The organism is Janthinobacterium sp. LS2A, assembly GCF_036543145.1.
GTDB classification, from domain to species: Bacteria; Pseudomonadota; Gammaproteobacteria; order Burkholderiales; family Burkholderiaceae_D; genus Janthinobacterium; species Janthinobacterium aestuarii.
Genome location: NZ_JAZHPB010000010.1, coordinates 171,555 through 220,995 on the forward strand (window position 1 = coordinate 171,555; position 49,441 = coordinate 220,995).

Below are 49,441 nucleotides of genomic sequence, written 5' to 3' on the forward strand. Positions count from 1 at the left end.
CGCTGGGACAATTGCAGGCAGCGGGCGGCAATGCGCAATTGAGCATGGACGAGCTGCTCAATGCGCAGGGCAGCATCGTTGCCAGCGGCAATCTGACGACGACGGCGGGCAGCGTGCGCAACAGCGGCAGTCTGTTTGCCGGCGGCGAGCAAGTGCTGAAGGTGAGCGGCGCGCTGGAGAACACCGGCGTGATCCTGGCACAGGGCAACAACACCATCAGCGCCAATACCGTCAACAGCGGCGCGTCCAGCCTGATCGGCGCGGGCGTGAAAGCCGACGGCAGCTTGCAGACGAGCGGCAACTTGCAGATCACGACGCAACAGGCGCTGGGTGCCCATGGCCAGGTGCTGGCGGCAGGCAATGCCGTCCTGGGCGGTGGCAGCGTCGACCTTGGCGGCAGCCGCAGCAGTGCCGGCAATATCAATCTAACGGCGACAATAGGCGACGTCAGCACCAGCGGTGCCGTGGTCACCACGCCGGGCGCCTTGACGATCACGGCCGGTGCGAATAGCCAGGCCTGGAACAACCAGCGCGGCGATATCAGCGCTGGCCAGCTGGCCGTTGGCGTGGGCAACCTGAACAACCAGCAAGGCAGCATCGTGCAGACGGGTACCGGCAATACGGTCATCGAGCTGACATCGCCAGCGGGCGTGCTGGACAACACGGGCGGGCGCATCGCCGTCAACAGCGCCAACCTGGGCCTGAAAGCAGGCATCCTGACGAATACGGATGGCAAGATCGAGCACGCGGGCAGCGGTACCTTGAACTTACAGGCCACGCAGTTGAACGACCTGCGCGGACAGATCACGGGCAATGGCGCCCTGGTCGTCACAGCCGGCACCATCGACCACCGCAACGCCAGCACCATCGCGCAGCAAGTGAGCGTGACGGGTAGTACCCTGGACAATGCGGGTGGCAACCTGACGCAGCTGGGTAAAGGTGATACCAGCATTCAATTGACGACCAGCCTGGACAATCGTGGTGGCACGATCGCCAGCAATGGCAACACCAATATCGTTGCCCCGAGCCTGAACAACCAGGGCGGCAAGCTGCAGGCGGCCGGCACGGCCAATCTGACGGTGACGGCGAACAACGTGCTGGACAATAGTCATGGCGGCGCCATCGCTGGCGGCGGCAATGTCGTGCTGGGTGCTGGCAGCCTGCTGAACCAGGGCGGCAGCGCCACGGCGAGTGGGCAGCTGACGGCAAATGTGGCGCAGGCCTTGAACAATGCGGGCGGCTTGCTGGCCGCCACGGGCAATATGACCGTGAACGCGGCCAGCGTCGACAACAGCGCGGGCGGCAAGCTGGCCTCGGTGCAAGGCCAGTTGCAGGTTACCTCTACGGGCGCCACCGTCAACAGTGGCGGCACCATGCAAGCGGGTGGCGACATCATCCTGGGCAATAGCGGCCTGTGGAACGGGCAGGGCACCATTGCCGGCGCGAACGTCACGCTCGACACGCGTGGCCAAGTCTTCAACAACACGCAAGGCACCTTGGCGGGCACGGGAACCGTCAACTTGCAGACGGGTATCCTGGACAACGATGGCGGCCTGCTGCAGTCGGGTGGCGCTATGACCATCGACACGCACGGCAATGCCTTACTCAACACCAATGCGGGTGCGTATGCCGTACGCCATCCTGGCAGTGCCGGCGGCATCAGCAGTGGCGCCGGCCTCAACCTGCAAACGGGCAGCTGGAACAATACGAGCGGCTACCTGGGTGCCGCTGGCAACATCACGGGCAGCGTGGGCCCGCTGGATAACCGTGGCGGCCAGATCGTCGGCAAGTCGGCGCTGGATTTGACCTTGAGCGGCTTACAGAACCAGGGCGGACAAATCCAGGTGCTGGGCAATATCGGCCTGAACGCCGGTGGCGGCAGCGTTAACAACCAGCAAGGCTTGATCCGTTCCGGCGCCACCGTCACGCTGACGGCCGACGCGATCGACAATGCCAGCACCCTGGGCGCGAACCAGGGCATCGAAGGCATCCATGTGACCCTGAACAGTGCCAACGTCAGCAATGTGCAGGGCGCGGTGCGTGCCGATGGCAACCTGGCAATCAATAGCGCGGGCAGCATCAACAATACCTTGGGCATGCTCAGCGCTGGCGGCGCGCTGGCGTTGCAGGACACTGGCTCCGACCGTGGACTGGCCGTGACCAATACGGGCGGCACCATCATCGGCGGCCAGCGTACCGACATCCGCGCAGGCAGCCTGAGCGGCGACGGCAAGGTACTGTCGCAGAAAGACATGGCGCTGGACCTGGCCGGCAACTTTACGCTGAACGCGGGCGCCGAAATCATGGCCAACGGCAATGCGGATATCGCCATCGGCGGATTGCTGACCAATGCAGGGAAAATCCAGGCGCGCAGCACCCTGACCCTGGGCGCGGCCAATTTCGATAATACGAGCACGGGCGACATCAACGCGGGCACGACGCGCGTCAACGTCGGCGGTCTGCTGAACAACCGTGGCGTGATCGACGGCATCAACACGGAACTGAACGTCGGCACATTGAACAACATGGGCACGGGCCGCATCTACGGTGATCATCTGAGCATAGCCGGCGGCACCGTCAACAACGACGTGGAGGGCGGGATTGCAGCCACCATCGCGGCGCGCACCCGCCTCGACATTGGCGTGACGACACTCAACAACCGCGAACACGGCCTGATTTTCAGCGGAGGCGACATGGCCATCGGCGGCTATCTGGACGGCAACCGCATCGCCACAGGCTGGGCGGGATCGGTGACGAATGCCAGCGCGACGATCGAGGCGCTGGGGAATCTGGATCTGGCAGCGAGTCAGTTCCGAAATTTAAATACGCATTTCAGAATTGAGACAGTCGATAGTGGCACTGAAACCGTCACCGAATATGAGGTAGACGGCCAGAGGTATTTAAAAGGTAGTCCTGGAGTGGCAGAGGCGGTATCGATAGGTGGTGGTGCTGACCTATATCATTTAGGGATACCTGCAAGTGGGAAATACCCTAAAAGAGCTGTTGAAAGATATTTGGTCTATCAGATTACCCGTAGCTCACGCAAGGAGTCCGTTGTCGATTCTGATCCGGGTAAGTTGGTTTCAGGTGGAAATCTGACCATACATTCGAGTGATGCGCTCAATCAGCAAAGCCACGTGATAGCTGGCCGCACGTTGACCGTTCTTGGCACAACCTTAGTCAACCCGGTGATTGAATTACACAGCTACAGCAAGGAAACTGGAACGGTAACAGCTGTCGCTCCACGTTTGCGCGCACCTTCGGATCCTGTAGTTCATTCCGGAGGAATTTATGGAAAAAGTCAAGCCTATGCTCCGGTTGAGACCAGCAATAAAATACGCGTCAACGAAGAATACCAACGCGTAACATACGCGTTGCCATCTGGACAGCCTGCCAATGCTGTAACTGGTGCGACCAGCGCACCAGGGGGCGCCTATGCAAATGTGGCGCAGACCGCCGTGAACAAGACGGCAGGTGCTGTTTCCGGAGTAGATTCCGCTGCTGGAAAGGGTGTTGCCACTGCCAGCGGAAGCGGCGCGCTGACCGGTGCCACAGGTATTGGAAATGCCGGTCAAGCAGCCAGTGCCGGCACCGCCAGTGGCACAGCAGTAGCTGGTGCCGCTGCCGTAGGAGGCAAAGCATCGGCTTCCAGTGTTGATGCAGGCAAGGTTTCCTTGGGAGTGGACAGCAAGAGTGCTATGGCAGTTGCTGGGGCGGCAGTGCAGGATGGTAGTGGCCGTATCGGGAATGCCGGAAAAACAGCAACTCATGGTGATGTAGTGCACGGTGCTGCTGGACACATCAGCGGCACAGGTGCTGCTAGTACTGTTGACCCAGCCTTGCTGGCCAGCAACGCCCAAGATGGTCCCGCAATGGTGGGTGGCGACCAAGGATTGCAAGGGAGCGGCCTCCTCGGGCCAGCTGGCCGGGCCTCCGCCTATGGCAAAGTGCAAAATGCTGCCGCGACAGCTGTCAATGCTGGAACCAGTGACGGAACGGTCGATCCTGCTTTATTGTTGACGAGTGCGCATGGTGGTCAGTCAATGGTGGACGGGGCCGAAGGTTTGGCGCGCAGCGAGCGCCTTGGCAATGTGGGGCAAGCGGCGGTACACGATGGTGTGCATGGTGAAAGTGTCATCGTGAGAGGAGCCCCTGTCGGCGCTGTAGTTGATGCAAGCTCTTTGGCCATCAATTCGAAAGGCGAGTCTGCCGTGGTGGGGGGGCGCGGTGGCCTGCAAGCGAGTGACCGCACTGGTAACGCTGGCCAGCTTGCCAATCTTGGTGCCGTAGCAGAAGTGCTCGTTACCGGTGCCAGTGGCCCGGAAGCAATGACACAAGCCAGCATGGCAGCGGCAACTGCTGCTTCCGTGTCGAACAATTCAGGTACTGCAGCAAGAGCGAGTGCGGCGAACGGGCCTTTGCAGGCGCGTGTACGCGAGATTGCGCAAATCGCGCTGAGCAATCCATCCGGCAGAGCGCAGGTAGTGCGTACCTTATCTCCGCCAATGCAATTGCCAAGCGCCAGTCTGTTCAAGACTAGTACTGGGCCTTTAGCACGTTATCTTGTCGAAACCGATCCACGCTTTGCCAATTACCGTGAATGGACTGGATCGGACTACCTGACCAACCTGGTTCAGCTTGATCCTGGTGTGACGCAAAAGCGCCTTGGCGATGGCTTTTATGAGCAGCGTCTTGTGCGCGAGCAAATAGCTGAACTGACGGGACAGCGATTTGTGGGTGACTACAGTAGTGATGATCAGCAGTATCGCGGTTTGATGGATGCCGGGGCTGCCTATGCCAAGACGTGGGATCTGCGCCCTGGCGTAGCCTTGACTCCAGCGCAGATGGCTGCATTGACCAGTGATATCGTTTGGCTGGTAGAGCGGGAAGTCGCTTTGGCCGACGGTTCCACGCAAAAAGTGCTAGTGCCGCAAGTATATGTACGCCTACGCGCAGACGATCTTGATGGCTCTGGCAGCCTACTTTCAGGCAAAGATATTGATATCAGTCTATCTGGCGACTTGGTAAATGGAGGCACCATTGCTGGCCGCGAAGTTGTCAGGCTGAATGCTGAAAATGTGGAAAACATGCAGGGCCGTATTCAGGGTGATGCGGTTGCAGTCGCCGCAAAAAAAGATCTGAATAATGTTGGCGCTACAATTTCTGCCAATAGCGAACTGTTGGTCTCTGCTGGCCGAGATATCAATATAGTCAGTACTACGACTGACTTTTCATCCAAGTATGCCTATACGACATCTACATCGACAGTTCTGGAGCGAGTGGCTGGTTTGTATGTGACGGGAGGAGAAAGCGGTAACGGCACGTTGATTGTTGCGGCTGGACGTGACGTGAACGTAATCGGGGGCGTTGTTGCAAATACGAGTAGCAGCGGCGACACATATTTGTCTGCTGAGCGCGACATCCAGCTCGGCGTCGTTGAGGTGGGTAGTAGCAAGCATACTTATTACAATGCCGAGAATTATGTAAAGACAAGCAATATTACTGATATTGGCAGCCAAGTATTGGGAATGGGGAATATCACACTGCAGGCGGGGAATAATCTGACGGCTACAGCTTCCGATATACAAGCAGGAAAAGGCTTGTCACTGGCTGCGAGCAATAATATTAGTTTGATTAATGGCCTCTCCACAGACATTTATGATTCTGCCAGTAAGGTCAAGTCGAGAGGCGCATTCTCCAGCAAAACCACGACCACGCGCGATCTCGTGCAAACCAGCACGGCGCTGGGGACTTCATTGACGGGCAATACCGTCGGTATCGTCGCTGGGCATGATTTGAAGGTGGCGGGTTCATCGGTACTTGCGCACGAAGCAGCCAATTTAATGGCGAAAAACGATATCAGCATCGAGTCCGTCGGACTGGACGGCAAGGAGATTCACTCCAAGCAAGTCAAGAAGAGCGGCACCTTTGGCCTGAGCAAGTCGCTGACCAGCCAGGCCGACGATGGCCGCACCGTTACCCAAGCGGGAAGTGCCGTCAGTGGCGGCAGTGTGACGATGGTGGGTGGACGCGATGTCGCCATCAAGGGCAGTACGGTGGTGGCCGATGGCAATATTGACTTGACCGCCTTGCGCAACCTGAGCATCGTCAGTGCCGAGAATGACAAAGACACGACGTCGAGCAGCTTTAGCAAGAAATCTGGCTTTATCGGCAGCATCAACCAGCCAGCTTTTGGTACGGTAAAGACCACCAGCGATGGCAAGAACACGGGCGTGGCGCAAGTGGGCAGCCAGATTGCCAGCCTGGGCGGCAATGTGTCGCTGCGCGCGGGCGAGACGTATACGCAGACGGCCAGCGAAGTGCTGGCCACCGGCGCGGGCGCGAATGGCGGCTTGCCTGGCGATATCAGCATCGTGGGCAAGAACGTGTTGATCAAGGAGGCGTACAACAGCAATGCCAGCGAGCAGCACACGACCTTCAGCAAGGTGGCCCTTGGCGGTACGGTCAACGTGCCGATTGTCGACGCCGTGAAAAGCATTGGCAGTCTGGCGAAGGCAGCCGAACAGACGAAGGACTCGCGCATGCAGGCCCTGGCTGCGGTGACTTTGGCATCGAAGGCCACAGATCTGGCTGGCTTGGCTTCGAAGGGATTGACCAGCAATGGCATCAAGATCAGCGTCAGCCTGGGCAGCAGCAAGAGCGAAAGCGAGATGCACCAGAGTAGCAGCACGGTGGTTGGCAGCGCGGTCAATGCAGCCGGTAATGTCAGCATCGTTGCGACTGGGGCAGGGGCGGGCAGTGATTTGACAGTGGCTGGCAGCAAGATCGGGGCTGGCGGCAATCTCACTTTGTTTGCCGACGACAAGATCAACTTGCTTGCGGCGCAAAACACGGCGACGCAAACGAGCAAGAACAGCAGCAGCGGTTCCAGCATCGGCGTCGGCTATACCTTTGGCGGCACGCAAAACGGTTTCAGCCTCGATATTGCCGCAAACAAGGCACGCGGCAAGGCCGATGGCACGGACAGTTACTACACCAACACCTATGTGACGGCAGGCAAGACGGCGACCATCATCAGTGGTGGCGACACGACCTTGCAAGGCGCGATTTTGGCGGCAGACACGGTCAAGGGCGCCATCGGCGGCAACCTGAACATTGTCAGCTTGCAGGATACAAGCACCTACGCCAGCAAGAGCAGCAGCGCGGGCTTCAACATGAGCTTGTGTATTCCTCCGTTCTGCTATGGCGCCAGCAGTGTCGGCGGCAGTGTCTCGAAGAGCAAGGCCAAAGGTGACTTTGCCAGCGTTACGGAACAAAGCGGCATCAAGGCGGGCGACGGTGGCTTCCAGATCAACGTTACTGGCAACACCGATCTGCAGGCTGGCGTGATTGCCAGCAGCGGCAAAGCGGTCACAGATGGCAAGAACTCGCTGATCACGGGCACCTTGACGACGAGCGAACTGCAAAACAAGGATGAGCATTCGGCTAGCGGGTTCAGCTTGAGCGGATCCGTTAGCGGCAAGATGGGCGATCAGAGCACAGCCAAAACGACCGAAAGCAAGGACGCAGCGAAGATGAAGTCCAATCCGGGAGGCTCGGCCGGTATCGGTAGCGTATCGGGCAGCCAGAGCAGCACGACGGGTTCGGGCATCAGCGGCGGCACTATCTTGATCACGGACGCAGAGAAGCAACAAGCGCTGACGGGCAAGACGGCGACGGAAATGCTTGCTGAACTGAACCGCGATGTCAGCAGCGAGAAAGATAGCAGCGGTGCCTTGAACAAGGCGTGGGACGGCAAGAAGCTGGAGAAGGAAACACAGGCGCAGATGGCGATCACAGCGGCGTTCGGTTCAATGGCCGCGAAGGAGATCGGGGATTACGCAGACAAGAAAATGAAAGATGCCAGGGATGTGGGCGATCTGGCGGAGGCTGCAAAATGGGAGGAAGGCGGGGCGTATCGTGTTGCCGCGCATACGGCCGCTGGTGCGCTTGCGGGTGGCGTGGGTGGTGCGCTTGGTGCTGGTGCCAGCGCTGCGGCCATGCCCAAGATTGGTGAGATGATCGACGGTATGGATCTGCCTGAACCCGTCAAGCAGGCCTTGGGTGCGGCGGCAGCCACGTCGATTGGCGTTGCTGCCGGAGGAGGGGCTGGTGCGGCGACAGCATTTAATACCGATGTCAATAACCGTATGTTGCATCCGGGTGATCGCAAGGCGGCAAAGACTTTAGCCGAGTTAAGTAAAGGAAAATATACCGAAGAAGAAATATTGGCAGCCATGCGCTACGCGGGTCTACTTGACAAGGCCGGAAATATTATTGTGGCCGAAGATACACGGGAAACCTTCGTTAAAAATGTTGATATTAAGACAGGAAAGACGATACAAGAGACATTAGCGGCTGACAATACTATGTCTTTGGTATCTGTTCCCGGGGATCAAGTCACTTTACTTGAAAAAGCACCGACTCGGCCGAGTAATGACTTGATGACCTACATTACTGCCAATACTGGTGGCAACGCTAGCCCCTATATATTGACGCCCGGCCGGACCTATGTAACGGGTTCATCCCTGCCCGCAGCTCCTGAGGGCACAAAGCGCGTAACCATGACCGTCGAAGGTGCGGTTTACTTTCCACTGGCTGTACCATGTCCGGCGGTTAGCTGCACCAATGGCGACCCTATTGCTAATGCCATACCGGATGTGGGCACCAAAGCTTACAATGAAGCTGTGGCGCGTAAGACCGCGAAAGAAGTCGAAATTTTTACGGCGGCACTTGGGGTAGTTGGTACTGCTGTTCGCGGCGTTGCTGTTTTTACCGATTTGGCGGCAAAGGCGAGTACTACAGCGCGTATAGTTGACGTTGCTGGGGAAAGTGCTGTATTTCGTCCTTTGAAGATGGAGGAAATCACAGCACCAAATGGAAAAAATATCACTGTCGCGGTTGACGGAAATGCGATTGTCCCTACTGATAAAGTTGCTATTTACGCTCGTGGTAAAGTGGCAGACGTCGGCGAAGAGTTGAATGCATGGAATCAATACAAACAGGGCGCTAGAAAAATATTTGATGCAAACCCTGAAAATGCTACGCGTTTAGATACATTGAATAAAATGCAGAAAAATTTTGATCGCTCTAACGATATGGGGAACAGCCTTGAAAAAATAGGTTTGATTGACAATGATAGAAATAATAATTTAATAATTAACCACCTTCTTGATACCGGGAACGGAGTGAATTCAGAAAATAGATTATGGTTGCCAAGTGTTCTTGAAGGGCCGCAGGGGACGTTGAAAGTTAAAAGTACATGGAAGATACTTGACGATAATCGAGTCTATCTAAATACAATAATGTTGGTTCCTATTAAGTAGATAATTATGGATGAAGATAAAAATAAAGAGATTTTCGATATTAATGATCTTGCTCGGACTGCATTAATTGTGGAGGATTTCGATGATGCTATGGGGGCTTTGGGAGTTATTAAAGCTATTGATAAGTCACGAGCTAAAGATGTTGCATTGAAAATCCTGAAACTTCATGTTGGCGATGTCTTTTACCAAGCATATGCATTTGAAATTCTGTATGATATTTCTCTTTCTGATGCAGTGAAGTACATGGAAGAAAATGCCAACATGGTTCATCCTTATATCTTACGGTCAATGCTTGCATGTGTAGCTATTGATGCAGGATTGATTGATAGCCGAAGTGAGATATTAAGTGCAGTTGGGACATTGCGTTGTGTGTTAATGAGTAGATCGCTAGATGATTTGAGTGAAGTTCACGAGCAAAAAAAATTTTTCGAAGATGCCTTCCCACACGTATAGATCGACGTTAAATTTCGCAGCGAATAGTGTTTTTTCTTTTAATGTAATGAATGTGGGTCGGGGGCAGATACCGTCTTGAATGGCAAGTCCTTTTGCCCAGAAGCAGGGCCGGGGTCAGATCCGCTATTCGTACACGATCTCAGCCCTAGCCGTCGCGATCTGCAGCAAGTTGCGCTTTATTAAATGCCGATCGGGCTCGACTGACTGTCCTGCTCGAGACGTGAGAAGCGGCGGCGATGTGGGACATGGTAAAAGCGGTTGACAGATAAGCGCGTGCCATGGCCTCGTCTCTGTCGCTATAGCGGGCTTGATATTGTGCTAATGACAGCTTGATAGCGCGGCGCTGCTGCCTTGGCGTATCTTTGAATGCATTTTACCGCTGCGATTGTTGATGTGCCGAAACGAAGGCGTCATTGCCTAGAAGCATCTGGTGACGGGTATGGGCGAGCGGACTAGTTTCGCTCATCCCGGCCGCAACCAAGCGGCAACCATAGATAAATCCGGTGAGGGTATCGGCAACTGAATGGTTTGGAAATCACTGAAAAATCAATCGCTTAGCCACCTCGTTGACCATCGAGTGGGAATAATCTCCCGTCCAGAACCGTAGGCTAATGCCGGGTCAATGAAACAGCTGAGCTCTGGCTATTAGGTTTTTTTGCCTAGTGGCTGTCGCAAACTACTGGCGATATCTGCATCGGCTATGCCATCTGCCCCAAGCTGATCAGCCGAGCCAAAGTCTCCTGCGCATTCATGCTTTTGGCCAGCGAGACGGCGGTCATGCCCCGGCTGTCCACGGCATCGATGCGGGCGCCGTGTTGCAGCAGCAGGTCGAGGATGGCGACGCGGTTGAACATGGCGGCCATCATCAATGGTGTCTTGCCGTCCGGGCTGGCGCCCTCCACATTCGCGCCGTGCTTGAGCAGCAGCCCGGCGATGTCCTGGTAGCCTTTGTAGGCCACGCCGGCCAGCGGTGTCTGGCCCTGGTCGTTGGGGACGTTGGCGTCGGCGCCCGCTTCGAGCAGCAGGCGCGACGTTTCCAGGTGGCCATGGTAGCTGGCCAGCATGATCAGGCTGTCGCCTTTTTCGTTGCGGAAGTTGACCGGCACGCCTTGGGCAAGCATGGCGCCCAGTTGCTGGGTGTCGCCTTCGCGCACGAGGGCAAACAGGCCCTGGATGAATTCCAGGGTTTCGGCATCCATCGTTGGGGGGAGTTTTCGTGCATCGGTGTTCATCGTGTTCTTTCTGCGAAGGTTTAAATGGATATTGAAGTAGTGGCCGGGAAGTGTCAATTGTACGAGTCCGGCTTCTCACTTGAGGTAAATGCAACAAGGTGCTCCGCTTGTAAATTTCCATTATTAAACTATATTGGAAAATGATGTGATTTTTATATCATTTCAGTTATTCCGATTCGGAAATTTAATACTTCCAGAAATTCCAAAGGGGGGACGAGTCATGAGTGCAATGTTAGAAAAGAAGTCCATCGACAAACCGGACGAAGTGCGTCCATTCAAGGACGGAGCCGGCCGGATGGCTGTCTTTACGCTAGGCGAACAGACCATGGGGCGCGGCGAATTTGAGCCTGGCTGGCGCTGGAGCCTGCATGTCAAACCGATTGCGGGAACGGATTCGTGCCAGGCAGCGCATACCGGCATGGTTCTCGAGGGGCGGATGGTGGTACGGATGAATGATGGCGCCGAGATGGAATATGGACCGGGTGACGTCTTCTATATGCCACCGGGACATGATGCCTGGGTGGTTGGAGATCAGCGTTGTGTCCTGTTCGATGTCACCGGTGTCGCAAGGTATGCCAAACCGCAATAAAGGCGGCAGCTGAAGACAGCCGCTCACGCGCCCGCCGCCAGCGCCTTTTGCCGCGATGCCAATGCGGCGCCGATAAAGAGGGCGATGGCCGAGGCGATCAATCCCCGCTCCAGTCCGGCGGGGCCGTCGGCGATCCAGCCGACGACGATGGGGCCAACGATCTGGCCCAGCGCGAATACCGTCGTGTAGGCACTGATGCCGGCCGTCCAGGATTGCGGTGGCAGGTTATGCCGCACGAGGGCCGTGGTTGACGCCACCACGGACAGGAACACGGCGCCGAAGACGAGGCCTGAAATGAACACGACGGGCGCAAAGCTCGTCAGCGCGGGCAGGATCGTAACTGCGCCCAGCACGCCGTTCAATATCGCCAGCGATTCGCCGCCCCTGTAGCGGTCGAGCATGCGCGCCCAGATGCGCGACGACGCCACCACCGCCAGCCCCAACAAGGTGTAGAACACGGTGATCAAGGTGGCGCTCATGCCTTGCTGCTTGAGCAGGGCGATAACGAAGGTCATGTAGCCGATGTAGCCGACGCCAAACATGAAGTAGCCGGCCAGACTGGGGGCAAAGTCGCGCCAGGCGAAGCGCCGCGGCGTGTCGAGGGCGCGCGGCGCTTCGCCGATCGCCTTCGCCGGCACGGCCATGATGGCGGTGGCGGCCAGGCAGGCGATGCCCAGGGCCAGCCATGGCCATTGCCAGGCATGTGCGGCGCCGTGGTCTTGCGCGGCGGCCAATGCGGCCGGCACCAGCAGGGCCGACAGCGCGATGCCAAAACCCGTGCCGCCGTAATACAGGCCGATGTAGAAGCCGGCGTGCTGACTGTGCATGGAGCCGAGCCGCGCCGCCAGCACGCCGCCAGCGATGAAAATGAAGGCGCTTGCCACGCCCGCGCACACGCGCTGCAGGAACAGGGTGGTCGTATCGCTGACGAGGCCCGACATCAGCATGAAGATGCTGGCCAGCACGGAACCAATGATGAGCAAGCGCCACACGCCCAGGCGGCGCATCAGCGCCGGCGTGGCCAGGGCGCCGAGAAAATAGCCGAGCGCATTAAACGTGTTCATGGCCCCGGCCAGCAGGTAGGACCAGCCCAGGTCGTCGCGCATGGGCGGCAGCAGCAAGCCATAGGAAAAGCGCGACAGGCCCAGGGCCACGGCGGCGCCCAGCGACAGGGCCAGCGCCGTGGCCAGCGGATGGGACGGGGAATGATCGTGTGTCGGCATGTCCAGGATACCCGTCTATATGAAAAGCGTGGAGTTGGCGCCGGGGCAGGCCGGCGGGCAAGGTCTGTGCGGGACAGTGGCATAGGGCGCTGACGACACGCTTTTTTACTGCCAAGTTAGCGAATCGTGCCTGGGAAGTCAAGCAGGGACGTGCCTGGACATGGCGGGAGGCAATGCGATTTTTCTATCATTGCTTGTGGAGATTCGCCTTTCGCGCCAGCTAGAGCGCCGGGACGCGCCGGCTCCAGAACGGTGCCGTGGGCCAGCGCGTTTCCTGGCCGTAGCAGTACGCCAGGTGGCGTTCATACGCCGCGCCGATGGCGGCCAGTTCCCCATTGTAGTGCCGGTAGGCTTGCAGCTCTCCCTGCAGCGTACGGTCGGCTGCCTCGGCGGCGGCCAGGCCCGTGTACAGGGCGTTAAAGATGCCTTGCGACGACAGCGGGTCGAAGCTCAGGGCCGCGTCGCCGACGGCGAACCAGCCTGGGCCGGCACCGGCGTCCAGGCTGGCCGTATGCGCGGGCGTGGCCATGGCGAGCGTATCGGCCGCATAGCCTTGCTGCGCCAGCAATTCCCCCGTAGCGGGCAGCTTGCGCGCCGCCGCTTCCAGCCAGCCGGCGTCGCGCAAGGCGTTGTTGGCGAGCAAGTCCGCATCCGTATGCAGGGCCAGCACGCGGCGCTGGCAGGGCAGGGGCGCGCTGTACCACCAGCCGTATTCGCAAGCCTCGATGTGAGCAAAGCCACGCGTCGATGGCGTCCTGTCATGTCCGTATTGCCATACTGAAACTAACCGGTCGCCGCGCTGGCGCCGCGCCCCGACTTTGCGGGCCAGTCGGGCGCTGCGTCCCGTGGCGTCGATGACGATGCGCGCGGCCACGTCGCAGGGGCCATGCCGCGTTTGCAGCCGTACTTTCCAGCCGCCATCGTCGGGCACGATGCCCGCGACTGTGGCCGAGGCCAGCAGGGCGGCGCCGCGCCGGCGCGCTTCGTCGCGCAGCCACAGGTCGAAGGTGCCGCGCGCCAGGTGCCAGCCGTGGCCATCGGGATCGCTGAGGAAATGGTGTTCCGTCCAGGCGCCGTTCCACCAGGCGCGGTTGCCGTGGTAGGGCGGATGGCCCTGCCGCAGGAAGGCGTCAAGCAAGCCCATGTCCTGCAGCAGGCGCGCGGCGGCCGGCGGCAGCGATTCGCCGATGCGCGCCAGCGGGGCGGCCAGCCGGTCGACCAGCAAGACCCGGTGCCGCCCCGCCAGGTTCAGGGCGGCCGTGGCGCCGGCAGGACCGGCGCCGACGATGAGCACGTCGGCTTGCAGCACGGTCACAAGCGGTGTCGCTGCAGATGGCGCGCTTTTTCCGTGCCTTCCAGGTCGACGTCGACGAACTCGTCCGGTATGGCCGCTGCCGCGCGCAGCTGGTGCTTGCCGGCTATCGGCGGTGGCAGGTTTTCCACCTGCAAGAATGAGGGGAAGCCGGTCACGTCCGTGGGGCCGGGGCGCACCTCGACCACGCCCACTTGCGCCAGGTCGGCGATCATGTTGTTGATCTGCTCTTCATAGCTGATGTTGCCCAGCGGACGTATCCACGCGGCGCGCCGGGCGAACGCGGCCAGGCGGTCGTCGACGGGCACTTCGCGGTTCATTACCGTGTCGTAGGCCAGTTTGCTCATCACCTGGTTCGGCACGCGCGCGGGCCAGAACGTGGGCACATAGGGATCGTAATCGGACTGGTAGCCGGAGCGGCAGCTGGCCGTGTCCGTCTGCCATGGCACGGCCATCCAGCGCGTCACGCCGCCGGCGATCTGCGCCGAGCAGGGGCTGCCGATATTGTCCGGCGTCAGGACGGCGCCGTAATCGGGCTCGACCCAGCCGGGCGGCCGGTGCGCCAGGCGGAATGGCGCGCTGTACATGCTGGCCTGGCGCATGGGCCAGGTCATTTCGCAGCCGGGGTGGAAGGCGTCGGCCAGGCAGAATTCCATGGCCGCGCGCAGCAGGGTGTCCGGTTGCTGCGCCACGTCCACCTCGGCCAGGCTTTGCGGCGGCGTCTTGCCGGGCGCGTAGTCGGCCGTGAATTCGCCAGCCGCCCATTGCTTCAGGAAGCGCAATTGCAGATTGCTCAGCGCGCAGTTCTGGCGCGGCGTGTCTGCCGGCGGGATGGCCATCGCATCGCCATACAGCCACGGCCACGGCGATGGCGCCCAGGCGTCGCGCTCGAACTGGCGGAACTGGTTATAGATGACGTTGCGCCACTCCCTGCGGTTTTCGGACGGGCTGGCCAGGCGCGCCATCCACTCGTCGCGGCTGAACGGCGTGCTGCCGTCCCAGCCGAAGGCGGCCGCGAAGCCCGCGTTGACCCACTGCAGATTGGACAGGCGCTCGAAAATAGGGCGGATATCGTCCTGGAACGAGGGAACGGCCGGTGCGGTAATTTTGCCTTCGGAAACAAACAAGTCGCGCATCAAGTCCCACATCGTGCGCACCGACTTTTGCTGCGGCGCGTAGTCGGGCGGCGCGACGACCACCCAGGCCATGTCGACGGGCAAGGCCTGGCCCTGGTAGTGGACGGTGGCGCAGACGGGGCCGTCGGACGTGTCGTCATGCCAGCCTTCATTGTTGGCGAAGGTGATGGCGCGCGCGCCATTCCACGAGGCCGACTTGCCATGGCCGCCCAGCACGATCAGCCGTCCCATGGCGTCCGTGCGCAATTCGCCCAGGTAGACGGGCGTGCCCAGGAAGCTGCCGCTGTCGAAGGCGACGGCCGGCTGTTCCTTGCCGCTGATCTTGCGCTCGCCCGGCGTGATGGACAATTGCGCGCGGTCGGTGACGGCCATGTTGCGCAGGAACGAGGGCTGGGTGACATGCGCTTCCGGAATATCGAGCGCGATCTGGAACTGGTACCACGCCGCCTTGGTGTTGGCCAGGGTGACGGACCATTCGATGTCGGCATTGCCGGCGTTCAATTCGGCCACCGCCACGCCGGCGGCATTCAGGCCGTAGAGGCGAAAGCTTGCCGCCTGGCGCTTGATGGCCCCGGACGCATCGCGGTAGTAGCCGGCCGGCCGCGCCGCCGGTTCCGGCACTTCCGGTCCCAGGAAGTATTCGCTGGGGCTGTTGCCCACGCGGGCAATGCCGATGGGCGGATAAATCGCGGCCTTGACGATGACGGTATCTTGGGTGGAACTGGACATGGCGTGCCTTTCCAGATGCGTGGAGGGAAGGAAAATATACCGCATAAAAAACGCGCCAAATGCGCACATAGTCACCGCATCGTGAATTCCTGCGACGGGCGCCGGACACATGCTGCTGCGGCGGCCAGGCCCGCTTTTTCCAGCCACGTTAAGATAGCGGTATTTTCAAGACTGTGAGAGGCCCAGGTGCGCGTGTTGCTGGTGGAAGACGATCCGATGATCGGGGAAAGTCTGGTCGAGGGCTTGCGCGGCGAGTGCTATGCCGTGGACTGGGTGCGCGACGGCCACGATGCGGAGCTGGCGCTGGCCGGTTTCGCCTACGATTTGATGCTGCTGGACCTGGGCTTGCCCGGCAAGCAGGGCATGGACGTGCTGCGCAGCATGCGTGCGCGGGGCGCCGAGTTGCCCGTGCTGATCATCACGGCGCGCGACGGCACACCGGCCCGCGTCGACGGGCTCGACAGCGGCGCCGACGATTACCTGGTCAAGCCGTTCGACCTCGACGAGCTGCTGGCGCGCATCCGCGCCTTGCTGCGGCGCCGGGTCAGCCGTTCGCGCTCCGTCATCGAGCATGGCGCGCTGATACTCGACCTGGCCAGCCACGACGTCACGTTCGAGGGGGAACTGATCAAATTGCCGCCGCGCGAGTTTTCCGTGCTGCGCGCCTTGCTCGACCATCCGGGCAAGGTGGTGTCGAAACGCCAGCTGAGCGAAAAACTGTATGGCTGGGATTGCGAAGTGGAAAGTAATACCGTCGATGTGTACGTATACCAGCTGCGCAAGAAGTTCGGCGCGGACTGCATCCAGACCGTGCGCGGCGTGGGCTACAAGATGCGGGTGGCGGCATGCTGACCATCCGCCGCCAGTTGCTGCTCGGCTTGCTGGCCGCCACCTTGCTGTGCGTGCTCGGCGCCGGCATTTCTCTGTTCCGCTCGCTGCTGGAAGAAACCAATGAACTGGCCGACTTGCAGCTGCGCCAGCTGGCTGTGGCCTTGCCCGACGAGTTCGAGCCGCAGGCGGGCCTGGCCGCCGCGCAAGATCCGGAAGAAGCGTTCGTGCTGCAGGCGTGGGACGAGGACGGCCAGCCCTTGCCCGTCCTGCAGGGCCAGCCGGCATTGCCGCGCTATGCGCTGGCCGGCTTTGCCGATGTCGTGCTGCACGGCGAGGACTGGCGCCTGTACGGCGAAACGCGGCGCGGCCGCTACGTGCAGGTGGCGCAGGCGCAGGCCGTGCGCGACCAGCTGGCCTGGCAGATGACCATGCGGGCCGGCGCACCGCTGCTGGTGTTCGCGCTGATCCTGGCGCTGCTGATCGTCGTCGTCGTGGGGCGCGCGCTGGCGCCGCTGCACCGGCTGGCCGAATCCGTGGCGGGCCGCTCGCCGGACGCCTTGACGCCGCTGGCGGCCGACGACATGCCGCCCGAACTGCGGCCCGTGGCGCTGGCGTTGAATAGTTTGATGGGGCAGTTCGAGGCGGCGCTGACGGCGCAGCGCACCTTTGTTGCCGATGCCGCGCATGAATTGCGCTCGCCGCTGACGGCGTTGAAACTGCAGCTGCAGGTGGCCGAGCGGGCCGGCAGCGAGGAAGAACGCCGCGTGGCGCTGGCGCGGCTGCACGAACGGCTGGACCGCAGCACGCACCTCGTGCGTCAGCTGCTCAGCCTGGCGCGCCATGAAACGGCGCTCACGGCCAGCCAGCTGCACACAGTGGATCTGGGACAATTGCTGGAAGCGGCCGTGGCCGACCACAGCGCGCTGGCCGATAGCCGCGACATCGATCTGGGCGTGGTGGAAGCCCCGCCGGCAAGAGTACTGGTGCAAGCCGATCCCGACGGCCTGCAAGTGTTGCTGAATAACCTGATCGACAACGCCTTGCGCTACACGCAGCAGGGCGGCAGGGTCGATTTGCAGGCGGTGCTGGAAGAGGGCAGACCGCTGCTGCGCGTGTCCGACAACGGCCCCGGCGTGCCGCAACAGCACCATGCGCGCCTGTTCGACCGCTTCTTCCGTCCCGACGGCAACGACGCCTGGGGCTGCGGCCTGGGCCTGTCCATCGTGCGCCACATCGCCGAGCACCACCAGGCCGATATCGCGCTGGCCGAAGGGGAGGCGGGACGGGGACTGCAGGTGACGGTGCGTTTTCCGCAGGCGGCCTGAATGAAAAAAGCGGATGCCGGTGAAGGCATCCGCTTTTCAATTACGGGCGAAGCGCTTAGGCCAGCTCGGTGATGAATTGCTCGCGCGCAGGGCGCACTTTTTTCAGGTCCACCAGCCAGTCGCCTTCGCCGGCGCGGTAGCCGAGCGGCAGCATGACGACGGAACGCAGGCCTTTTTCGCGCAAGCCCAGGATCTCGTCGACCTTGGCCGGATCAAAACCTTCCATCGGCGTCGAATCGACTTTTTCCTGCGCCGCGGCGATCAGGGCCGTGCCCACGCCGATGTAGGCCTGGCGCGCCGCGTGCTGGTAGTTGGTTTCCGCATCGCGCTGCGGGTAGGTGGCGAGGATTTGCTGGCGGTACGCTTCCCAGCCTTCATTCTTGAAGCCGCGCACGGTATTGACCAGGTCAAACATCTTGTTGATGCGTTCGACCGTGTAATTGTCCCAGGCAGCAAACACCAGCAGATGCGAGGCGTCCGTCACTTGCGACTGGTTCCACGCATGCGGCTTGATCTGCTCGCGCAGGGCCGGATTCGTCACGACGAAGACTTCGTAAGGATGCAGTCCGCTGGAACTGGCCGTCAGGCGCACGGCTTCCAGAATGCGCTCGACCTTGTCTTGCGGCACCGTTTTTGTCGGGTCCATTTTCTTGGTGGCGTAGCGCCATTGCAGTGTTTCGAGCAAATCGGACATGTAAATCCCTTTCATAATGAATAGTTCAGACTGGAAATGATAGCGGATTCGGGCATTTCAAGTGTAAAGGGGCAAAGAATTGCTTACCGTACTCAAGTTAGCGCACTCCAGCATGGTTGTCTACAGGCCAACCATGGCAAGCTCCACGTCCGGGTAGCGCGCACCCTGCACGCTGGCGGGCGCGATGGCGGCGCCGATGGCGGCCAGCTCGCTTTCGCTCAATGTGATTTGGCCGGCGGCCACATTCTCTTCCAGGTGCACCAGGCTGCGGGCGCCCGGTATCGGTACGATGTCAGTACCTTGCGCCAGCAGCCAGGCCAGCGCCAGTTGCGCCGCCGTGGCGCCGCGTGCGGCTGCCAGGCGCTGCAGCTCGGCAACGTGGTGGGCGTTGGCCGCCATCGCGGACGGCTGGAAGCGTGGCAGGCTGTGGCGGTAGTCGTCTGGCGCCAGCGCGGCGCTGGAGTTCAGCTGGCCCGTCAGGAAACCCCGGCCCAGCGGGCTGTAGGGTACGAAGCCGATGCCCAGCTCCCGGCAGGCAGGCAGCACCTCGGCTTCCACGTCGCGGCTCCACAGCGAATATTCGGACTGGACGGCGGCGATCGGGTGCACGGCATGGGCGCGGCGCAGGGTGGCTGCCGACACTTCCGACAGCCCCAGGTGGCGCACCTTGCCTGCCAGCACCAGACCGGCCATGGCGCCCACCACGTCTTCGATGGGCACGGCAGGGTCCACGCGGTGCTGGTACAGCAAGTCGATGCACTCGATGCCGAGCCTCGACAGCGACGCTTCCACGGCCTGGACGATGTGCTCGGGGCGGCTGTCGACACCCGCCATGCGTTCCACGCCCTGGCCGTGGGGCAAGATCTTGAAGCCGAACTTGGTGGCGATGCTGACCTTGCCGCGCAGTTCCTTCAGGGCGCGGCCTACCAAGTCCTCGTTGGCGTAGGGGCCGTAGACTTCCGCCGTGTCGATCAGGGTCACGCCCAGTTCCACGGCGCGGTGCAGCACGCGCAGCGAGGTGGCCTCGTCCGCGCCGCCGTAGGCAAAGCTCATGCCCATGCAGCCCAGGCCGATGGGAGCGACGCGCAAGCCGGAGTTGCCCAGTGTTCTGTGATTGTCCATTGCATTCCTTGTTAATAGTTGGAACACAGAGTATGGGCGGGCGCACAGCATGCGATAAGATAGCTTATCCTGCATGTATTGCTGAATGAAACTCATGAATGATGGCTGACCTGAACGAATTGACGGCCTTTGCCGCCGTCGCCCGCCTGCGCAGTTTTCGCAAGGCGGCCCTGGAACGGGGCGTGTCCGCCTCCGCCCTCAGCCATGCGCTGCGCGCGCTGGAAGAGCGGCTGGGCGTGCGCCTGCTGAACCGCACCACGCGCAGCGTCACGCCGACGGAGGCGGGGCAGATGCTGCTGGCGCGGCTGGCGCCGGCCATGCGCGAAATCGATGATGCCTTGCTGGACCTGAGCACCTTGCAGGATGTGCCGGCAGGCAAGCTGCGCCTGAACGTGCCCCGTCCCGCCGCCCGGCTGCTGCTCGCGCCCATGCTGGCCAGTTTTGTCGCCCGTAATCCGCGCGTGCAGGTGGAAGTGGTGACCGACGACGGCATGATCGATATCGTGCGCGATGGTTTTGACGCGGGCATCCGCTTCGGCGAGCAGGTGGCGGCCGACATGATCGCCGTGCCTGTCGGCGCGCCGCAGCCGTTCGTGGTGGTGGCATCGCCTGCCTACCTGGCCGTGCATGGCGCACCAAGCACGCCGCGCGCACTGCTGAACCACGCCTGCATTGGCCGGCGTTTTCCCAGCGGGCGCCAGTATGCGTGGGAGTTCGAGCAGGCAGGCGAGGGCTTCAGCATCGCCGTCGGCGGCCCGCTCGTGTTCGACGACGATGAACTGATGCTGCGCGCGGCCCGCGATGGCGCGGGACTGGCCTATGTGTACGAGGCCGATGCGCGCGCCGATATCGCGGCGGGGCGCCTGGCGTGCGTGCTGGAGAGTTGCCTGCCGCCGCCGCCCCGTTACTTCCTGTATTACCCGAGCCGGCGGCAGATGCCAGCCGTCCTGCGCGCCTTTGTCGACATGCTGCGCGCGCCGGCGTAGTTAGCCGGCGGGCGGCGGCGCGGCATGCTCGACCGGCCACTTGATGGTGAACAGACTGCCGCCCGCCTTGCCGCGCGTGCAGACTGCGCTGCCGCCGTGGGCGCGCGCGATGGCTTCGACCACGGCCAGGCCCAGGCCGCTGCCCGCGTTCAGGTCGACCCTGGCGCTGTCGCCGCGGCGGAACGCTTCGAACACGTGCGGCGCCAGTTCCTCGGCAATGCCGGGGCCCGCGTCCTCGACGCTCAGGTAGTACTGGCCGGCCAGCACGCGGGTGCGCACGCGCAGCAGGCCCGGATGCGCATAGCGGCGCGCATTGTCGAGCAGGGCCAGCACGATTTGCCGGATGCGCGCCGCGTCGCAGCAGACGGGATGGTCGGACAGGTGCAGGTGCAAGGTAAAACCGGCCGCTTCCATTTCCTGCGCCAGCAACCGGCCCACTTCCTCGATTTCCAGGGTCAGGTCCGTCCACGCCATGCGCAGTTGCATGTGGCCGCTGTCGGCCAGGCTCAGGGTGCGCAAGTCCTCGATCAGGCGCCCCAGGTCTTCCACTTGCGCCAGCAGGCTGGAAAACGGCACTTCCTCGGGCTTGAAGACCCCATCGACGACGCCTTGCAAGGTGCCGCGCAGGATGGTCACGGGCGTGCGCAGTTCGTGCGCGATGGCCGCATTCCACGTTTCGCTTTCCTGCGCTCCCCGCTGCAGGCGCTCGGCCATGCTGTTGAAGTTGTCGACCAGCATGGCCGTCTCGCCCAGGCTGCGGTCGCCGGCAAACGCGCGCGCGGACAGGTCGCCATGGGCCACGCGGCGCACGCTGTCCATCACGGAATTGATCGGTTTGAGGATGCGTGCGGCCAGCTTGAGGGCGAAAAACGCGGCCAGGCCCAGGCCGAAGATGGTGATGGCGAAGATCCACAGCCACTCGACGGTGCTGGGCGACCAGTCGTCCGGCTCGGACAGCATGCCGGGATCGATCTTGAAGGCGATGGCGAAGAAGGTCCAGGAACCGATCCAGATGATCAGGATGCTGCACACCATCAGCACGGACATCGACAGGATGATTTGCCGGTTCAGGCCTGTGAAGCGCATCAGAGATCGCTTTCGAGACGGTAACCCACGCCGCGCAGGCTGGCCGGCATGTTCATCACGCCCGCTTCTTCCAGCTTCTTGCGCAGCTTGCTGACGTGGCTGTCCACCGTGCGTTCCATCGAATTGCTCTCGGGCATGCACGACTCGAGCAATTCCAGGCGGCTGCAAACGCGGCGCGGCGTGCGCGCCAGGTGCGCCAGCAGGCGAAATTCAGTCAACGTCAGGCTGAGCGCCACAGCCATGCCATCGTGCAGCACGCTGGCCACATACGTTTCCTGGTCGATTTCGATGGGGCCGCAGCGCAGGCGCTGGCCGCCCACCGGGTGGTGGCGCACGCGCGAGCGGCGCAGCACGGCGGCCACGCGCGCCACCACTTCGGCCGGATTGAAGGGCTTGATGATGTAGTCGTCGGCGCCCACGCGCAGGGCGGCCAGTTTATCGGCATCCTGGTCGCGCGCCGTCAGCATGATGACGGGCGTTTCGCCGCGCCGGCGTACTTCCGCCAGCACGCCCCAGCCATCGACCCTGGGCATTTGCACGTCGAGCAGCAGCAGGTCCGGCGCCAATGCCAGGTGCTGGTTCAGCGCTTCCTGGCCATCGTGCGCGAAGGCCGTGCGGTAGCCGTCGCGCTCGAGGTAACCGGCGAGGATGCGGGCGATTTGCGGTTCATCTTCGGCGATCAGAACGAGGGCGGAAGGCGGCGTGGTGGCAAGGAAGGAGGGCTGGCTGGCGCTGTGATGATAGTTCATGCAATTAGTCTAGCATTCTTCGCTGTCTCCATCGAATCTCCACATTTCTTTGACGGAACATCCATGCAAGGCTTTTATGCTGCGGCCTATCTGTCGACCGGACCGCCGGTTGGGATCTGCCATAGAGAAAGACCATGCATCCGAGCCACCTCACCAAGAAAAACATGTTGATCGCCGCGGCACTGCTCAGCCTTGCCGCCTGTTCCAAACCCGCGCCGGAAGAAGGCGCGGCGCCGCCCGCCGCCGTCACCGTGCTCAAGCTGCAAGCGGCGCCCGTCGTCCTCAGCGATGAATTGCCGGGCAGGGTGGCCGCCTTCCGCACGGCCGATATCCGCCCGCAGGTGGGCGGCATCGTGCTGCGCCGCCAGTTCGAGCAGGGCGCCGAAGTGAAAGCGGGGCAGAAGCTGTTCCAGCTGAACCCGGCGCCATTCCAGGCGGACGTCGATTCGGCCGCCGCCTCCTTGCAGCATGCGGTGGCCACGGCGAAGCGCGCCAGCAGCCAGGCCGACAGGTTAAAACCGCTGGTGGAGGCGGACGCCATCAGCCGCCAGGCGTATGACGACGCCGTGGCCCAGCGCGAGCAGGCCGTGGCCACCGTGGCGCAGGCGCGTGCCGCCCTGGCGCGCCGCCGCCTGGACCTGGCTTTTGCCAGCATCGAGGCGCCGATTGCCGGGCGCATCGGCTCCGAACTGGTGACGGAAGGCGCGCTCGTGGGCCTGGCCGATGCGACGCCGATGGCGCGCATTCAGCAGATCGACAAGGTGTACGTCGACGTGCGCCAGCCGGCCGCCGCGCTGGCCGCCTTGCAAGCCTCGGGCAACGGCGGAGCCGACAAGCTGCCCGTGACCATTTTAGGCGCCGATGGCCAGCCGCATCCCGTCACGGGCCGCATCCTGTTCTCGGGCATCAGCGTCGATGCGGGCACGGGCGACGCCGTCGTCCGCGTGCTGGTCGACAATCCGCAGCGCCAGCTGCTGCCGGGGATGTTCGTGCGCGCCCGCATCGCCCGCGCCGTGCAGGCAAATGGCGTGCTGCTGCCGCAGCAAGCCGTCTTGCGCAGCAGCGGCGGCCAGGCGCAGGCTTGGGTCCTCGATGGCACGAACAAAGCGAGCCTGAAGACGATCGCCGTGGGCGACGTCGTCGACCACCAGTACGTGGTCAACGGCGGCCTGAAAGCGGGAGAAACCGTCGTCATCGAAGGCCAGGAACGCCTGCAGCCGGGCGCCACCGCCGCGCCGCAACCGTGGAAGCCGGCTGTCGTGGCAACGGCCGCCGCCGCCAAGGCGCATTGATGCGCCATTTGAATACCATGAAAGCCTAACGACATGCCTCAATTTTTCATCAACCGCCCCGTCTTTGCGTGGGTGGTGGCGGTCTTCATCGTCCTGTTCGGACTGATCGCCATACCGCAATTGCCGATTGCGCGCTTCCCCTCGGTGGCGCCGCCCAGCGTCAGCATCAGCGCCAACTACCCTGGCGCCACGCCGCAAACCATGAACGATTCCGTGGTCGGTCTGATCGAACGCGAACTGTCGGGCGTCAAGCACCTGCTGTATTTCGAGTCGTCCACCGATACGTCGGGCTCGGCCTCGATCACCGTCACCTTCCAGCCGGGAACGGATCCGGAAATGGCGCAGGTGGACGTGCAAAACCGCCTGAAAGCCATCGAACCGCGCCTGCCGCAAGCCGTGCGGCAAAACGGCTTGACGGTGGAATCGGCGTCGTCCGGCTTCCTGATGATCGTCAGCCTGATTTCCGACAACGGCCAGCACGATGAAGTGGCGCTGGGCGACTACCTGGCGCGCAACGTGACGGAAGAACTGCGCCGCATTCCCGGCGTGGGCAAGGTGCAGCTGTTCGGTTCCGAGCGGGCCATGCGCATCTGGGTCGATCCGGCCAAGCTGGTGTCGTACAACATCGCCATGGGCGAGCTGACGGCGGCCATCGCGCAGCAAAATGCGCAGATCGCCCCGGGCCGCCTCGGCGACTCGCCCGCCGTGCACGGCCAGCGCGTCACCATCCCGCTGACGGTGCAGGGCCAGCTGCAGACGCCGGCCGAATTTGCGGCCATCGTCCTGCGCGCGAATGCGGACGGCTCGAAAGTGACGATCGGCGACGTGGCGAAAGTGTCGCTGGGCGCGCAAAGCTTCAACTTCAGCATCCGCGAAAACGGGCAAGCCGCGTCGGGCGCCGCCATCATGCTGTCGCCCGGCGCCAACGCCGTGCAGACGGCCAGCGCCGTGCGCGCGCGCATGGCCGAACTGGCGCACACCATGCCGGCCGGGATCAAGTATTCGGTACCGTTCGATACGGCGCCGTTCGTGAAGATATCGATCGAGAAGGTCGTCATCACCTTGCTGGAAGCGATGGTGCTGGTCTTCCTCGTCATGTATCTGTTCCTGCAAAAGATACGCTACACGCTGATTCCCGCCATCGTCGCGCCGATCGCCCTGATGGGTACTTTCACGGTCATGCTGATGGCCGGCTATTCCGTCAACGTGCTGACCATGTTCGGCATGGTGCTGGCCATCGGCATCATCGTCGATGACGCCATCGTCGTGGTGGAAGCCGTCGAGCGCCTGATGGCCACCGAAGGCTTGTCGCCGAAGGAAGCGACGTCGAAGGCCATGCGTGAAATCACCGGGGCGGTAGTGGGCATCACCCTGGTGCTGACGGCCGTGTTCATTCCGATGGCGCTGGCCAGCGGCTCCGTGGGCGCGATCTACCGCCAGTTCACCCTGGCCATGGCCGTGTCGATTCTGTTCTCGGCATTCCTGGCGCTGACCCTGACGCCGGCCCTGTGCGCCACCATGTTGAAACCGATAGGCCCGCACGACCATGACAAGAAAGGCTTCTTCCTGTGGTTCGACCGCGGTTTTGAGCGCATGACGGCGCGCTATGAAAAGGGCGTGGTGGCGATGGTGAAACGCGCGGGCCGCTCGATGGTGCTGTATGGCGCCATCGTCGCGGCGCTGGGCGTGGCCTTCATGCAGCTGCCGTCGGCCTTCTTGCCCGAGGAAGACCAGGGATACTTCATCACCTCGATCCAGCTGCCGTCCGACGCGACGATGGAGCGCACGCTCGACGTCGTCAAATTGTACGAGCAGCACGTGGCCACGCGGCCCGGCATCGAAGTGAACCAGTCTATTCTCGGCTTCAGCTTTTCCGGCGCGGGGCCGAATGCGGGCCTGGCGTTCACCATGCTGAAGGACTGGAAAGAGCGCAACGGCGCCACGGCGCAGGAAGAAGTGGCGCTGGCGCAGGCGGCCATGTCGCAGGCGAAGGAGGGCATGATCATGAGCCTGATGCCGCCCGCCATCGATGAACTGGGCAACTCGTCCGGCTTTTCCATGCGCCTGCAAGACCGCGCCAACCAGGGTGTCGCTGCCTTGCAGGCGGCGCAGAACCAGTTGCTGGGCCTGGCCGCGCAAAGCGGCAAGGTGGCGGGCGTGTATCCGGACGGCTTGCCACCGGGCGCCAGCGTGCGCCTCGACATCGACCGCACCAAGGCCGAAGCGCTGGGCGTGTCGTTTACGGCGATTGCCGACATGCTGACGGCGGCCATGGGCTCGACCTATGTCAACGATTTCCCCAACGCTGGCCGCATGCAGCAGGTGATCATCCAGGCCGATGCGCCGTCGCGCATGCAGTTGAACGACGTGCTGGCCCTGCGCATCCGCAATAACGCGGGCGGCATGGTGGCGCTGGGTGAGTTGGTGCGGCCCGTGTGGAGCGAGTCGCCGCTGCAGCTGGTGCGCTACCAGGGTTATCCTGCGGCGCGCATTTCCGGCAGCGCGGCACCGGGTGTATCGAGCGGCGACGCCATGCTGGAAATGGAGCGGCTCGTGAAGCAGTTGCCACCGGGCTTCGCGCTCGCGTGGACGGGCCAGTCGCTGCAAGAGAAGGAATCGGCCTCACAGGCGCCCATGCTGATGGCGCTGTCGATGCTGGTGGTCTTCCTCGTGCTGGCGGCCCTGTATGAAAGCTGGTCGATTCCCGTCTCCGTGATGCTGGTCGTGCCTTTGGGATTGCTGGGCGCCGTGCTGGCCGTGATGTTGCGCGGCATGCCGAACGACGTGTTCTTCAAGGTGGGCATGATCACGATCATCGGCCTGTCGGCGAAGAATGCGATTTTGATCGTCGAATATGCGCGCCAGCTGCAGGCACAAGGCAAGGGGCTGGTCGAAGCGACGGTGGAAGCGGCCCGCTTGCGCTTGCGTCCGATCTTGATGACGTCGCTGGCGTTCGCGCTGGGCGTGGTGCCGCTGATGCTGGCCACGGGTGCCAGCGCCGAGACGCAGCACGCGATCGGCACGGGCGTGTTCGGCGGCATGATCACCGCCACCGTGCTGGCCGTGTTTTTCGTGCCCGTGTTCTTTGTCGTGGTGCTGGGCGCCGTCGACAAGATGAGTAGCTATTTCAACAAACGCAGTCATCGCATCGCCGTCAAGGCGGTGGAAGGAGAGTTGTAATGCGTTTATTCTTTATGACGCCCCTGGCCGCGCTGGCCTTGTCGGCGTGTTCCTTGACGCCGCCGCTGGTCAAGCCGGCGGCACCGATCCCTGCAGCGTATGCCGAGGTCTCCGCACCGGGCAGTGTGGACACTGCGGCGGACCTGGGCTGGCGCCAGATGCTGCTCGATGCGCGCCTGCAGCGCCTGGTCGACATCGCGCTGGAAAACAACCGCGACTTGCGCGTGGCGTCCCTGAACGTGGAAGCCGTGCGGGCCCAGTACCAGATCCAGGATGCGGGCCGCTATCCGGCCATCGGCGCGAATGCGGGCGGCGTGCGCCAGCGGGGCAGCGATGGCAAGACACAGAATCAGTTCACCTCGGGCATCGCCATGAGCGCGTTCGAGATCGACCTGTTCGGCCGCCTGCGTTCCCTGTCGGATGCCGCGTTTGCCCGCTACCTGGCCACGCAGCAGGGCCAGCGCGCCGCGCACATGGCCCTGATCGGCGCCGTGGCCGACGCCTACCTGGAACAGCGGCTGGCGGAAGAACAGCTGGCGCTGGCGCGGCAAACTCTGCTCGACTGGCGCCAGGCGCTGGTGCTGACGCAGCGCCTGCACGGCGCGCAGCAGGGCAGCGGCCTGGATGTGGCGCAGGCGGAAGGGCAGGCCGCGACGGCGGAAGCGGACGTGCAGGCGCGCGAACGGGCCAGTGCCCTGGCGCGCAACAACCTGGAATTGCTGCTCGGCGCGCCGCTGCCCGCCGATTTGCCGGCTGGCCGCGCACTTGATGGCCAGCCCGTGCTGACGCAGCTGCCGCCCGGCCTGCCGTCGGACTTGCTGGCGCGCCGACCCGACATCCTGCAGGCGGAATATGCGCTGGTGGCGGCGAATGCGGAAATCGGCGCCGCTCGCGCCGCCTTCTTCCCGCGCCTGTCGCTGACGGCGTCGCTGGGTTTTGCCAGCCCGGAGCTCGGTGACCTGTTCCGCGGCAGCGCGCGCAGCTGGTCGTTCGCACCGCAAGTGACGCAGCCGCTGTTCCAGGGCGGCCAGCTGCGCGCGGAACTGCAGCTGTCGCGCCTGCGCAAGGACGTGGCCGTGCTGCAGTACGAGCAGGCGATCCAGGTGGCGTTTCGTGAGGTGCGCGACGGCCTGGCCGGCAGCGCCACATATGCGCAGCAGATCGATGCCCAGCAGCGCGTGGTGGTGGCGGCGCAGCAGCGCCAGCGCCTGTCGCAGCTGCGCTACGACGCGGGCCAGGACAGCCGCCTGGAGTTGCTCGATGCGCAGCGCCAGTCGTATGCGGCCCAGCAAGCCTTGCTCGACGCACGGCGCGACCAGTTCAAGTCGGCCGTGGCCTTGTACAAGGCGCTGGGGGGAGGGCTGGAGGAGTAGGCGCCTTGCTTAGCCCGTGAAGGCGCCGATGGGCCGGTTGCGCGCCAGGCTCCAGCCTGTCGTGTGTTGGGGGCCGGGCTTGCCGTCGGCCTGCTGCACGCTGTGGCTCCAGAGGATTTCCGTGAAATTCAGCTTGAACTGCTCGGTCGGCATGTCATCGGGATGGGTTTGCAGCTGGATTTCGCTGATGATGGCGTCGCGCAGCCAAATGGTCATGATGTTGGCCGTCTTGTCGCCCGAGTTGCGGGCGATGTAGAGCTTGGTTGGCTGGTCCGTGCCGGTGCCCAGCGGCTTGGCGCGCAGGCACAGGTCGTACAAGTTGACCGAGGTCCGGTCGACATATTTGACACAGGTAAATTCCGTGATCACGGGCCGCCCCGACGTGCGCGCAGAATTGCTGACGTCCGTCGTTATTTGCTGCTTCATGCCCTGGTGCAGCGAGACCAGCTCGATGCATGGTCCCATGCCCTGCAGCGCAGCGGCGTCGCGCCAGATGGCGTCGATGCCGGCATTGCCACCGTCCGGCGTCTTGCCGAACACGAGTTCCCCGTTGCCGGGTTCCAGCAAAATCAAATCCATGACGAGCTCCTCCGCTTGATGTCAGCTGCCGCCGTGCGACAGGCAGCCCTTGAGCCGATGTGGCCGGGTCCAACCCGCTTCGCTGGCGTGGTCGACAAAACTGATGGTCAGCTGCGCGAAGCCTTGCGAGGTGAAATACACGCTGGCCGTTGCATCCTGGCGCTCACGGGTGATGAACCACTGTGCGTCGCCATGCGCCAGACCCCAGCTGGCCACGCGGTGTACCAGCAAGTCGGCATTGCCACGCTGCACGATGGCCACCCGCAGGTCGGCTTCGCCCATGTTGTTGGTCTGATAGATGCGCGCCACTTTCCTGAACCCAGTTTCAATCGTGCCTGCGACTATACACCGATTAAGTTGCCTAAACACAAGCATAAATTGCGCCGAAATAAATTTTTTTGCATCACTGCATCCAAACGCGGGCACGGCGAGTAGTACAGGGGTGCGCTCGCCGCAACGGCGGCATGAGCGGCACCTCCACTCACTCTATCGGGACCACGACCATGTCACCACTGCCAACCTTGCCATACGCCAAGCTGCTGCTTGTTTCCGCCGTCGCCATGACCTTGTCCGCTTGCGGCGGCGGCAGCGACCACGACGATGTCGTCGTCACGCCACCGCCGCCCGTGGTGGTGGCTGGCGATGTCTTCGTGCTCACCGCCAGCAACAAGCTGCTGTCGTTCGACCGCGCCACGCCGGCCACCATCCGCACCACGGCCACCGTCACGGGCCTGCAGGCCGGCGAAAACCTGCTGGGCATCGATTTCCGTCCCGCCGATGGCCAGCTGTATGGCGTCGGCAGCACGGGACGCATCTACACCCTGAATGGCGTGACGGGCGCCGCCACCGTCAAAGCCACCCTGGCGGCCGATGCGGCCGATGCGACGGCCCCGTACACGGCGCTGGCCGGTACGGAGTTCGGCGTCGACTTCAACCCGGTCGCCGACCGCCTGCGCATCGTCAGCAACACGGGCCAGAGCCTGCGCATCAATGTCGACACGGGCGCCACCACGACAGATGGCAATATCAACGGCGGCGCAGCGAATACGGCCATCACGGCGGCCGCCTATACCAACAGCTTTGCCGGCACGGCCAGCACCACCTTATTTGTCATCGATGGGGCCAACGCCACCCTGTACACGCAAAATCCGCCGAACAACGGCACCCTGGCCGGCGCCGTGCCGCTGGGCGTGGCGGCCACCGGCGTGACCGGCTTCGACATCGATGCGCGCACGAATACGGGCTACGCCGTCATGACGGTAGCCGGCGCGCGCAACCTGTACACCCTGAACCTGGCGGCCAGCACGGCACCGGCGACCCTGGTGGCGGCCATCGGCGCGGCGGAAGAGCTGCGCGGCATCGCCCTGAAAGCGCCGGCCGCGCCTATCGCCTACGGTTTGACGGACGACGCCCGCATCGTCACCTTCAAGACGGCCACGCCGAACACGCTGGACGCCAACGTGGCCGTGACGGGCCTGGCGGCGGGCGAGCGCCTGCTGGGCTTTGACATCCGTCCCAAGGATGGCTTGCTGTACGGGATATCGTCGACGGGGCGCATCGTTACCATCGACCCGGCGACGGGTGCCGCCACCGTCAAGGCGGCGCTGGCCGCCGATGCCTTGGACGTCACCGCGCCGTACACGGCCATCGCGGGCACGGCCTTTGGCGTCGATTTCAATCCCGTCGCCGACCGCCTGCGCGTGATCGGCAACACGGGGCAAAGCCTGCGCATCAATGTCGACACAGGCGCCACCACCACCGACGGTACAGTCAACCGCGCGGGCGCCGCGCCTGGCGTGACAGCCGCCGCCTATACCAACAGCTTTGCCGGCACCACGGCGACCATGCTGTTCGATATCGACACGGCCAGCGCAGCGCTCGCCCTGCAAAATCCGCCAAACGACGGCACTTTGGTGAATGTCGGCGCGCTTGGCGTGGCGGTGGCGGGCGACGTGGGCTTCGATATCGCCGGTGGCGCCAACGGCCTCGCGCTGGCGGCCTTGCGCACCTCGGCCACGGGACCGAGCTCGCTGTACCGCATCGACCTGGCGACGGGTGGGGCCGTGCTGAGCGGCGGTGCGGCCACGCCGGCCGCTTCCGCCATCGGCAATGGGACGGTGGGGCTGGTCGATATTGCCATCGCGCTCAAGTAAGGAAGTACGCCGCAGCTTTGCCTTGATTCAATAATTCCAGTATTATAGAATTATTGATGATATTCAATGGCTGCGGCGCATGGTGCCCGCGATGCCGCATACCCGGAACCTCGCCCCATGCTCACCGCTTTCCTCATCTTCCTCGCCACCTTAATCCTCGTCATCTGGCAGCCGCGTGGCCTGGGCATCGGCTGGAGCGCCGTCATCGGCGCCTGTGTCGCCTTGCTGGCCGGCGTGATTCACTGGGGCGACATTCCCGTCGTCTGGCATATCGTGTGGAACGCCACCGGTACGTTTGTTGCCGTGATCATCATCAGCCTGCTGTTGGACGCTGCCGGCTTCTTTGAGTGGGCAGCGCTGCACGTGGCGCGCTGGGGTGGGGGCAGCGGCAGAAAACTGTTTGTGCTGCTGGTCTTGCTGGGCGCGCTCGTCTCGGCCGTGTTCGCCAATGACGGTGCCGCGCTGATCCTGACGCCCATCGTCATCGCCATGCTGCGCGCGCTGAAATTTTCCGCCAGGGCCACCCTGGCCTACGTGATGGCGGCCGGCTTCATCGCCGACACGGCTAGCCTGCCGCTCGTGGTGTCGAACCTGGTCAATATCGTCTCGGCCGATTTCTTCAAGATCGGCTTTGCCGAGTACGCTGCCGTGATGGTGCCCGTCAACGTCGTCGCCGTGCTGGCGACCCTGGCCGCCTTGCTGCTCTTTTTCCGCAAGGATATCCCCCGCGACTACGAAGTCGCACAGCTGAAACGCCCGGACGCCGCCATCCGCGACGTTGCTACCTTCCGCGCCGGCTGGCTGGTGCTGGCGCTGCTGCTGGTGGGCTTTTTCTCGCAGGAGCACCTGGGCGTGCCCATCAGCCTGATCGCCGCCGTGGGCGCCGCGCTGCTGCTGGTGGTGGCCGGCAAGGGCCACGTGATTTCCACGCGCCATGTGCTGCGCCATGCGCCGTGGCAGATCGTCGTTTTTTCCCTGGGCATGTATCTGGTCGTGTACGGTTTGCGCAATGCGGGCTTGACGGCTTACCTGACGGGCATGCTGAACCACTTCGCGCAGTACGGCGTGTGGGGCGCGGCCATGGGGACGGGCTTACTGACGGCCTTGCTGTCGTCCGTGATGAACAACTTGCCGACGGTGCTCGTGGGCGCGCTGGCCATCGACCCGACGACGGCGCAGGGAGCCGTGCGCGAAGCGATGATCTACGCGAACGTCATCGGCAGCGACCTGGGACCGAAGATCACGCCCATCGGCAGCTTGGCTACCTTGCTGTGGCTGCACGTGCTCGACAGCAAGAATATCCACATTTCCTGGGGCTACTATTTCCGCGTCGGCATCGTGCTGACCGTGCCCGTGCTGCTCGTGACCTTGGCCGCGCTGGCGCTGCGCCTGGGGTGATGGCGGAGCACGGGATAGTTTACTAGACGACCGGTCAGATTTTTTGCTATACTGGACGCATGAGCAAAAAATCTTCCGCTGACATGCGCCAGCACCTGATCGACATCGCCAAGGCCCTGATGGCCGAGAAGGGCTATACGGCCGTGGGCCTGGCCGAACTGGTGGCGGCGGCCGGCGTGCCGAAAGGCTCGTTCTACTATTACTTCAAGTCGAAGGAAGAGTTTGGCCAAGCCTTGCTCGACGACTATTTCACCACCTATCTACAGACGGTCGACGCCTTGCTGGACGGCCCGGGCACCGCCCGCGAGCGCCTGCTGGCCTATTTTGACTACTGGAGCGCGACCCAGGCCGGCAGCGCCCCGGAAGGGAAATGCCTGGTGGTCAAGCTGGGCGCCGAAGTGTGCGACCTGTCCGTGGACATGGGCGCCGTGATGCAGCAGGGTACGGGCGCCATCCTGGACCGCCTGACGCAGTGCGTGGAAGCGGGCCACCTCGACGGTTCCGTGGCGGCGGCGACGCCGGCCCGCGTGCTGGCCGAATCGCTGTACCAGCTGTGGCTGGGCGCTTCCCTGATGGTCAAGGTGGCCAGGAACGGCGGGCCATTTGACGCGGCCATGTCAACCACGCAACGGCTGCTGGCGTAGCCGTTTTTTTTAACTATTTAATAGACGACCGGTCAGTTATTTTTGACCTCTCGCACAATATGAAAGCAATACGATGACCGAACAGCATGAAAGCGATCTATTTTCTCCAGTCGACCTGGGCGCGCTGGCGCTGGCCAACCGCATCGTCATGGCGCCGCTCACGCGCAGCCGCATGGGCGACGATGGTGTGCCGAACGCCTTGCACGCCGAGTACTACGCCCAGCGCGCCAGCGCCGGCCTGATCATCAGCGAGGCGACGAATATCTCGCCCCAGGCGCGCGGCTATGCCATGACGCCGGGGATCTGGACGGACGAGCAGGTGGCTGGCTGGAAGCTGGTCACGGACGCCGTGCATGCTGCCGGCGGCAGGATCGTTTGCCAGCTGTGGCATGTAGGGCGGTTTTCGCACACCAGCCTGCAGCCCGGCGGCGCCGCGCCCGTCGCGCCTTCCGCCATCCAGGCCGAGGGCAGCACCTACACGGCCAGCGGCATGCAGCCCGTGTCGATGCCGCGCGCGCTGGAGACGCAGGAAATTGCCGGCATCGTTGCCCAGTATGCGCATGCGGCCGCATGCGCGCTGCGCGCCGGTTTCGACGGCGTCGAGGTGCATTCGGCCAATAGCTACCTGCTCGACCAGTTCCTGCGCGACTCGACCAACCGGCGCACGGACGCATATGGCGGCAGCATCGACAACCGCGCGCGCCTGACCTTGGAAGTGACGGATGCCGTGGTGGACGTGTGGGGTGCGGCGAGGGTAGGCATCCGTTTGTCGCCCGTCACGCCCGACGCGGGCAACACGCCCGTCGACAGCGACGTGATGGCCACCTATGGCTATTTGATCGGACAGTTGAACCGCCACGGGCTGGCCTATCTGCACTTCGTCGAAGGCGCCACGGCCACCTCGCGCGAGGTACCGGACGGCGTCGACCTCGACGCGTTGCGGGCGCTGTTCGATGGCCCCTACATCGGCAACAACCATTACGACTTGCCGCTGGCGCTGGCGCGCCGCGCCGAAGGCAAGGTCGATGCGGTGGCCTTCGGCCGTCCCTTCATCGCCAACCCGGACCTCGTGGCGCGCCTGCGCCATGGCGTGGCGCTGGCCGTGGCGCCGCGCGCGGCGTATTACGGCGGCGGCGCCGTCGGCTACACCGACTGGCCGGCCAGCCAGTCCTGATTTTTCTTTTCACCCAACCAAGGAGCGCACCATGAACAACACCACTTATGTGCAGGATTACCAGGCGATTGTCGCCGTGCTGAATCAATACAATGCGGGCGGCGCGCAGGCCGACAGCAGCATCATGCGCCCCGCCTTCAGCAGCGAGGCCACCATTTTCGGCATCGACGGGGAAGACAAGCTGACGGGCGGGCCCATCGAAGGCCTGTTCGAAATCATCGACAGCGCGTTCCGTCCATCGCCACAGGCAAAGGCGGCCATCGCGCGGATCGATATCGTGGGCACGGCGGCCAGCGCGCGCGTCGACACGGACGAACTCTCGGGCTTCCGCTTCACCGACTTTTTCAATCTGCTCAAGGTGCAGGGCGAGTGGACCATCGTGAGCAAGATCTATCACACGCACGCGGGCGCCTGATGCGCTGCCTGGGCGCCCGATGCTGTATCGTGTGGCGTCCAGCATGCGGGGAGAATGAATGAAACTGATACTGATAGGCGCCACGGGCCTGGTGGGCCGCGAAGTGCTGCGCCTGGCGCTGAGTGACACGCGCGTCACGGCCATCGTCGCGCCCGTGCGCAAGCCCTTGCCGGCGCATCCCAAATTGCACGCGCCCTTTGTCGACTTCGACCGCTTGCCGGCGGACGCGCTCTGGTGGCAGGCGGACGCCGTCATCTGCACCCTGGGCACGACCATGAAGGTGGCGGGCACGCGGCAGGCGTTTCGCAGAGTCGACCATGACTATCCGCTGGCCGCGGCGCGGCTGGCGCTGGCGGCCGGCACGCGCACGTATGCGCTCAATTCCGCCGCCGGCGCCAACGCGGCTTCGCGCTTTTTCTACAACCGCGTCAAGGGAGACTTGGAACGCGACCTCGAAACGCTGGGTTTTGCGTCGCTCACCCACGTGCGGCCGGGACTGATCGGCGGCGAACGCGAGGAGGCGCGGGCGGGCGAGGGCGCTGCCCTGCGCATCTTGCGCGTGCTCGGTCCTGTGCTGCCGCGCCGCTGGCGCATCAATCCCGCGCCGCGCATCGCCAGCGCCTTGCTGGAAGCGGCGCTGGCTAGCGCGCCGGGCGTGCACGTCGTCGGCCCGGAACAGCTGGCTTGACCGCGCGCCCCTTATAATTGCCATTCATGTTTTTTAAGTACAAAAAATGCAAACAGTGCGTCCTTACCGGGCCGGCGACCGCGATGCCTGCCTGGCTCTTTTCGACGGCAATACGCCGCGCTTTTTCGACCCGTCCGAGCGCGCGGACTTTGCCGCCTGGCTGGAAAATTCGACACATCCGTATCTGGTCATCGAACGCGACGGACGCATCGTCGCCTGCGGCGGCCATGCGCTCGATGCAGGCGGCACGGTGGCCAGCCTGTGCTGGGGCATGGTGGCGCAGGATCTGCACGGCCAGGGTCTGGGCCGCGTGCTGACGCAGGCGCGCCTGGACGCCATCCGCGCCGTGCCGGGCGTGGCCGAGGTGAGCATGAACACCAGCCAGCACACGCAGGGCTTTTATGCGCGCTTCGGCTTTGAGACAGTCAAGGTGACGCCGGATGGCTTCGGGCCCGGCATCGACCAGTGGGACATGCTGCTGTCGCTAAATGAACGGGACCATATCGCCGCCGTGCCGCTGGAAAAAGCCTATCGCCTGCTCAATCACGGCCCGTCCATCCTCGTCTCGGCCCGCCATGGCGGCGTCGATAACGTGATGGCTGCCGCCTGGGCTTGCGCCCTCGATTTCGCGCCGCCGAAACTGACCGTGGTGCTGGACAAGGCGACGCGCACACGCGCGCTCGTCGAAGGCAGCGGCACGTTCGTCATCCAGGTGCCGACGGCGGGGCAGCTGCAGCTGACCCACGCCGTCGGCACGCACAGCCTTGATGCGCAGCCCGACAAACTGGCGCGCGCCGGCGTGCGGCTGTTTCACATGGACGGCTTTGATTTGCCGTTCGTGGCCGGATGTTCGGCCTGGCTGGCCTGCCGTTTGGTCCCCGAGCCGCACAACCAGACCGCATACGACCTGTTCATCGGCGAAGTGGTGGGCGCCTGGGCCGACACGCGCGTGTTCCGCGACGGGCACTGGCATTTCGAAGACGCGGATCCATCCTGGCGCAGCCTGCACTACATCGCCGGCGGGCGCTTCTATGCAATCGGCGAGGCGCTCGATGCTGCCCCGGGCTGAAGCGCTGGCGGGCCAGGCCGCCGCCACGCCGCTCGTCATCGTCGCCAGCAGCGGCACGGGCGGCGACATCCAACCGTTTATCGCGCTGGCGCAGGGTTTGCAGCAACGGGGCCGGCGCGTGCTGCTGCTCGTGCCGGGCTGGCAGGAAGCGGCAGCGCAGGCGTCAAGGCTGCCATATCACACCTTTGGCAGCGCGGCAGAGGGCCAGGCCATGCTGGGCGACCCGGGCCTGTGGGATGAACGCAAGGGCTGGGGCTTGGTGTGGCGCGGCCTCGTGCCGCACCTGGGCGCCGTGCGCGGCATCGTGCAAGGCTTGCCGGACGGAGAAGATTGCGTGGTGCTGTGCCACCCCTTCCTCGTGCCGATGGCTGCCCTGGCACGCTCGGCACGCCCGGACCTGCGCATCGTCGCGGCCTATCTGGCGCCATCGAATTTGTGCAGCAGCCATGATTTCCTGGCGGCCGGCTCGCTGCGCGTTCCCGCCTGGGTGCCGCTGGCCTGGCGCCAGGCCCTGTGGCGGCTGATCAACCGCAGCATGGTCGACCCGGTGCTGCTGCCTGGCCTGAACGGGGCGCGCGCGCAGCACGGACTGCCGCCCGAAGCGCATTTTTTTGCGCACATGCTGACCGCATCGGATGCCTCGCTGGGACTCTTTCCAGCGTGGTTCGCCGCCCCGCAGGCGGACTGGCCGCCGCATTTCGTGCAAACCGGTTTCATGGGCGCCGCCATGCATGGCGCTGCGGCGCTGCCGGCGGAGCTGGAGCGCTTTCTGGGCGAGGGTGAGCCGCCCATCGTGTTTACGCCCGGTACCGGCCACCAGCACGCGCAGCGCTATTTCAGCATCGCCCTGGACGTCTTGCGGCGGCTGGGACGGCGCGGCCTGTTCCTCACGCCCCATGCGGCGCAAGTGCCGCAGGATTTGCCGGCCAGCGTCATGTGGCAGGCGCACGTGCCGTTTGCGGCCCTGTTGCCGCGCGTGGCGGCCGTCGTGCACCATGGCGGCATCGGCACCAGCGCGGATGCTTTCCGTGCGGGCATTCCGCAACTGATCGTGCCGTTCGCATACGACCAGTTCGATAATGGCTGGAGGGTCAAACGGCTCGGCGTGGGGGATGTCTTGCTGGCCAGGCGCCTGTCGGCGGGGCGCATGCAGCGGCAGCTGGCGCGCCTGCTCGCCGCGCCCGGGGTCCAGCTGGCGTGCGGCGAGGTGGCCCGCCGGATGGGGCAGGGGCTGGAACCATCGCGCCTGCTTGACCAGGTCGAAGCGGCGCTGGCCGCAGCTTAGCGACTGCCGTCAGGGACTGTCGTGCGGCGTATCGTCGAGGGCGATGACCCGGTCGTTTGCGCCTGGAATACAGCCGTCGGCGATCGCATCCCAGCCCCGGTGCACTACCACCTGCTTGCCGTCGTGGCAGATTTCCACGCGCTCGCTGGCGGGCAGGCGCTGGCGCGCGAATGCTTCCAGGCTGGCTGGCAAGCTCACTGCCAGCTGCATCGTGCCGATGGCTTCCGGCGGGTGGTCGTCCATGTGCACGAGGGGCACGAAGATGGAACCGAGCATCAGCCAGCGCGCACCCACGTCGACGGGGGCGGGCGCATACGGCGCGGCGCGCAGCCAGTCCTGGGCACGGGCGCGCAAGTCGCCGCCGGCCGCCAGTTCGCCCCAGGCGGCGGCCAGCATTTCCACCACCCACTGATTGCAATTCTGGTATTTCAGGCTGTAGGCATACGCGTTGGCGCTGTAGCGGCCCGCCAGCAACTGCTGCACGCGCACGGGATCGAGCAGGGCGCGGCGCAGGGGCGGTACGGTTTCGGCCGGCAGTTTCACGAGCGAGATGTAGCCGAGCGCAGGGTTTTCCGTGCCCATGGCGAAACCGGCCGTGCCCTGGTCGAAGATGCGCGGGCGGCCTTCGTCGCAGGCGTAGTACAGCTGGCGCGCGGACCAGCCGCTGTCGTTGTCGTGGCGCCAGGCCAGTGCCGCGTGCGAATAGCGGATGCCGAAGCGGGCCAGGTCCAGGCCCGAGCGGCTGATCAGGGCCACGCTGCCTTCGCTGGCGGCCAGTTCTTCGCGCACGACGGCGGCAAAGCGCAGCAGCCGGTCCTGTTCCGTGGCCGTGAGTTCCTGCGCGCGGTCGCAAAAGTGCAACGAGGCGAGCGAGGTGCCCGCCTGCGTCGCGCCGGCGCTGAAGATGGCGCAAACGCCCAGCAGCAGTGCCGGGCGGCGCGGGAGAAAACGAATCAAAGGCTGACGGGACGCGTGGCCATTTCGCCGTACCAGTCGTCGGCCAGCACGAGGAAGAAGGCGGCGCGCGTGTCGTTGCGCGAGAATTCGATGCCGTAGGCGCGGTTTTGCGCATGCACCACGTCGCCCTGCGCCAGCTGCTGCTTGTCGAGCGCCGCTTGCGGCAAGTCCAGCACCAGCGGCGTGGCCGTGGCGTCGGCCTGCATGGTCAGGCGCGTCATGCCGTCGCGGCCCGGCACGGCGGCCACGTCGATGATGCGGTAGGGGCCATTGGCCACCTTGTTGTCGCGCGAGGAGCTGTTGCTCGAACCGTTGAGCGAATCGGAAATGCTGCCGCTCGATTGGGAGCCGGCGCTGGAGGCCGAGGAAACGAAGCTGTCGGCGTTGGCGTTGCACGCCATGGTCAGAGCTGCGGCCAGGCCGAGCATGCGTAAGGAGGTAGTCAAGGCAGTTTTCCAGTGGACATGAATGAAAGCGGACCGGGTCCATCCCGGCCTGCGCCATCATAGCAGATCGGCCATCAGCTGAGCAGCACCTCGATCAGGGCCTTCGCTTCGGCCGACGGCTGCGTGCGCAGCGCCTGCAGCACGGGATCATTGTCCAGGTAGGCTTGCAGCGGCGCGCTGACGGTGATGCCGGCCTGCGGCAGCGGCGAGGGCACGGGCGCCAGCGCCTTGGCCAGCAGCAGGGTGTCGCGCAAGCCTTCGGGTGGCAGCATGATGGTCGAACCGGGCAAGGTATTGACGGCATCGGCCACCGCCTGCGGCACGCCCAGCTGGCGCATCAGCGCGCGGCCGATCACTTCCAGGGCGGACGCCATCTGCGTTTCCAGGTGGGCGTACAGGCCAGGGGTCTTGTCGGCCTGGGCCAGCAGATAAAAGCCGGCCACTTCATGCACGATGCCGGCGAACAGCGCCGTATCGGCATCCGTCTGCGTGACGGCGCCCGCCAATCCATGCGCCAGCGCCGCCACGTGCACGGTGTGCGCCCACAGCTGGGTGGCGCGGGCGCGCAAGGCTTCGTCGCGGATGCCCGCGTTCAGCTGGCGGATGACGGCCGCCGTCGCCAGCGCATACAGGTTGCGGTGGCCCAGCCGCTCGACGGCGCCGCGCACGCTGGTGATGGCGGGCGCCTGGCCGGGCGCAAACAGGGCCGAATTGGCCAGCGCCACGGCGCGCGCCGACAAGGTCGGTTCGCACAGCAGCAGCCGGCTGATGTCGGCCGAGTGGCAATCGGGGTTGGCCAGTTCCTTTTGCAGGAGCAGGGCCGTATTGATGCTGGTGGGGAAGGCCAGGGTTTCCGTTTCGGCGCTGGCCAAAAGTTGGGCAAGGCTGCTGAGCGTGTTGACGTGCATGGATAGGGGAGCGAAAAGTAGCAATGCCTCATAGTATCAGGCAATCCGGGCCGCATGGCGTCCGCCAGCCTTTTCAGTCATGCGGCTGCCAGGGGAGGGCAAGTTGTCGCGCGGCGAAGCCGCGGTTGGCAATGTCAGGGCAGCAGCAGTGAATGCTGGCTGGCCGTGTGGAAATCGCGCCAGACCCGGTTGATGGTGCTGTCTTCGCGGGCCGCGTACAGGCCGCAGTATGGATACAGGCCATCGACGGCGGCGCGGCACACGGCGACCAGCTCCAGCGAACGTTCCTGCACGGCTTGCATGCCTTCCGCGTCGAGCGCCGCGCCGTCCGCCACCTGGGCCCAGCTGTCGTCCAGCACGGCGTAAAAGCGGGCGCGGGCGGTCGTGCTAGCATCTTTCTTGGCTTGCAGCATGGCGGCCACTTCCGGTACGTCTAGCAGGGGCAAGCCGGCGCGCGCATGGCGGCGGTGGCGCATGCATTCCTCGGCCAACTGCATGAAATGCGCGGCCATGCCGGCCACGTTGGCGGCCAGGGTCACGTAGGCCAGCGAGTAGAACGGATAGCGGTACAGGGGGCCGCCGGCCGTCGCGGTGTCGGGACTGATCGTGAAGCCATGATCCTTGCCGAGCCACTGTCCGTCGATCCGGTAACTGTGCGAGGCGCTGGCGCGCATGCCGACGCTGTTCCACGAAGGCACCAGCCGCACCAGCGCGGCGGGGACGAGGAAGGCGCGGATGCGTGGCTTTCCTTCGCCATCGAGCAGGGGCTGGCCATCGCGCCGCAGCAGGGCGTTCAGGGTGAAGTGGGTGGCCATCGGTGCGCCGCTGGCGTAGTCCCAGCTGCCCGTGATGCGGTAGCCGTCGCCTTCCTCCTCCGCGTAGCCGGTGGCCGCGCCGCTGCCGCCCAGGCAGACGCGCGGCGTGCCGATGATGGACTGCGCCATGCCGGGCGCCAGAAAGCCCGCAAACCAGCCCGCGCCTGCGCACAGGGTCAGCACCCAGCCCATGCTGCCATCGACGGCGGCCACGGCTTCTTCCAGACGCACCACTTGCGGCAAGGGCAGCTCTGCGCCGCCCGCGCTGCGCGGCGCCAGCATCGTCAGCCAGCCGCGCCGGTGCAGCAAGGCTTGCTGCACCGGATGCAGGAAGCGGGCCGCATCGGCCGCCTGGGCGTGGCGGGCGATGCGGTGCGCGTCGCGTTCGGAAAGGGTAGCAATGGCAGCGTGCGGCATGGGCAATGTCCGGCAATGGTGAAGGCGGGCATTTTCGCACAGCGCGGCGGCGCCGTTGCCGTCAGCTGTGCGGCAAGGCGATTTTTTCCATCACCGCGCGCAGCAGCATGGCATCCGGTATTGCCGCCGGGGCGGAGCGCCAGGCGATGATGCCGTCCGGCCGGACGATCACGGCGCCGTCATCGCCTGTGCCGAAAGTGTCGACGAAGGCCTGGTCGGCGGGGAAAACCACGTCGGCGCCGGCCAGCAAGGTCTTCAACGATAGGTGCGCGGCGGCGGCGGACCAGCGGGGATCGGCTGTCAGCAGCACGAAATCCTCGGTCAGCAGGTCGATGCTGGAGACGCTGTTGCCACGATGCCGTACCCATACGTGGGGAGCGCGCGTGCCTGGCTGGCCGTTCCAGTCGCGCGGGTGGGCGGCCGGCGGCAGTGCCGCGTCCGCGCCGAGGATGGCGCTGGAGCGTGTCAGCTGGCCCAGTTCCATCGCCAGATTGCCATACAGTGGCGCGTCCTGGTAGCCTTCGCCGACCCATTTCGCGTAGTCTGGCCGGGCGAAGGTTTGCTGGTGCCGCAGCCAGGCGATGGGCCGGCGCTCATCCGTATAGGTGTCGAGCAGGGCAGGGCGCGATTGTTGCCGCACCACCCTTTGCAGCTTCCATGCCAGGTTGTAGACGTCGTCGATGCCCGTGTTGGCGCCGTAGCCGCCGCGCGTGGGCGGCAATTGATGGGCAGAATCGCCGGCCAGGAAAATGCGCCCCTCGCTGAACCTGTCCGCGATCAGGCCGGCCAGCTCCCAGCGTCCCGTGGTGATCAGTTCGAACGCCATGTCCTTGCCCAGGGCCTGGCGGACCAGCGCCCGCAATTGCGCGTCGGTGCTCTCGCTTTGTTCTTCAAACATGAGGAACCAGCGCCCGTCCGAATACGTGCCCAGGAAACCCTTGAAGCCTGGCTGGTCGATGTCGAACTGGCGGATGCCCCGTTCCAGAAAGGCGTCCGCCTCCGCGCAGCTGAACAGCACGCTGCGCAGCACGCGCAGGGGACCGGCACCCTGGCGCGCGATGCCCAGCTGTTCGCGGATGGGGCTGGCCGCGCCATCGGCGGCGATCAGGTAATCGGCCGTGACGGCATAGCATGCGCCCGTGTCGCGCTGGCGCAGCTGGGCCGTGACGCGCTGCGCATCCTGCTGCACGGACAGCAGTTCCACGCCTGTGCGCAGGTCGGCGCCCCGTGCGCGCGCGGCCTCGCGCAGTATCGGTTCCAGCAAGTCCTGGGCGATGGCGGCACCGGCCATGGGCGAGGCCTTGCCGTCGCGCTCCTCCGGCTGGCCTGGTGTCCACGGCAATTCCTCGTAGTGCTGACCCGCCAGGCTTTCCACGCGGGCGCGGCGCACGGTGGCGCCGGGCGGCACCTGGGGGATGCGTTCGGCGATGCCGGCGGCGCGGAAAAATTCCAATGTATGTTCCGTAAAGCCCGTGGCGCGGGGATGGGCGGCGCTGCCGTGGTGTTTTTCAACGAGGATATGCGGCATGCCCCGCCATGCAAGGAAGAGCGAGGCTGAAAGTCCGACGAGGCTGCCGCCGATGATGAGTACAGGGGTGTGGATTGAAGCTGGTTTCATGATGTCGTCCTGGATGTTGTGCAGAGCACACTCGGTCAAGGACGTGGTGATTTTTCGCGGCAGGCGGAACGCCGTTCAGGCAGCAGGGTGACGGAACGCACGCCGACGAAAAAACGGCGCACGTCCGCTTTTCGTCGTGGTCCGCGGCCCCCAGGGCTGGAATATGACCGTCCGCAGGCGGACGGCTGACCGGGGCTCACCACGCCGGTCCACCTTTTTCGACGCCACGATCTTAGCACGGGATTGTCGCGCGCCGCCAGCCCGGGGAAACCCCATGCAACGGCGTTCAGGCAGCCTTGGCCAGTCCTTCCGATTCCAGTGCCGCCTTGACGCTGTCGCGCTCGGTCATGCGGCCCAGGAATGCCTGCACATTGGCCAGCTGCGACAGGTCCACACCCAGCTGCGGCGCCCAGCCTGTCACGGCGAACAGGTAGGGATCGGCCACGGTCATCGTGTCGCCGGTCAGGTAGGCTTTGCCTTCCAGGCGGCTGTTGATCCACGCATATTTCTTGCCCAGTTCCTCGATGAACAGGGCCTTGGTGGCGGCGTCGATGCGCGAATCGAACAGGGGACTGAACGATTTGTGCAGCTCGGACGTGATGTAATTCTGCCATTCCATCACCTTGTAGCGGGCAAAGTTGCCCACGGGCGGCAGCAGGTCGTGTTTGCCGGCATGCTCGGCGATGTACTGGGCGATGACGGGGCCTTCGCTCAAGGTCCTGCCATCGTCGAGCGCCAGCAGCGGTACCTGGCCTTTCGGGTTGAGCTCATAGTAACTGCCGCCTTCCGGCGTCTTGTGCTGGCCCAGGTCGACCTTGACGAGTGTGAACGGCGTGCCCGTTTCGCGCAGGATGATGTGCGGTGCCAGCGAGCAGGCGCCCGGCGAGTAAAAGAGTTTCATGGCGGTCCTGTCCTTGAAAAGGTGGGGAGATGCCACTATAGACCTGCGCCGCCGCGCGGTAAACGCGTGTTCGTGTGGTGATCATTGGCGCCCGGTGTCGCCTTGCGCTGGCTCAAACCCCACGATTGCGCAAGGTGTCGGGCAGCAAGGTAAACGCGGTAGGAGGGGCCGCCGTGCGCAGCCGCTGTTCGCCCGCTTGCGTCAGCGAGACGCTGCGCGTGCTGTGCACTTGCAGGCGCAGGTCATCGCGCTGCGTTTTGCTGTTATTCTGCAAGCAATCTTGTCGGACTATCGCGTGATGAAAACTTTTCTTTATTCGCTACTGGGTTTTGTCATTGCCAGCGTCATCGCATGGGGTGCCATGTTGCTGTGGGGCGGTCTGGTCTTGCAGCTGCCACCCGGCGACAGCTATTGGGACCGCACGCCGTATGCGGCCGATATTTTCCTGGCCTGCTGGCTATGCTTTGCTACCGGGGCGGCAGTGCTGGTGGTTCGGCTGGCCCGTTGATACTGGCTCCACTCAATCATTAGTTTGGCTAATAAGTTCATGCGGACTTTGGCATTTCTTGCCATCATCTTCGTCAGCTAGGGGATGATCGTGCTCGACATGTCCATGGTGCAGCTTTCCTAAAGTCCACCAGGAACTGGGCTTTACGGATAAAGGTATGGCCTGGGTGCAAAGCGCCTACACCCTGACTAGGCGGTGCGGTTCACGGTGCCGTGGATGGTGCGGCTGCAAATATTCACGATCCGGCCCTATCGGTGCCGCTTCATCACCTCCATGAACTGCTGGGTCACCTGGATGGCGGCGCGTACGATCGCATGTATCGTGGCCTGGCGTTGCTGTCATGCCGCTGCGGCGGCTGACCATTCGCGCAGCAATTGTCCGAACGCTTCAGCCGCCGCCGTGGTGCTGGTGGCGCGCCAGACGAGCTGGAACTGGGCGGCGGGCAGGGCAGGCAAGCCATGCTGACCATCGATGATCACCATGCCCGGCTCCAAGTCGCCTTGCGGCATGGCCGTGATGGCCAATCCCGCCAGCACGGCGGCGCGCAAGCCCTGCTGGCTGGGCGAGGTGAACGCCACGCGCCAGTCGAGGCCGACGCCATCGAGGGCATCGACACCGACTTGCCGGTGCATGCACGGCGCGGGTGAAAACGCCAGCGGCAGGGGCAGCGCGCCGTCGTGCCGGAAATCCTGCGCCGCGGCCCAGACGAAGCGCGTGCGGCGCAGCACGGCCGCCTCATCCTGGCCACCGGCCAGGGTCATGACGACGGCCAGGTCCAGCGCATCGGCAGCGACCAGTTTTTGCAAGTCAAGATAGGTGCCCACCGTCACATCCAGCCGCACGGCGGGAAACAGGTGCGCGAACTGTGCCAGCAGGGCAGGCAGGCGCGCGCCCATGAAATTTTCCGGCACGCCAAAGCGCACGGCGCCCGCAATCGAAGAACGCTGGAAGCGCCGCGACAGTGCGTCCTGCGCGGCCAGGATCTGCCGCGCGTGGCGCAGGAAATCTTCGCCATCTTCCGTCAGGCGCAGGCTGCGCGTCGTGCGCAACAGCAGCGCGCTGCCCGCTTGCTCTTCCAGGCGGCGGATCTGGTGGCTGATGGCGGACTGGCTCAGGTGCAGCCGTTCGGCGGCGCGCGTAAAGCCGCCCGTGTCCGCTACGGCGACAAAGGCGCGCAGCAGGGCGGTATCGAAGTCCATGGGTGACGCTCCTGCGATTCATGATGAAAATGAATGAATTGTACAAAATTTTATCATTTCCCTCATGAGTCGAGCTTTTCTAGAATGGCCGCTTGCAGTGCCCCGGCACCACGCATCCCTCCATGACTACCGAAAGCAAAGCTTCGATGCACCTGACTACTTCGCAACAAAACGTACTCACCCTGGCCGCCGTCTGCCTGGCCTCGCTCATGTTTGGCTTGGAAATTTCCAGCGTGCCCGTGATCCTGCCCACCCTGGAAACCGTGCTGCATGGCGACTTCAAGGACTTGCAATGGATCATGAACGCCTACACCCTAGCCTGCACCACCGTGCTGATGGCCACGGGCACCCTGGCCGACCGCTATGGCCGCAAGCGCTTGCTGCTCGCCAGCCTGATCCTGTTCGGCCTCAGTTCGCTGGCATGCGGCTGGGCCGGCAGCACGGGCGTGCTGATCGCCGCGCGCGCGCTGCAGGGCATGGCTGGCGGCGCCATGCTGATTTGCCAGGTGGCCGTGCTGTCGCAGCAGTTTCCGGACGGCGCCGCGCGGGGCCGGGCGTTTGGCGCCTGGGGCATCGTGTTTGGCCTGGGCCTGGGCTTCGGTCCCATCATCGGCGCGGCCATCGTCGCGCTGTCAAACTGGCAGTGGGTATTTCTCGTACACGGACCTTTGGCGCTGGCGGCGTTGCTGCTGGTGACGCTGGGCGTGAGCGAATCGCGCGACCCGCAGCGGCGCAAGCTGGACGTGGCCGGCATCGCCACCCTGTCGCTGGGCGTGTTCAGCCTGGCCTGGTGCCTGACGCAGGGGCCGGCGCTGGGGTTCAGTGATCCGCGCAGCGTGGCCAGCCTGGCCGTGGCGCTGATCAGTCTGATGCTGTTTGTCATGATCGAACGGCGCCAGGCCGAACCGATGATCGACTTTGCGGTGTTCCGCATCCGCCGTTTCTCGGGAGCGCTGCTCGGTTCGGCGGGCATGAACTGCAGTTTCTGGCCGTTCATGATTTATCTGCCCCTGTACGTGCAGTATGGCCTCGGCTACAGCAGCCTGGACACGGGTCTGACCTTGCTGGCCTACACCTTGCCCACCTTGCTCGTGCCACCGCTGGCCGAGCGCCTGGCGCTGCGCTACCGGGCCGATGCCGTCATTCCTGCCGGCTTGCTGGTCATCGGCGTGGGTTTTTTGCTGATGCTGTGGGGCAGCCGTGTGGATGCCGCCAGCTGGCTGACGATCCTGCCCGGCTGCCTGCTGGCGGGCATGGGCCTGGGCCTGACCAACACGCCCGTCACCAATACGACGACGGGCGCCGTACCGGGCGAACGGGCCGGCATGGCTTCCAGCATCGACATCAGCGCGCGCATGATCAGCCTGTCGGTGAATATAGCGCTGATGGGCTGTATTCTCGTCGCAGCCATCCAGTCCGCCTTGCGGATGCAGTTGCCCGGCGGACTGGACGCGGCTACCTTGCGCGCCATGGCGGAAGGCTTGTCGGTAGGCAAGGGCGCCGGCGCACTGCCGGCCGGCGTGGCGAAGCTGGTGCTGGCGCAGGGATTTGGCGCCGTGATGCTGTATGGCGGCGTGGCCGCCTGCCTGTTCGCCGTGGCCAGCTGGCTGGTGTTTGGCGCCGGACGGACGCGGCATGCAGCCGGGCTGCCAGTGAGGGAATAGCCAGGAGGCTATAATCTGGGCACGTTGACAAGTCTTGCTCAACGTCATTACGAGGCTGCCCATGCATAAACTGATTTCCGAACTCACCCGCCTGTACCTGTTCGAGGAACAGCAGCAATACATTGATGCGGAGGGCGGCGCGCAGCCGCTGACGCCGGCCGTGCTGGCGCGCCATCTGTCGGGCGAGCAGACGGTGGCCGTGCAACTCGTGACCGAGAGCGGCCTGACGCGCGCGCTGGTGCTGGAGTTTGGCGGCAAGGGCGGCGGCGAAGCGCACTGGAGCGCGCTGTGCACGATCGCCAACGCTGTGCAGCACGAGCTGGACTTGCCGGCGCCGGCCGTCAGCATCTCGGGCACCGCGTTCCAGTTATGGCTGTCCCTGGCCACGCCCGTGCCCGTCGCCCAGGCGCACCAGTTCGTGCAGCTGCTGCGTTCCACCTTTTTACCTGCCTCGACCGACATCCTCGCCACCGCGCCGCCCGCCGACGTGGAGCAGGTAGCGTTGCCGCCATGTCTGCAGCCATCGGGCAAGTGGGCCGCCTTCATCCACCCCAGCATGGGCGCGGCCTTTGTCGACGAGCCGGGCCTGGACATGCCGCCACCCCCGGCCGCCCAGCTGGGCTTCTTGGAAAGCTTGCGCAGCATCAACCCGGGACAATTCGCGCAGGCGCTGGCCAAGTTGCAGGGACATGCGGGGCTGGCAAATGCCGTGCCGGCTCCCGTCGCCGCTCCATTGCCAACGGTGGTGACCCAGTCACCGACGCAGCCGGGCTTGCTGCTGCAGGACGCCACCCTGGAAGACATCGTGCGCTGGCTGCATGCGCGTAATATCGAGCCGACGTTCCGGCACCGGTTGCCGTAACGGGGCGCTCCTTCTCCCTGATTGAAGGATACGTTAGATACCCAGGAGGCAACATGACAGTCAAGCGCATGGACAACGTTGGCATCGTGGTAGCAGACATCGATGCCGCCATTGCGTTCTTCACCGAACTTGGTCTCGTACTCGAAGGACGCGCCCCAATTGAAGGAGACTGGGCAGATGGCGTCACCGGACTGCACGGCATGCGCGTCGAGATTGCCATGATGCGTACGCCGGACGGTCACAGCCGTCTCGAATTATCCCGCTTCCTCGCGCCGCCCGTGGTCGCCGATCACCGCAACGCCCCGGTGAACGTTCTCGGTTATCTGCGTGTCATGTTTACCGTCGAGGATATCGACGACACGCTCGTCCGGCTCGTCAAACACGGCGCGAAGCTGGTCGGCGAAGTAGTCCAGTACGAAAACATGTACCGGCTCTGCTATATTCGTGGTCCGGAAGGAATCCTCATCGGGCTTGCCGAACAGCTTGTGCAGAAAACGGCCTGAGGGAATCCCACCGGATCGGCGTCCAGCCCGTTAGTGAAACGATGGCAACCGGCCAGACGCAGTCGTTGAATATCCAATCAATCTTGTGCAAAAAACAGGGAGAACCACATTGGGAGTAATTGCAGACTTCTTTATCGCTGATCCAGCCGAGGCCATCCGATATGCAAATCGGATTGAAGAGCCTGACGAGGGCGAGGAAATTGCGCTTTTGTTGAATCCGGTCCAAGTCAATGGCATCACAGACCTGGAAATCGGTACTCTTTGGGCCATTTTGGAGCGCAGCGAGTGGGATATCGAAAAACACATGCCTGAAGACATCTACGTTGAGGAGGATGGCGAATCCTGGCTTCACCGTTTTCCGGACGAGCTGACAAGCCTTCTTGCAAATTCAAATGCGGACGGGTTGGAGAGCGCATCGGAGCAATGGGCAAAAACTGAAGAGATCGACTGTAATGCAGCAGATTTGCGGCCGCTCTTGAAAGATTTGCAATCGCTCGCACGGCAAGCCATCTCCACGGGGCAGTCCATTTATCTTTGGGGCTGCCTCTAAGGCTACTTCGTGGCAACCGCGTACCCCCGGCTGAAAGGTTCGCTTTGGGA

Annotated in this window: 40 protein-coding genes and 1 pseudogene (1 of these 41 running past the window's edge); 23 read left to right on the forward strand and 18 right to left on the reverse strand. The window is 63.9% G+C overall.

What is annotated here, in order from left to right; translation table 11 throughout:
* Positions 1–9,326, forward strand: the 3' portion of a protein-coding gene (locus V3C40_RS24490; protein ID WP_331778755.1) for a two-partner secretion domain-containing protein. 12,805 nt of this gene lie to the left of the window's left edge; the window shows 9,326 of its 22,131 coding nt (coding positions 12,806–22,131); its start codon lies beyond the left edge, outside the window; it ends in the stop codon at positions 9,324–9,326.
* Positions 9,327–9,332: 6 nt separating this feature from the next.
* Positions 9,333–9,779 carry a hypothetical protein gene (locus tag V3C40_RS24495; protein WP_331778756.1) on the forward strand — a complete coding sequence of 149 codons (447 nt, stop codon included), beginning with the start codon at positions 9,333–9,335 and terminating at the stop codon, positions 9,777–9,779.
* A 698-nt stretch (positions 9,780–10,477) separates the two neighbouring features.
* On the opposite strand, the gene V3C40_RS24500 is transcribed toward V3C40_RS24495, so the two are convergent.
* Entirely contained in the window at positions 10,478–11,011 is a 534-nt protein-coding gene (locus V3C40_RS24500; protein ID WP_331778757.1) for an ankyrin repeat domain-containing protein, read from the reverse strand.
* A 229-nt stretch (positions 11,012–11,240) separates the two neighbouring features.
* On the opposite strand from V3C40_RS24500, the gene V3C40_RS24505 reads away from it, so the two are divergent.
* A complete protein-coding gene (locus V3C40_RS24505) occupies positions 11,241–11,600 on the forward strand; it encodes a cupin domain-containing protein (protein ID WP_319993089.1) in 360 nt (119 codons plus the stop codon).
* A 23-nt stretch (positions 11,601–11,623) separates the two neighbouring features.
* On the opposite strand, the gene V3C40_RS24510 is transcribed toward V3C40_RS24505, so the two are convergent.
* The 3 genes from V3C40_RS24510 to V3C40_RS24520 all read right to left on the reverse strand — a co-directional run bounded on the left by V3C40_RS24510 (position 11,624) and on the right by V3C40_RS24520 (position 16,000).
* Positions 11,624–12,823, reverse strand: coding sequence for a YbfB/YjiJ family MFS transporter (locus tag V3C40_RS24510; protein WP_319993090.1), 1,200 nt, complete (start codon positions 12,821–12,823; stop codon positions 11,624–11,626).
* Positions 12,824–13,043: 220 nt separating this feature from the next.
* Positions 13,044–14,138, reverse strand: a complete 1,095-nt coding sequence (locus V3C40_RS24515; protein WP_331778758.1) for a tryptophan 7-halogenase — start codon at positions 14,136–14,138, stop codon at positions 13,044–13,046.
* Positions 14,135–16,000: a LodA/GoxA family CTQ-dependent oxidase gene (locus V3C40_RS24520; protein ID WP_331778759.1), complete on the reverse strand. Its 1,866-nt coding sequence runs from the start codon at positions 15,998–16,000 to the stop codon at positions 14,135–14,137. The genes V3C40_RS24515 and V3C40_RS24520 overlap by 4 nt, the downstream gene beginning before the upstream one ends.
* Before the next feature lie 186 nt (positions 16,001–16,186).
* Between V3C40_RS24520 and V3C40_RS24525 the strand changes: the two genes are divergently transcribed.
* On the forward strand, positions 16,187–16,852 hold the full coding sequence (locus tag V3C40_RS24525) for a response regulator transcription factor (RefSeq protein WP_034754799.1): 666 nt from the start codon (positions 16,187–16,189) through the stop codon (positions 16,850–16,852).
* Positions 16,846–18,156, forward strand: coding sequence for an ATP-binding protein (locus V3C40_RS24530; RefSeq protein WP_331778760.1), 1,311 nt, complete (start codon positions 16,846–16,848; stop codon positions 18,154–18,156). Before V3C40_RS24525 ends, V3C40_RS24530 begins: the two co-directional genes overlap by 7 nt.
* A 55-nt stretch (positions 18,157–18,211) precedes the next feature.
* On the opposite strand, the gene V3C40_RS24535 is transcribed toward V3C40_RS24530, so the two are convergent.
* Both V3C40_RS24535 and V3C40_RS24540 read right to left on the reverse strand, forming a co-directional pair.
* Entirely contained in the window at positions 18,212–18,850 is a 639-nt protein-coding gene (locus tag V3C40_RS24535; protein ID WP_034754795.1) for an NAD(P)H-dependent oxidoreductase, read from the reverse strand.
* A gap of 120 nt (positions 18,851–18,970) precedes the next feature.
* On the reverse strand, positions 18,971–19,972 hold the full coding sequence (locus V3C40_RS24540; protein ID WP_331778761.1) for an aldo/keto reductase: 1,002 nt from the start codon (positions 19,970–19,972) through the stop codon (positions 18,971–18,973).
* 98 nt (positions 19,973–20,070) lie between these two features.
* On the opposite strand from V3C40_RS24540, the gene V3C40_RS24545 reads away from it, so the two are divergent.
* Complete coding sequence (locus V3C40_RS24545; protein ID WP_331778762.1) at positions 20,071–20,958, forward strand: LysR family transcriptional regulator; 888 nt, start codon at positions 20,071–20,073, stop codon at positions 20,956–20,958.
* Here V3C40_RS24545 and V3C40_RS24550 read toward each other — a convergent pair whose 3' ends face one another.
* Positions 20,959–22,044 (reverse strand): ATP-binding protein, encoded by a 1,086-nt coding sequence (locus V3C40_RS24550; protein WP_331778763.1) that lies wholly within the window; start codon positions 22,042–22,044, stop codon positions 20,959–20,961. It abuts the gene before it with no gap.
* Positions 22,044–22,793: a response regulator gene (locus V3C40_RS24555; protein WP_331778764.1), complete on the reverse strand. Its 750-nt coding sequence runs from the start codon at positions 22,791–22,793 to the stop codon at positions 22,044–22,046. The genes V3C40_RS24550 and V3C40_RS24555 overlap by 1 nt, the downstream gene beginning before the upstream one ends.
* Positions 22,794–22,927: 134 nt before the next feature.
* Between V3C40_RS24555 and V3C40_RS24560 the strand changes: the two genes are divergently transcribed.
* From V3C40_RS24560 to V3C40_RS24570, 3 genes are read left to right on the forward strand one after another with little or no spacing between them, the layout of a single operon-like run.
* On the forward strand, positions 22,928–24,085 hold the full coding sequence (locus tag V3C40_RS24560; RefSeq protein WP_051991551.1) for an efflux RND transporter periplasmic adaptor subunit: 1,158 nt from the start codon (positions 22,928–22,930) through the stop codon (positions 24,083–24,085).
* Between the two features lie 33 nt (positions 24,086–24,118).
* Entirely contained in the window at positions 24,119–27,265 is a 3,147-nt protein-coding gene (locus V3C40_RS24565; RefSeq protein WP_331778765.1) for an efflux RND transporter permease subunit, read from the forward strand.
* Positions 27,265–28,638, forward strand: coding sequence for an efflux transporter outer membrane subunit (locus tag V3C40_RS24570; protein ID WP_331778766.1), 1,374 nt, complete (start codon positions 27,265–27,267; stop codon positions 28,636–28,638). The genes V3C40_RS24565 and V3C40_RS24570 overlap by 1 nt, the downstream gene beginning before the upstream one ends.
* 9 nt (positions 28,639–28,647) lie before the next feature.
* On the opposite strand, the gene V3C40_RS24575 is transcribed toward V3C40_RS24570, so the two are convergent.
* Both V3C40_RS24575 and V3C40_RS24580 read right to left on the reverse strand, forming a co-directional pair.
* Positions 28,648–29,217 carry an Hcp family type VI secretion system effector gene (locus V3C40_RS24575; RefSeq protein ID WP_072453861.1) on the reverse strand — a complete coding sequence of 190 codons (570 nt, stop codon included), beginning with the start codon at positions 29,215–29,217 and terminating at the stop codon, positions 28,648–28,650.
* A 21-nt stretch (positions 29,218–29,238) separates the two neighbouring features.
* The gene (locus tag V3C40_RS24580) at positions 29,239–29,526 is read right to left on the reverse strand and encodes a DUF6150 family protein (RefSeq protein ID WP_331778767.1); all 288 of its coding nucleotides are present in this window, start codon (positions 29,524–29,526) and stop codon (positions 29,239–29,241) included.
* A gap of 194 nt (positions 29,527–29,720) precedes the next feature.
* On the opposite strand from V3C40_RS24580, the gene V3C40_RS24585 reads away from it, so the two are divergent.
* The 9 genes and pseudogenes from V3C40_RS24585 to V3C40_RS24625 all read left to right on the forward strand — a co-directional run bounded on the left by V3C40_RS24585 (position 29,721) and on the right by V3C40_RS24625 (position 38,043).
* Complete coding sequence (locus V3C40_RS24585) at positions 29,721–31,370, forward strand: DUF4394 domain-containing protein (RefSeq protein ID WP_331778768.1); 1,650 nt, start codon at positions 29,721–29,723, stop codon at positions 31,368–31,370.
* A gap of 117 nt (positions 31,371–31,487) precedes the next feature.
* Positions 31,488–32,768, forward strand: a complete 1,281-nt coding sequence (locus V3C40_RS24590; protein WP_331778769.1) for an arsenic transporter — start codon at positions 31,488–31,490, stop codon at positions 32,766–32,768.
* 59 nt (positions 32,769–32,827) lie between these two features.
* Positions 32,828–33,412, forward strand: a complete 585-nt coding sequence (locus V3C40_RS24595; protein ID WP_331778770.1) for a TetR/AcrR family transcriptional regulator — start codon at positions 32,828–32,830, stop codon at positions 33,410–33,412.
* Between the two features lie 73 nt (positions 33,413–33,485).
* On the forward strand, positions 33,486–34,586 hold the full coding sequence (locus V3C40_RS24600; RefSeq protein WP_331778771.1) for an alkene reductase: 1,101 nt from the start codon (positions 33,486–33,488) through the stop codon (positions 34,584–34,586).
* Positions 34,587–34,617: 31 nt separating this feature from the next.
* On the forward strand, positions 34,618–35,001 hold the full coding sequence (locus tag V3C40_RS24605; protein WP_331778772.1) for a nuclear transport factor 2 family protein: 384 nt from the start codon (positions 34,618–34,620) through the stop codon (positions 34,999–35,001).
* 58 nt (positions 35,002–35,059) lie between these two features.
* On the forward strand, positions 35,060–35,689 hold the full coding sequence (locus tag V3C40_RS24610; RefSeq protein ID WP_331778773.1) for an NAD-dependent dehydratase: 630 nt from the start codon (positions 35,060–35,062) through the stop codon (positions 35,687–35,689).
* 46 nt (positions 35,690–35,735) lie between these two features.
* A pseudogene (locus V3C40_RS24615) lies at positions 35,736–36,152 on the forward strand (GNAT family N-acetyltransferase); the annotation flags it as partial.
* 9 nt (positions 36,153–36,161) lie between these two features.
* On the forward strand, positions 36,162–36,758 hold the full coding sequence (locus V3C40_RS24620; RefSeq protein ID WP_331778783.1) for a flavin reductase family protein: 597 nt from the start codon (positions 36,162–36,164) through the stop codon (positions 36,756–36,758).
* On the forward strand, positions 36,742–38,043 hold the full coding sequence (locus tag V3C40_RS24625; RefSeq protein ID WP_331778774.1) for a nucleotide disphospho-sugar-binding domain-containing protein: 1,302 nt from the start codon (positions 36,742–36,744) through the stop codon (positions 38,041–38,043). The genes V3C40_RS24620 and V3C40_RS24625 overlap by 17 nt, the downstream gene beginning before the upstream one ends.
* Before the next feature lie 9 nt (positions 38,044–38,052).
* Here V3C40_RS24625 and V3C40_RS24630 read toward each other — a convergent pair whose 3' ends face one another.
* The 7 genes from V3C40_RS24630 to V3C40_RS24660 all read right to left on the reverse strand — a co-directional run bounded on the left by V3C40_RS24630 (position 38,053) and on the right by V3C40_RS24660 (position 44,379).
* Complete coding sequence (locus tag V3C40_RS24630) at positions 38,053–39,000, reverse strand: DUF2145 domain-containing protein (RefSeq protein WP_331778775.1); 948 nt, start codon at positions 38,998–39,000, stop codon at positions 38,053–38,055.
* Positions 38,997–39,428: a hypothetical protein gene (locus tag V3C40_RS24635; protein WP_034788152.1), complete on the reverse strand. Its 432-nt coding sequence runs from the start codon at positions 39,426–39,428 to the stop codon at positions 38,997–38,999. Before V3C40_RS24635 ends, V3C40_RS24630 begins: the two co-directional genes overlap by 4 nt.
* Before the next feature lie 92 nt (positions 39,429–39,520).
* On the reverse strand, positions 39,521–40,318 hold the full coding sequence (locus V3C40_RS24640) for an HDOD domain-containing protein (protein WP_254798428.1): 798 nt from the start codon (positions 40,316–40,318) through the stop codon (positions 39,521–39,523).
* A gap of 170 nt (positions 40,319–40,488) precedes the next feature.
* Entirely contained in the window at positions 40,489–41,586 is a 1,098-nt protein-coding gene (locus tag V3C40_RS24645) for an acyl-CoA dehydrogenase (RefSeq protein ID WP_331778776.1), read from the reverse strand.
* 61 nt (positions 41,587–41,647) lie between these two features.
* On the reverse strand, positions 41,648–43,204 hold the full coding sequence (locus V3C40_RS24650) for an FAD-dependent monooxygenase (RefSeq protein WP_331778777.1): 1,557 nt from the start codon (positions 43,202–43,204) through the stop codon (positions 41,648–41,650).
* Positions 43,205–43,490: 286 nt separating this feature from the next.
* The gene (gene gstA / locus V3C40_RS24655) at positions 43,491–44,105 is read right to left on the reverse strand and encodes a glutathione transferase GstA (RefSeq protein WP_331778778.1); all 615 of its coding nucleotides are present in this window, start codon (positions 44,103–44,105) and stop codon (positions 43,491–43,493) included.
* Between the two features lie 112 nt (positions 44,106–44,217).
* Positions 44,218–44,379 (reverse strand): hypothetical protein, encoded by a 162-nt coding sequence (locus V3C40_RS24660; protein WP_161781510.1) that lies wholly within the window; start codon positions 44,377–44,379, stop codon positions 44,218–44,220.
* 24 nt (positions 44,380–44,403) lie between these two features.
* On the opposite strand from V3C40_RS24660, the gene V3C40_RS24665 reads away from it, so the two are divergent.
* Positions 44,404–44,613, forward strand: a complete 210-nt coding sequence (locus V3C40_RS24665) for a hypothetical protein (protein WP_128139501.1) — start codon at positions 44,404–44,406, stop codon at positions 44,611–44,613.
* Between the two features lie 338 nt (positions 44,614–44,951).
* Here V3C40_RS24665 and V3C40_RS24670 read toward each other — a convergent pair whose 3' ends face one another.
* Positions 44,952–45,812 carry a LysR substrate-binding domain-containing protein gene (locus V3C40_RS24670; RefSeq protein ID WP_331778779.1) on the reverse strand — a complete coding sequence of 287 codons (861 nt, stop codon included), beginning with the start codon at positions 45,810–45,812 and terminating at the stop codon, positions 44,952–44,954.
* A gap of 146 nt (positions 45,813–45,958) precedes the next feature.
* Between V3C40_RS24670 and V3C40_RS24675 the strand changes: the two genes are divergently transcribed.
* The 4 genes from V3C40_RS24675 (at position 45,959) to V3C40_RS24690 (ending at position 49,391) form a co-directional block, all read left to right on the forward strand.
* Complete coding sequence (locus V3C40_RS24675; RefSeq protein ID WP_331778780.1) at positions 45,959–47,476, forward strand: MFS transporter; 1,518 nt, start codon at positions 45,959–45,961, stop codon at positions 47,474–47,476.
* Between the two features lie 61 nt (positions 47,477–47,537).
* On the forward strand, positions 47,538–48,338 hold the full coding sequence (locus tag V3C40_RS24680) for a TOTE conflict system archaeo-eukaryotic primase domain-containing protein (protein ID WP_219330307.1): 801 nt from the start codon (positions 47,538–47,540) through the stop codon (positions 48,336–48,338).
* Positions 48,339–48,391: 53 nt separating this feature from the next.
* Positions 48,392–48,841 carry a VOC family protein gene (locus V3C40_RS24685; RefSeq protein ID WP_331778781.1) on the forward strand — a complete coding sequence of 150 codons (450 nt, stop codon included), beginning with the start codon at positions 48,392–48,394 and terminating at the stop codon, positions 48,839–48,841.
* A gap of 109 nt (positions 48,842–48,950) precedes the next feature.
* On the forward strand, positions 48,951–49,391 hold the full coding sequence (locus V3C40_RS24690; protein WP_331778782.1) for a hypothetical protein: 441 nt from the start codon (positions 48,951–48,953) through the stop codon (positions 49,389–49,391).
* The last annotated feature ends 50 nt before the right edge of the window (positions 49,392–49,441 follow it).

Bases quoted from the DNA above. Each gene is read 5' to 3' on its own strand.
- V3C40_RS24685 (WP_331778781.1), top strand. From the start codon at position 48,392: ATGACAGTCAAGCGCATGGACAACGTTGGCATCGTGGTAGCAGACATC.
- V3C40_RS24540 (WP_331778761.1), bottom strand. From the start codon at position 19,972: ATGGACAATCACAGAACACTGGGCAACTCCGGCTTGCGCGTCGCTCCC.
- V3C40_RS24600 (WP_331778771.1), top strand. From the start codon at position 33,486: ATGACCGAACAGCATGAAAGCGATCTATTTTCTCCAGTCGACCTGGGC.
- V3C40_RS24590 (WP_331778769.1), top strand. From the start codon at position 31,488: ATGCTCACCGCTTTCCTCATCTTCCTCGCCACCTTAATCCTCGTCATC.
- V3C40_RS24585 (WP_331778768.1), top strand. From the start codon at position 29,721: ATGTCACCACTGCCAACCTTGCCATACGCCAAGCTGCTGCTTGTTTCC.
- V3C40_RS24670 (WP_331778779.1), bottom strand. From the start codon at position 45,812: ATGGACTTCGATACCGCCCTGCTGCGCGCCTTTGTCGCCGTAGCGGAC.
- V3C40_RS24555 (WP_331778764.1), bottom strand. From the start codon at position 22,793: ATGAACTATCATCACAGCGCCAGCCAGCCCTCCTTCCTTGCCACCACG.
- V3C40_RS24625 (WP_331778774.1), top strand. From the start codon at position 36,742: ATGCTGCCCCGGGCTGAAGCGCTGGCGGGCCAGGCCGCCGCCACGCCG.
- gstA (WP_331778778.1), bottom strand. From the start codon at position 44,105: ATGAAACTCTTTTACTCGCCGGGCGCCTGCTCGCTGGCACCGCACATC.
- V3C40_RS24610 (WP_331778773.1), top strand. From the start codon at position 35,060: ATGAAACTGATACTGATAGGCGCCACGGGCCTGGTGGGCCGCGAAGTG.
- V3C40_RS24510 (WP_319993090.1), bottom strand. From the start codon at position 12,823: ATGCCGACACACGATCATTCCCCGTCCCATCCGCTGGCCACGGCGCTG.
- V3C40_RS24495 (WP_331778756.1), top strand. From the start codon at position 9,333: ATGGATGAAGATAAAAATAAAGAGATTTTCGATATTAATGATCTTGCT.
- V3C40_RS24520 (WP_331778759.1), bottom strand. From the start codon at position 16,000: ATGTCCAGTTCCACCCAAGATACCGTCATCGTCAAGGCCGCGATTTAT.
- V3C40_RS24570 (WP_331778766.1), top strand. From the start codon at position 27,265: ATGCGTTTATTCTTTATGACGCCCCTGGCCGCGCTGGCCTTGTCGGCG.
- V3C40_RS24645 (WP_331778776.1), bottom strand. From the start codon at position 41,586: ATGCCGCACGCTGCCATTGCTACCCTTTCCGAACGCGACGCGCACCGC.
- V3C40_RS24565 (WP_331778765.1), top strand. From the start codon at position 24,119: ATGCCTCAATTTTTCATCAACCGCCCCGTCTTTGCGTGGGTGGTGGCG.
- V3C40_RS24595 (WP_331778770.1), top strand. From the start codon at position 32,828: ATGAGCAAAAAATCTTCCGCTGACATGCGCCAGCACCTGATCGACATC.
- V3C40_RS24505 (WP_319993089.1), top strand. From the start codon at position 11,241: ATGTTAGAAAAGAAGTCCATCGACAAACCGGACGAAGTGCGTCCATTC.
- V3C40_RS24500 (WP_331778757.1), bottom strand. From the start codon at position 11,011: ATGAACACCGATGCACGAAAACTCCCCCCAACGATGGATGCCGAAACC.
- V3C40_RS24680 (WP_219330307.1), top strand. From the start codon at position 47,538: ATGCATAAACTGATTTCCGAACTCACCCGCCTGTACCTGTTCGAGGAA.
- V3C40_RS24545 (WP_331778762.1), top strand. From the start codon at position 20,071: ATGATGGCTGACCTGAACGAATTGACGGCCTTTGCCGCCGTCGCCCGC.
- V3C40_RS24530 (WP_331778760.1), top strand. From the start codon at position 16,846: ATGCTGACCATCCGCCGCCAGTTGCTGCTCGGCTTGCTGGCCGCCACC.
- V3C40_RS24605 (WP_331778772.1), top strand. From the start codon at position 34,618: ATGAACAACACCACTTATGTGCAGGATTACCAGGCGATTGTCGCCGTG.
- V3C40_RS24535 (WP_034754795.1), bottom strand. From the start codon at position 18,850: ATGTCCGATTTGCTCGAAACACTGCAATGGCGCTACGCCACCAAGAAA.
- V3C40_RS24560 (WP_051991551.1), top strand. From the start codon at position 22,928: ATGCATCCGAGCCACCTCACCAAGAAAAACATGTTGATCGCCGCGGCA.
- V3C40_RS24620 (WP_331778783.1), top strand. From the start codon at position 36,162: ATGCTGCTGTCGCTAAATGAACGGGACCATATCGCCGCCGTGCCGCTG.
- V3C40_RS24665 (WP_128139501.1), top strand. From the start codon at position 44,404: ATGAAAACTTTTCTTTATTCGCTACTGGGTTTTGTCATTGCCAGCGTC.
- V3C40_RS24635 (WP_034788152.1), bottom strand. From the start codon at position 39,428: ATGCTCGGCCTGGCCGCAGCTCTGACCATGGCGTGCAACGCCAACGCC.
- V3C40_RS24575 (WP_072453861.1), bottom strand. From the start codon at position 29,217: ATGGATTTGATTTTGCTGGAACCCGGCAACGGGGAACTCGTGTTCGGC.
- V3C40_RS24550 (WP_331778763.1), bottom strand. From the start codon at position 22,044: ATGCGCTTCACAGGCCTGAACCGGCAAATCATCCTGTCGATGTCCGTG.
- V3C40_RS24675 (WP_331778780.1), top strand. From the start codon at position 45,959: ATGCACCTGACTACTTCGCAACAAAACGTACTCACCCTGGCCGCCGTC.
- V3C40_RS24650 (WP_331778777.1), bottom strand. From the start codon at position 43,204: ATGAAACCAGCTTCAATCCACACCCCTGTACTCATCATCGGCGGCAGC.